Below are 56,334 nucleotides of genomic sequence, written 5' to 3' on the forward strand. Positions count from 1 at the left end.
CAGCGCGGCGGCGCCCCAGCAGGCCGTGGCGGGGTGGGCGGCGGGATCACGGCGGGCCCGCACGAGCAGCGGCAGCGCCACGTCGACGGGCAGCGTCAGCGCGGGGGTGGTGCGGCGGCGGACGCCGGCGCCGTGTCGTCGTACGACCGTCAGTTCCGTACGACCGGCGCCCTGATCCGGCAGGCCCGTGTCCCCCTCCGGGTCCCAGAAGGCGATGCGGCCCTCGCGTGGGAGGGGGGCGGGGAGGAAGACGGCCGCGAGGCGCACGGACACGTCCGCCACCGCTGTCGCCGACGTCTCGTGGCTCATGCGTACGTCACCTCCCGCCCTCGTGCCGTGTCCGTCGAGTCGGACGTCTTCGACTGTACGGGCGGGGTCTGACAATCGGTCCCGGAAACGGGCCGAAGCGCGTCGCGCGGCCGGTCAGGGGGTCGTGCGCGAGACGACGTAGACCATGTAGTGGTCGGCGTTCGATCGCTTCACGACGATGTGCTGTGTGGGTGCCGGGTTCTTCTGCTGGTGGGCGAGCCCCCACCACGGGCCCGGCTCCTTGAACTCCCAGCCGACGATCTTCCGGTCACGGGCGCTGATGGAGAACTGGTCCTTCTTCAGGCTGGTGCGGGGGACGCCGATGGCCTTGAAGAAGTAGTCGAGCCCCGCGTCCGTGGTCATGAACTGGACGTACAGACGGCTGGTACGCCAGTTGTTCGTCTCGTAGTACGCGACGTTCGTCGACAGGATCCCCTCGCCGTCGGCCTGGCGCGGGACGGGCACCTCGTAGATGTGGCGCTGGACCCTGGAGGGCCAGGCCTCGGTGAGACCGCGTGCCGCCCACTTCCGCTCCTTGTCCTTGCCGCTGTCGCGGCTCTGGTTGGCGGAGATCACCAGATAGCCCGCCGGGACACCGATGAGCAGCACGATGATCAGCAGGGTCAGGGCGCGGCGGCGGATCCTGTGGCCGCGCTCCTCGGGCGGGCCGGACGGCTCGTCCGGGGGCATGGCCTGGCGGGGCAGGGAGGCGGTCACAGCGGCCCCTGGGTGGCACGGCGGGTCGTCTCGACGAACTTCTCGTAGCGCTCGTACCTCTCGACGCGGCGCCGGTTGGCGCGCCGGAAGCGGCGGGCGACCAGCCGGGCGAGGTCGGCGGCGCCCACCATGCCGGCCTCGGGGCCGAGCTGGGCGCGCGCGATACGGGCCTCGGGGCGGTAGCCGCGGCCGGTGAGGTGGCGGCGGAAGGCCTCCCGGGCGGGGCCGATCAGCAGGTCGTCGGCCGCGGAGACGCCACCGCCGATGACGAAGCAGGAGGGGTCCAGGGCGGCGGCCAGGTTGGCGATGCCGACGCCGAGCCACTGGCCGATGTCCTGGAGCAGTTCGATGCACATGGCGTCGCCGTCGCGGGCCAGCTCGGTGATCATCGGACCGGTGATGTCGGCGATGTTGCCCTTGACGTGCTCGATGATGCCGTACGCCACCGGCGAGTCGGCAGCCGCGAGTTCGCGCGCCTCTCTGACCAGCGCGTTGCCGGAGCTGTACTGCTCCCAGCAGCCGCGGTTGCCGCACGGGCAGCGGTGGCCGCCGGGCACGACCTGCATATGGCCGAACTCGCCGGCCACGCCGAACCTGCCGCGCTTGACGTGGCCGTCCTCCAGGATCGCGCCGCCGATGCCGGTGCCTAGCGTGATCATGACGAGGTCGTCCTCGCCGCGCCCCGCGCCGAAGCGCCATTCGGCCCAGGCGGCGGCGTTGGCGTCGTTGTCGACCAGGACGGGGACGGCGAGGCGGCTGGAGATACGGTCCCTCAGGGGCTCGTTGCGCCACGACAGGTGGGGCGCGAACAGGATCCGGTTGCGGTCGGCGTCGACCCAGCCGGCCGCGCCGATGCCGACCGCGTGCACGTCGTGCCGGTCGGAGAGGTCCAGAACCAGCTCGACGATGGTGTCCTCGACGACCTTGGGGCTCTTGGACTTGTCGGGCGTCTCGGTGCGGAGCTTCTCCAGGATGTTGCCGTCGGCGTCGACGACTCCCGCCATCACCTTCGTGCCGCCGATGTCGATGCCGACGGTGGGCACGCGGGGGGCGGTGAGGTGGGAACGGCGCTCACGCGTGCCGACGGTGCGCAGGGCGGGGGCTCTGCGGGAGCCGATGGGGGCGCTGCCCTCTCGGGCGGAGCCGGCCAGTGCCCTGGGGAGTGCGAGGTCGCGGTAGCTGCTCATCGGGAGTGATTCTGCCTCACCGGCAAGGCGGGTGCGTTGCGGGGGAGCGATGGGGGGTGCGGGTTGGTTGCCGGGTGCGGGTGGAGTGTGGTTGCTCGCGCAGTTCCCCGCGCCCCTAGGGGAGGAAGGGAGGCTGCGCCCCCTTCCTCCCCTAGGGGCGTACCAGGAGTTGGAACTCGAACGAATAGCGCGTCGGGCGGTAGGTGTGGGTGCCGAATTCGACTGCGCGGCCCGTGTCGTCGTAGGTCGTGCGTTGCATCGTGAGCAGGGGGGCACCCTCGCGTTCGGTGAGGCGTTCCGCCTCCTCGGCCAGCGCCCCGCGCGCGCCGATCGACTGGCGGGCACTGTGCAGGGTGATTCCGGCGGCGCGCATCAGCCGGTACAGGCCGGTGGCCTCCAGCTGGCCGGTGGCCAGGTCGAACAGGCCGGGCGGGAGATAGTTGCAGAGGTACGCCATCGGCTCGCCGTGCGACAGCCGCAGCCGTTCCACGCGGTGTACGTCGCTGCCCTCGGCCACGTTGAGTGCGGCGGCGACCTCGGCGGAGGCCGGCACGACGGTGTTGACGAGGACCTTGGTCGCGGGGCGCTGGCCCGCCGCCTCCAGGTCGTCGTACAGGCTGCTCAGTTCCAGCGGCCTCTTGACCTGGCTGTGCACGACCTGGGTGCCGACACCCCGGCGGCGTACGAGCAGCCCCTTGTCCACGAGGGACTGGATGGCCTGGCGCACCGTGGGGCGGGACAGGCCGAGCCGCCCGGCCAGCTCTATCTCGTTGCCCAGCAGACTGCCGGGGGTGAGTGCTCCGTGCTCGATCGCGGCTTCGAGCTGCTGGGACAGCTGGAAGTAGAGCGGTACCGGACTGCTCCGGTCCACCCTGAGTTCCAGTGGCACTTGCGGACCCACATCTGGTTTCGGCACGGCCCGAGCGTAGCTCCGGGGACTGTTGACGGGAAGTCGTGTAGTTCGGTTGTCCGGACATACGCATTGACAGCGCGCCTGGTCGGACCCCAGTTTGGTTCTCATGCGCATCGGAGTCATCGGGACGGGCCGCATCGGTACATTCCACGCGAAGACCCTCAGCCGCCACCGCGAGGTAGGGGGCTCCCTCATCGTCACGGACGCGGACAGCGGGCGGGCACAGGATCTCGCGCACCGCTTAGGAGCCACGGCCGCACCAGGTGTCGACGAGATCTTCACCTGGGGCGTGGACGCCGTGGTGATCACCGCCGCCACCTCGGCCCACGCCGAACTGATCGGTCGGGCAGCACGCTCGGGTCTCCCGGTGTTCTGCGAAAAGCCCATAGCACTCGATCTGCCCGCGACCCTGGCCGCGATCGCCGAGGTGGAGGCCGCCGGCACCATCCTGCAGATGGGCTTCCAGCGCCGCTTCGACACCGGCTACACGGGCGCCCGCGAGGCCGTGCGGTCCGGGAAGCTCGGCCGTCTGCACACCGTCCGCACCATGTCGTCGGACCAGACGCCGCCGGCGCCCGAGTATCTGCCGCTGTCCGGCGGGCTGTACCGGGACACCCTGATCCACGACTTCGACATCCTGCGCTGGGTGACGGGGCACGAGATCGTCGAGGTGTACGCGACCGGGTCTGACGCCGGGCCCTCGATGTTCCGCGACGCGGGCGACATCGACACGGCCGCCGCGGTCCTCACCCTGGACGACGGCACCCTCGCCACGGCGACGGCGACGCGTATGAACGGCGCGGGCTACGACGTCCGCATGGAGCTGGCCGGGGAGCTGGACCAGATCTGCGTCGGCCTGGACGACCGTACGCCCATCGCGTCCACCGAACCGACCGGACCGCCGGCGGCGAGCAAGCCGTGGACCGGCTTCCTGGAGCGCTTCGGCCCCGCCTACGAGGACGAGCTGTCAGCCTTCGTCGAGGTGGTGCGCGGCGAACGCGCCAACCCCTGCGACGGCCGCGAGGCACTCCAGGCCCTGCGCGTCGCCGAGGCCTGCGAACTGTCCAGACGCGAACGCAGACCCGTACACCTCGCGGAGATCCAGGGCGGGTGGAGCTGAGACCGGGAGAGCGGCAGCGGGCGAACGTCCCGTTCCCGGGCGTTCGCGGCCGGCCGGGCGTCCCGTTTCCCGGGCGTTCCGGGCCGGCCGGCTACCACCGCACCGGCAGGCTGCGCACCCCGCGCATCAGCATCCCCGGGAGCCAGTCGCCGGGTGGGCCGGCCAGGGCCAGGCCGGGGGCGCGGTCCAGCAGGGTGCGTATCGCCGTGCGTGCTTCGATGCGGGCCAGTGGGGCGCCCAGGCAGTAGTGGAGGCCGTGGCCGAAGGCGAGATGGCCCCGGGTGTCGCGGTGGATGTCGAACCGGTCCGGGGCCGGATAACGGCTCCCGTCGCGGTCGGCCGCGCTGAGGCCGACCATCACCGGATCGCCCTTGGCGACGGCAGTGCCGGCGATCTCCAGGGGTTCGGCGGCGAAGCGGAACGTCGCGTTCTCCACCGGTCCCTCGTAGCGCAGCATCTCCTCCACCGCGCCGTCGAGGAGGGTCATGTCGGCGCGCAGTTCGGCGAGTTGGGCGGTATGGGTGAGCAGGGCGTGGACGCCGCCGGTGATCAGGTTGACGGTCGTCTCGTGGCCCGCGATCAGCAGGATGAAGGCCATGCCGCGCAGTTCCTCGGGAGACAGCCGGTCGCCGTCCTCGGCGGTCGTGCGGATCAGGTCGCCGAGCAGGTCGTCGCTCGGCCCGGCGCACCTCTTGTCCTCGATCAGATCGGTGAGATAGGCGGCCAGCTGGGCGAACGCCTCGTACTCGCTCTCCGCGCCGGTGGGCGCGACGGCCTCCGAGGACAGTTTCCGGAAGGCCGTACGGTCGATCTCGGGCACGCCGAGCAGTTCGCAGATCACCGTCAGGGGCAGCGGGTACGCGAACGACTCCACCAGGTCGGCACGGCCGTGCGGGAGCATCGCGTCGAGGAGTTCGTCGGTGATCTCCTGGATTCTCGGCCGGAGGGACTCCACGCGGCGTGCGGTGAAGGCGCGGGAGATCAGGGCGCGCAGGCGGGTGTGCTGCGGCGGGTCGGCGATCAGGAGGTACTTGCCGATCAGCTCCTCGTCCAGGAACGACTTTCCGATCTTGGCCGGGTCTTTGGAAAGCCGTGGGTCGGCGAGCGCCGCGCGTGCCTCCTCATGGCCGACGACGAGCCAGGTGACGTGGTGCGCGTCCGGGTGCGGCAGCCGCACGCGGTGCACGGGGCCGCGGGCGCGCAGACGGGCGTACACCGGATGCGGGTCCGTCCTGAACCCGTCGCCGAACTCCCCCAGATCGAGCACTTCCCCCATGACCATCCCCCTCGCCGGCCGGATTCGACAGGCGCCCCCTCGGCCGCCGCCCTCACAACTGGTGCCGCTGCCAGGGGAACGTGTGCCGTCGGCCGCTAGTGCCCGTCCTGCCCGTCCTCTTCCAGGAGTCCGGCGTCGTACGCCAACAGGGCGATCTGCACTCGGTTGTTGAGGCCGAGCTTGGCGAGGATGCGGGAGACGTGTGTCTTGACGGTGGCGACGCTCATGAACAGGGCGCCGGCGATGTCGGCGTTCGACCTGCCCTGGCCGACGGCGACCGCGACCTCGCGTTCCCGGTCGTTCAGCGCGCCGATCCGCTCCCTGGCGCCGGCCCGCCGGGTGTCGGCCGTGCCGCCCGCCGCGTGGGCCATCAACTGGCGGGTCACGGCGGGCGACAGGACGGGGTCGCCGGCCGCGACCCTGCGTACCGCGGCGAGGATCTCGGCGGGCGGGGTGTCCTTGAGGACGAAGCCGGCGGCGCCCGCGCGCAGGGCACGCAGTACCTGGTCGTCGGCGTGGAAGGTGGTGAGGACCACGACCTGCGGGGCGTCCTTGAGGGCCCGCAGGCGTTCGGTGGCGACAAGGCCGTCCATCGTCGGCATCCGGATGTCCATGAGCACGACGTCCGGGCCGGTACGGCCGACGAGCGCCTCGACCTCGCTGCCGTCGGCCGCCTCGCCGACGATCTCGATGTCGTCGGCGCCGCCCATCATGAAGGAAAGGCCTGCCCGTACCAGGGGGTCGTCGTCGACGAGGAGCAGTCTGATCACGGTCATGGCCCTACGTAACCACGGTTGCGCGGTGCCCGGACGTACATGGGTGGCGCGGGCTACATTGCCGACCTGAACACCCGTGAGACGAGGGGACCTTCGTGCGCTACCGACTGCTGGGCCGGACCGGTTTACGTGTCTCCGAGCTCTTCCTGGGGGCCATGACCTTCGGCGACCAGGGCGGGGTGGGGGCACCCAAGGGGGAGTGCGCGCGCATCCTCGACGCGTACGAGGACGCGGGCGGGAACGTCGTCGACACCGCGATCAACTACCGCGGTGGTGCGAGCGAGACGATGCTGGGCGAACTCCTCAGGGGGCGGCGCGACCGGCTCGTGCTGTCCACGAAGTACACGATCTCGCGCGACGGCGCCGACCCCAACGCCGCCGGCAACCACCGCAAGAACCTCGCGCTGTCCCTGGAGACGAGCCTGCGCCGGCTCGGCACGGACTACGTCGACGTGTACTGGGTGCACATCTGGGACCGCGCCACGCCCGTCGAGGAGACCATGCGCGCCCTCGACGACGCGGTGCGCTCCGGGAAGGTGCTGTACGTCGGTATCTCGGACGCCCCGGCCTGGGTGGTGTCCCGGGCCAACACGCTGGCGGAGTGGCGGGGCTGGTCGCAGTTCGCCGCGCTCCAGGTGCCGTACAGCCTGCTCAACCGGGACATCGAGCGCGAACTGCTGCCGATGGCCGAGGCGTTCGGGATGTCGGTGGCGGCCTGGAGTCCACTGCAGAACGGCATTCTGTCCGGCAAGTACACACGCGCGCGGGGCATCGCCCCCGACGAGTCCGTACGGCTGTCCGCGGACGCGATCGACGAGCGCGAGCACGCGGTGGCGCGGGCGGTGCAGTCGGCGGCGGACGAACTCGGCGCGTCCCCCGCGCAGGTGGCGATCGCGTGGACCATGGCGCACTCCCCCGCCGTGCACCCGATCGTCGGCGCGCGACGGGTCGAGCAGCTCACGGACAACCTCGGCGCGGCCGAACTGACGCTCCCCGCCGACCTGGTGGCGACGCTGGACGAGACCACCGGATTCCGGCCGGGCTTCCCTACCGAGTTCATCGAGGAGACCTCGGCCTGGGTGTACGGGGAGGCGGGACAACGGGTGGTGCCGCGCACGGTGCGCGCCTGAAGACGCCCTCCTGTTCAAAGAGGTGCCGTTTTCAGGATGTGAGATCGGTGCCGTCAGACACCCCACGGCAGCCAGGCCCGCACGGCGAATCCCCCGGCCCCGTCTGCGCCCTCACCGCCGCCCCCGTCCGCCTCCGCGCCGTGTTCCAGCCGGCCGCCCGCCAGCGTCGCGCGCTCGGTCAGGCCGATGAGGCCCTGTCCGGAGCCGGGGACGTGCGGGACCTCCCCCGGGGGCGCGGGATTGCGTACGGAGACGGTCAGGCCGTCGCCCGGGGCGCCCGCGAGGGACACCGTGACCTCGGCACCCGGGGCGTGCTTGCGGGCGTTCGTGAGGCCCTCCTGGACGATCCGGTAGGCGGTGCGGCCGATGGAGGCGGGTACGGCGGCCGGTGCCGTCACACGGCTGTCCAGCACGATCTTCATGCCGGCCTCGCGGGATTCGCTCACCAGGGTGTCGAGCGCGGCCAGCGTCGGCTGCGGGCGGCCGGCCTCCTCCGCCTCGCCGGTCCGCAGGACGCCGATGATCTCCCGCAGGTCCTGGAGGGCGTCGTGCGCGCTCTCCCTGATGACCCCGGCGGCCCGCGCGACCTCCTCGCGAGGTGCGTCGGGCCGGAACTCGAGGGCGCCGGCGTGGACGCTCAGCAGGGTGAGTCGATGGGCGAGCACGTCGTGCATCTCGCGCGCGATGGCCTCGCGGGCGAGCCGCTGCGCCTGCTCGGCCCGCAGCGACGCCTCCGTCTCGGCCCGCCGCAGCCGGTCCCGCAGGCTCAGCATGAGCTGCCGTTTGGCCCGCACGAACATGCCCCAGCCGACCGCGGTTGCGGTCAGTAGCACGCTGAGGACCACCGCGACGACGTACGGCAGGTCCGGGTCGGGGCGCAGCCAGAAGTAGAACGGGAGCACCGCGGCGGAGGCGGCGCCGACCAGGCCGGCGTACCGGAAGGGCCGGTGCACGGCGAGGGAGAAGAGGGCGACCAGGCCGGCGCCGCCCGCCGTGCTCGACACGAGGCTGACCGCGAGCATCGCGACGGCGAGGCCGAGCGGCCAGCGGCGCCGCAGCCAGACGGCGGCGCAGGCGAGGGCGCCGAGCCACTGGTCGACGACGGCGACGGCGTGGGGGGTGTTCGGGTCGCCGGCCAGGGCGTCGGCGCCCAGCACGCCGACGAGGACGGCCAGCAGGAAGCAGGTGAAGTCGACGACCCAGTCGCGCGCGGTGCGCCGGGGTTGCGCGGACCTGCCGAACCACCCGATCCGTCCGGCCCGCTCCCGCGCGGAGCCGGAACCAGGATGAGGACCTGGACCGGAACCGGGGTCGTGGTCGAGTTCGTCGAGCACGGCCGACGGGAAGAGCCAGCGGCGCCCGGGGAACGCCGCCGGTGCCTCGGGCACGGATGTCGGTCTGTCAGCACTCACGGTCGACAAAACTACGCAGTGCCGGCCCCCGCCACCCCCGCCGAGTCATGATCGTCGACCAAAGTCGCGCCGCCGCAGACTTTCGGCGCCGTTTCCGGGAGCGACCGGCGACTTAGGGGGTGGACGCCTCGCCCTGCGGCCGATGGAGGCGAGGAGTCCGCGGGCCGAGGATCTCGACATGAAGCAGCTACTGGAAATCGCTGGTTTCGTCGCTCTGGTGCAGGGCGCCGCGGGCCTGCTGCAGGCATTCACCGACCTGCGATGGGGCCTCGTACAGAAGCTCGGTTTTCTCGACGGTTACGAGATCTACGCGAGTGTGGCGCTGCTCGTCCTGTCGTTCGCCTTGTTCGCTGCCGCCGAGAACCGGAAGCCCGGGTGACCGAAGTGGGGTTCGGCGGGACCGAAGTGGGGTTCGGCCCGGTCCGGGCTTCCGGCGGGTCGCACTGTTCGCTGGACGGCGGTGTCAGCAGCCGTAGTCGATCAGATCGAACGACGCGTAGTGGTCGGCGGTGTAGTAGTCCTCCTGGCTCTCCTCACCGGTGATGATGCGGCGCGCACCGCGCGTGGAGGAGCCGGGGGTCTTGACCGTGTACTCGTGGTAATAGCCGGTGGAGTGCGAAGGCAGGAGGCGCTCCCGGTTCTGGAAGACTCCGCCGTCCTGCGAATACGGGTAGGGGCCGCCCTTCGCGATCAGGTTGAGCGTGGTGTGGGCCTGCGACGGCAGGTCGCCGTAGCAGATGCTGCCGACCGCCGAGGTGGCGGCACCGGCCGTGCCGACGGTGACGGCACCGCCGACCAGGAGAGCGGACAGAACCGCGGCCGCGGCTCCGATACGAGTGATCCGTGGGGGGAATCTCATGCCCTCATGATGACGCGCGTAGACAGTGGCATGTCAATGACAACTCCGGAGTATTTCCCGTCCTGCCCGATGAATTTTCGCGGAGTTAACGTGCGGCTGGACGTCAGTGTCCGCTCACCGCCAGCACACGCTGTCGCCCACCGCTGCAATGGCCGCATGACAACTTCTCAAGGACCTCTGAACGGCAAGGTCGCACTGGTGACCGGCGGCAGCCGAGGCATCGGAGCGGCGACGGCGCTGCGGCTCGCCCAGGAGGGCGCTGACGTGGCCGTCACCTACGTGAACGGGAAGGAGGCGGCGCAGGACGTCGTACGGGCCGTAGAGGCGCTGGGACGCCGCGCGGTGGCCCTGCGGGCGGACTCGGCGGACGCGGCCGAGGCCGCCGGGGCGGTGGAACGTACCGCCGAGGCGCTCGGTGGCCTGGACGTGCTGGTGAACAACGCGGGCGTCGGTGTCCTCGGACCGCTGCCCGACCTGGCCCTCTCGGACGTCGACCACGTGCTGGCGGTGAACGTGCGCGGCGTGTTCCTGGTCTCCCAGGCCGCCGCCGCGCGCATGACGTCCGGCGGCCGGATCATCACGATCGGCACCTGTATGACGCAGCGCGTGCCCGGCCCCGGCGGCACCCTGTACGCGATGAGCAAGTCCGCCCTGGTGGGTCTGACAAAGGCGCTGGCCAGAGAACTGGGCGCCCGTGGAATCACGGCGAACATCGTGCACCCGGGCCCCATCGACACGGACATGAACCCGGCGAACGGCCCGTACGCGGCTGCCCAGTCCGCGCTGACCGCCCTCGGCCGCTTCGGCCGGACGGAGGAGGTGGCGACAACCGTCGCCCATCTCGCGACGGCCGCCTACGTCACAGGCGCCGAATACTCCGTGGACGGCGGCCACGCGGCATAAGGGCCGGCCCAGACCCTCTCCGGGACACAGTCCCCTCCGGGGGCGCGGGCAGAGCCCCGAAGCGGGGTGCGGTGACAGCCCTGGAGCCGGCCCCGGGGGCGCAGGGTCAGAGACCCGAGCGGGGCTCGGGAGCACAGCCCCGACCGGGGTGCAGGGGACGTAGTCCTGAACCAGGTCCAGGGGCACAGCCCCAAGCGGGTCCAGGGGCGCAGGCCCGGCTGGCCCAGAGGCATAGCCCCCGGGCGGGGCCCAGGCGACGCAGTCCCAAGCGGGGTCCAAGGGCATAGCCCCAGGCGAGTCCAGGGGCACGCCCCGCCGGGGTGCAGGGGACGCAGTCCCCGCCGGGGTGCAGGGGACGCAGTCCCCGCCGGGATGCAGGGGACGCAGTCCCCGCCGGGGTGCAGGGGACGCAGTCCCCGCCGGGGTGCAGGGGGGCTGCGCCCCTGGTGGGGTCGAAGGGGCGGAGCCCCTGGGGATGGGACGGGTAGGGGCGGCGGGGGCGAGGAAACGGGCCGGGGCCGACGTCCTGGCCCGGCAGGCCACTCACCTGCCCCGCACCCCCGTACTCCCGCGTCACCGCCGGAGGCCCCCTCAGCCCCCGAGCCCCCCGTACCGGGCCACCAGTTCCCCCGCCCCCTCCTCCGTCAGAGAGCCGAACAGCCGCAGCCGTGAGATCCCGCCGTCCGGATAGATGTCCACGCGCGCGTGCGTGCCCGCCGCCGGGGCCGGCAGGACGAACCGGTGGTTGGTGTCGGGCTGGAGGCGGGTGCGCGGGAGGATCTCCGTCCACTCACCGTCCTCGCCGTCACGGAGCGACACCGTCGCCCAGCCCGCGCTGTTCCCCTTCAGATACGCCGTGTCGATCTCGACGGCCCGGATCTCCGACCGCGCCACCAGCCGGTAGCGGATCCAGTCGTTGCCCTGGTCGCGGCGGCGACGCGTCTCCCACCCGTCGTCCATCTTCCGGGAGCGCCCCGGCTGGATGGTGTTCGACGCCGGCGAGTAGAACAGGTCGGACGCGTCCTCGGCCCGGCCGCCGTTCTCCAGGGCGACCACGTCGAAGGTGCCCAGCGCCGCCAGCCAGGCAGGGTCGGGGACGACCTCGCCGTACACCCGCAGGCGCGCGATCCCCCCGTCGGGATGCTGGTTCACCCGCAGGTGCGTGAAGCGCTGTTCGAGCGACACCTCGAAGCCGTTCGCCGCGTGACCGCCCACCTTCGTGCGCGGCACCAGCGTCATCCACTTCACGTCGTCCGCCAGCAGCTCCCCGGAGGACGGGGAGCCGGGCACCGACACGCCCTCTACCGACACGGCCTGCGGGTAGTTGCCGCGGAAGTGGGCCGTGTCGACCACGATGCCGCGTACGACGCCCGGCGCGCCGAGCCGTACCAGCGCCCAGTCGTGGTCCTCCGCCGTCGGCCACGGGTGTTCGGCGGACGCGCCGCGCCGGCGCCGGGTCTCCCAGCCGTCCATGATCTTGCCCTTGTGGCCGAAGTGCTCGGGCACGAACTCGGCGGGCCCGGGCACGAGCATGTTCTCGCGGTCTGCGAAGAACTCGTCGTTGGCGGCGATCACCCCGGCCCCGAGGCGGCGGTCGGCGAGATTGGCGTACTGGGTGAAGGGGAGGTCCACGGTGCGGTAGTCCGCGTACGGGTCACCGCCTCCGTAGGGGTTCGCGTCGCCGGTGAAGCTCGGAATCGCGGTCACGGTGATCAGTTCTGCCTTTCGGAGTCGGCGCTGCGGGTGCCGGTAAACAGAAAAAAGGGGGAGGGCGGAGAGGGCGGAGAGGGAAGGCCTGATCAAGGGATGCGAGTGAGGAGTTGCCCCTTGGGTTCGGTGAACTCGCCCTCCGTCACGATGCGTTCGCCCCGCAGCCACGTCGACCTGACGACACCGCTGAGGGTCTTGCCCGCGTACGCCGTCACGCGGTTGCGGTGCTCCAGGGCCGCCGGGTCCACGGTGAACGTCTCGTCCGGCGCGAGTACCGCGAAGTCGGCGTCCCGGCCTGCCTCGATGGCGCCCTTGCGCGCGCCGAGGCCCACCAGTGCGGCCGTACGCGTGGACATCCAGCGCACGACGTCCTCCAGGGAGTGGCCCCGCTGCCGTGCCTCGGTCCACACCGCCGCGAGGCTCAGCTGGAGCCCCGAGATGCCGCCCCACGCCGTGGCGAAGTCGGCGGTCTTGAGGTCGGCGGTGGACGGTGAGTGGTCGGTGACCACGCAGTCGATCGTGCCGTCGGCGAGTGCCTGCCACAGCAGGTCCTGGTTGGCGGCCTCGCGGATGGGCGGGCAGCACTTGAACTCGCTGGCCCCGTCCGGGACTTCCTCGGCGGTGAGGGTCAGATAGTGCGGACACGTCTCCACGGTGATCCGCACCCCCTCCGCCTTCGCTGCCGCGATCAGCGGCAGCGCGTCGCTCGACGACAGGTGCAGGACGTGCACGCGCGCGTGCAGGCGCTTCGCCTGCTCGATCAGGTTCGCGATCGCCCTGTCCTCCGCGCCGCGCGGGCGAGAGGCGAGGAAGTGGGCGTACTCGGGGCCACCCCGCTGCGGGGCCGAGTCGAGGTGGTGCGGGTCCTCGGCGTGCACGATCAGGAGTCCGTCGAAGCCGGCGATCTCGGTCATCGACCGGGCGAGTCGCTCCTGGTCGAGGTGCGGGAACTCGTCCACGCCGGACGGCGACAGGAACGCCTTGAAGCCGAAGACGCCGGCGTCGTGAAGGGGACGCAGGTCCTTGACGTTGTCGGGCAGCGCGCCGCCCCAGAATCCGACGTCGATGTGCGCCTTGCTTGCGGCCACCTCCCGCTTCGTACGGAGGTGGCCGACCGTCGTCGTCGGCGGGACGGAGTTGAGTGGCATGTCGACGAGGGTGGTGATGCCACCGGCCGCCGCGGCACGGGTAGCGGTCCAGAAGCCCTCCCACTCCGTGCGCCCGGGGTCGTTGACGTGCACGTGGGTGTCGACCAGCCCGGGCAGCAGGACGTCGTCACCGAAGTCCTCCAGGCGCGCGCCGGACGGCACCTCGGCCTCGTACGGGAGTACGGCCGTGATCCGGCCGTCGGCGACCGTGACGGTGGCCGCACGCGTCCCCTCGGGCGTGATGACGCGCGTCGAACGCAACACCAGTTCGATGTCGGACACCCGGACCCCTCTCTGTCGCTCTGGCGCTGTGAATTCCGCCGTTAACTTCCACGTAACGGAATTCAACTTTCTGTTGAAGGAGTCTTCACGGAGGGCATCGCACCGTCAAGAGCCACCCTGCCGACCCACCCGACCCGACGCCAGCCGGGGTCGATCGGGGCAGCGATCTGGATGTTTCCACAACGCGGAATTAGGTTTCCGGAAAACAGAACGTAGCCATACGCCAGAAGGCCGTCAAGCAACCGCCCGGTAGGCTGCACCATCGCCTGTCAGCAGTGAAAGGAACGCGCCGTGCCGACGCCCAGCGCCAGCTCCACCGACGCCGCCAAACCCGCCGCCGCCAGCGGCGGTGTCCAGTCCCTGGAGCGTGCCTTCGATCTGCTGGAGCGCATGGCGGACGCGGGCGGCGAAGTCGGCCTCAGCGAGCTGTCCGTGAGTAGCGGGCTGCCCCTGCCCACCATCCACCGGCTCATGCGCACGCTCGTGACCTGCGGTTACGTCCGCCAGCAGCCCAACCGCCGGTACGCGCTGGGCCCGCGTCTGATCCGCCTCGGCGAGTCCGCGTCCCGGCTGCTCGGCACCTGGGCCCGCCCCTATCTGGCCCGGCTGGTCGAGGAGACCGGCGAGACGGCCAACATGGCGCTCCTGGACGGCGACGAGATCGTGTACGTGGCGCAGGTTCCGTCCAAGCACTCGATGCGCATGTTCACGGAGGTGGGCCGGCGCGTCCTGCCGCACTCCACCGGCGTCGGCAAGGCACTGCTCGCCGGCTTCCCGCCGGACGAGGTGCGTTCCCTGCTCGCCCGTACGGGCATGCCGGCCGCGACGGAGAAGACGCTCACGACCCCGGACGGCTTCCTGGCCGCTCTGGAGGACGTGCGGCGCCTCGGTTACGCGGTCGACGACAACGAGCAGGAGATCGGCGTCCGTTGTCTCGCGGTCTCCGTGCCCGACTCCCCCACCGCCGCCGCGATCTCGATCTCGGGCCCGGCGGGCCGGGTCACCGAGGAGGCGACGGAGAAGATCGTGCCCGTGCTGAAGCAGGTCGCGGCCGAGTTGTCGGTGGCACTGGCCAGTTCGGGCAACCCCGCCCACTGACCCGCGACCTCCGCCCACCGGCCCGCCGCCTCTCGGGCGGGCCGCCGTCAGCGGCGCGGTGGTTTCCCGAACAGGTCCACCGCGGCGCGGACGTCCGACAGGCCCCGGGCGAGCGCGCTGACCGAGCCGATGGCGCCGGCGATCAGGAGTAACGAGCGGCGCAGGCGCGGGATTTCGGGGCTGCCGGTGATCGTCATCGCGGCCAGGCAGGCCAGTTCGTCCTCGGCGATGCCACGGTCGGGGAACTCGGCCGGATGCGCGGCGAGTTCACGGCGCAGCCGGGACACCGCGGTCCGCAACCCCGCCACTCTCGGATCCTCGTCGCTGCCGGTCACCGACCTCTGTCCCAAGCTCCGCAACACGGCTCCCCCACTGGCCCCCACACGCGTCCCGCACACCCCCGTCGCGCTGGTCGGGCGCCGGGGACGCGGGACAGTAAACGCCACCCGCGCGACGGGCGCCACACCAAGGGCCGAAATTCAGCCCATGAACACCGCCGGTCCGACCCCGGGGTCAGGTATGCAGGAGGCATGACGGAGAAACCGGACCAGGTGGCAGGGCTTTTGCTCGCGGCAGGCGGGGGGCAACGGCTCGGCGGGCGGCCCAAGGCCCTTCTCGAACACCGCGGACACCTTCTCGTCGAACACGCGGCCGACGCCCTGCGCGCGGCGGGCTGCACTCCGGTCCATGTCGTGCTCGGGGCGCAGGCCGACGACGTACGCAAGCGGGCGGATCTGCCCGGGTGCGTTCTGGTGGACAACCCGGAGTGGGCGGAGGGTATGGGGTCCTCGCTGCGGGCCGGGCTGGCGTCCCTGCGCGGCTCCGGGGCACGCGCGGCCCTCGTCTCGCTCGTCGACCAGCCGGGCATCGGGCCGGAGGCCATGGCCCGCGTCCTCGCCGCGTACACGTCCGAGGAGTCCCTCGCGGCGGCCTCGTACGACGGGACGCGCGGGCATCCAGTGCTGTTCGGCGCTGCCCACTGGACCGGCGTCGCGGCGGCGGCGATCGGTGACCGGGGCGCCCGCGACTACCTCAGGGCCCACCACGAAGCGATCACCCTCGTCGAGTGCGGAGATGTGGCTCAGCCGTACGACATCGACACACCGCCCGACCTGGACCGCCTGGTGTAGAGGCTTCTCGCCGCGAAGAATCTCGACATCAACAAATCATTGAACTTCCACGATGAGGAAACTAGCATCCACTGATCAGAAACATCCGTTCCATGCAGCCACAGCAGCCCACATCAGCCCGCTGAAGGAAGTGACCGCTCATGTCCGCACCAGCGCCGTCCCCGCTGGCCATCGTCGACGCCGAGCCCCTGCCCCGGCAGGAGGAGGTGCTCACCGACGCGGCGCTGGCCTTCGTGGCCGAGCTGCACCGGCGCTTCACGCCCCGGCGCAACGAACTCCTCGCGCGCCGTGCGGAGCGCCGCGCCGAGATCGCCCGCACCTCGACCCTCGACTTCCTCCCCGAGACGGCCGCGATCCGCGCCGACGACTCCTGGCGGGTCGCCCCGTCCCCCGCGGCCCTGAACGACCGGCGCGTCGAGATCACCGGCCCGACCGACCGCAAGATGACGATCAACGCCCTCAACTCCGGCGCGAAGATCTGGCTCGCGGACTTCGAGGACGCCTCCGCGCCGACCTGGGAGAACGTGGTCCTCGGACAGGTCAACCTGGCCGACGCCTACACCCGGAACATCGACTTCACCGACCCGGCGAGCGGCAAGTCGTACGCCCTCAAGGCCGATGCCGAACTCGCGACCGTCGTCATGCGTCCGCGCGGCTGGCACCTGAACGAACGCCACCTCCAGCTCGACGGTCAGCAGGTGCCCGGCGCCCTCGTCGACTTCGGCCTCTACTTCTTCCACAACGCGCAGCGCCTCCTCGATCTCGGCAAGGGCCCGTACTTCTACCTCCCGAAGACCGAGTCGCACCTCGAAGCCCGTCTGTGGAACGACGTGTTCGTGTTCGCGCAGGACTACGTCGGCATCCCGCAGGGCACCGTCCGCGCGACCGTTCTCATCGAGACGATCACGGCCGCGTACGAGATGGACGAGATCCTCTACGAACTCCGCGACCACGCCTCCGGGTTGAACGCGGGGCGCTGGGACTATCTGTTCTCCATCGTCAAGAACTTCCGTGACGGCGGCGCCAAGTTCGTCCTCCCGGACCGCAACGCCGTGACGATGACAGCCCCGTTCATGCGCGCATACACCGAACTCCTCGTCCGCACCTGCCACAAGCGCGGCGCGCACGCGATCGGCGGCATGGCGGCGTTCATCCCGTCCCGGCGCGACGAAGAGGTCAACAAGGTCGCCTTCGAGAAGGTCAAGGCCGACAAGGACCGTGAGGCCGGTGACGGTTTCGACGGTTCCTGGGTCGCCCATCCCGACCTCGTCCCGATCGCCATGGCCTCCTTCGACGCGGTCCTCGGTGACCGGCCGAACCAGAAGGACCGCCTCCGCGAGGACGTCCACGTCGAGGCCGCCGACCTGATCGCCGTCGACTCGCTCAAGGCCAGCCCGACGTACGACGGACTGGTCAACGCCGTGCAGGTCGGCATCCGTTACATCGAGGCGTGGCTGCGCGGGCTCGGCGCGGTCGCCATCTTCAACCTCATGGAGGACGCGGCCACCGCCGAGATCTCCCGCTCGCAGATCTGGCAGTGGATCAACGCGGGCGTCGAGTTCGAGCACGCCGGGAACACGGTGACGGCCACGCCGGAACTCGCCCGCAAGATCGCCGCCGAGGAACTCGCCGACATCCGCGCCGAGATCGGCGACGAGGCCTTCGCGGCCGGCCACTGGCAGCAGGCCCACGACCTGCTCCTGACCGTCGCCCTCGACGACGACTACGCGGACTTCCTGACCCTGCCGGCGTACGAGCAGCTCAAGGGCTGATCTTCTACGAAGCCGGCTTGTCCGAGTGGCCCAGGGACTTTCCCGGGGCCACTCGGTCGCGTACGGCCTGCTTCACGGCCGTGGGCTCCGGGAAGCCCTGTTCCCTGCGGTCCCAGACCACCTCGTCGTCGACCCGGACGACGAACACGCCGCCGGTGCCGGGCTTGAGCGACAGCTCGCCGAGCTCCGCCTCGAAGGTGGTGAGCAACTCCTGCGCCAGCCAGGCCGCGCGGGGCAGCCAACGGCACTGGGTGCAGTACTCGATCTGTACCACCGGTCCAACACGGTTCATCCGAGATGCACCGACCAATCCTGTTCCGCCGCCGGTTTGCCGTGCAGGTCGGGGACCTGCTTGAGCCAGTTCGGCCGGTCCCGCTGTGTCTTCGCCGCGCGTCGGGCGTCCTCGGCGGCCAGTTCCTCGCGGCCGGGGAACTCGGTGGGCAGCCAGGAAGCGGACGCCCGCACGCGCGCGTGGAGGTACGACAGATAGGCGTCCCGGACCTCGTCGGAGGTCGTGAAGCCCGCCTCGATCTCCAGCCAGGCGTCCGGTACCTCGGCCAGCACCTCGCGCAGCAGTTCCTCCGTGACACGGGGCGCCAGTTCGGTGTCGGCGGCGCGGGTGTCCGGGGCGTAGCGGCCGAGGGCGTGGCGGCGGAAGTCGTAGGCCTTCTCCGGTGCCGACAGGTCCCATCTGTGGTGGAAGACGAGGGCGGCGCCGTGGTCGATCAGCCACAGGTGCGGCGGCGCGATACCGAAGGTGGGCCACACCATCAGATTGGAGCTGTGCGTCGTACGGTCCACGTTGACGGTGAGGGCGTCCAGCCAGACGATCCGGCCCGCCTCCAGTGGATCGACGTCGAACGAGGCCGCCGTCCGAGGGGTGAAGTCCTTCGCGCCCGGCAGATAGTCCATGCCCAGGTTGAGGCCGGCGCTGGCGTGCAGCAGGTCCTGGACCTCCTGGTGGGGCTCGTGGGCGCCGGTGGCCGGGTCGAAGTGGACGAGGACCAGCTCGGGGAAGCGCAGCCCGAGAGCGCGTGCGAGCTCTCCGACGACCACCTCGGCGACCAGGGCCTTGCGGCCCTGCGCGGAGCCGGTGAACTTCACGACGTAGGTGCCGAGGTCGTCGGCCTCGACCACCCCTGGGACGGAACCTCCCGATCTCAGGGGTTCGACGTAGCGGGTTGCCGTGACCTCTCTCATGACGCGAGCATATTGAATCCTCCCCCAGCTGAAGCAAGGGGATTCCTGGCTCACGCCGCCTGCGGGTCAGCGACCCGACAGGTCTTCCACGATCAACACCAGCCGGGTTGAAACCAGCCCGGTTTGTACCGCAAAGCCTGGAGGTGCATGTACTGTCTTGGTTCTCGATCAGCACGATGTACGCGCTTGGTTCTCGCAGCGCACGGTGGCGATCCTACCCAACCTCGTGGTCGGCTTTCCGCGCCGGCCTCAGCGCCAGGAAGGATGCCCCTCCGGTGTGCTGCCGGTGGTGAGCTTGCGGGAACCCGTGCCGTCCGCGCGGATCGCCCAGACCGCCGGCCGGTCGAGGGGACCCCGGACGAAGGCCACCCACTTGCCGTCCGGTGACCAGACCGGGTCCATCTCCTGGGCGGCCGTCCGCACCAGTGTCCTGTCGTCGCTGCCGTCGGCCTTGGCGATGCGGATGTCCCCACCCGTCCCCTCGCCCGGTGCTCCGGCGGTGTACGCGAAGTAGCGGCCGTCCGGGGACCAGAAGGGGTCCAGTGCCCGCCGGGACTGGTGGGTCACCTGCCGGGGTTCGGCGCCCGGCTGTGCCGGATCGACTACGTGGACCTGCCAGCCCGACGTCTTCTGCAGGCAGACGGCGATGCGCTTGCCGTCGGGGGACCAGGCCGGGTCCTCCACCGTCCCGGAGCCGGAGGTCAGTTGCTGCGTGGAGCCGTCCGAGACGTTCACGGCGAACAACTGCTGCACACCGTCCGCGCGGCGCAGGACGGCCAGTCGCTTGCCGTCCGGGGACCAGGAGACCCGGCCGCCCGAGATGGTGGCGATCCGGCGGACGCGGGTACCGTCCGTGTTCGCCGTCCACACGGCCGACCCTTCCGCCGTCTTACGGGTGAACGCGAACGACTTGCGGTCGGGGGACCACTGCGGGAGGGCGTCGCAGGTCCCGTCGATCAGCTGTTCAGGGTTGTCCGTGGTGGAGTCGCGGCGGCCGATCACGCTGTGGCATTCCGTCGATCCGGGGTCCGTGTCCAGCCGGACCAGCAGCGCGGCGTCGGGGAACGCGGCGGGGGTCGATCGCCGGGGCGACGGCGAGGTTCCGCCGGCGTTGTCGGCTCCGGGCTCGCCGGAACCGGTCCAGGGGTGCCACACGAGCAGCCCCGCGATGGCCGCCGCGACCAGCAGTGCCGCTGCGGCGACCGTGGCTCGGCGTCCCCTCCGTGCCCCGGCGTCGCCGGACGGGACGAGCCCTCCGGAAGGCTGTACGGGCGTGACGTCCGGCGGGGGCCCGAAGCCGGGGCCTGGTGACGACCGGACGGTGAGGGCGTGGGAGGCCATGACCTGGTCCCCGGCAGGCGCCGGCAGGGCGGGCGTGGCGGGGCGCGGGTCAGTGGCCGGTGCGTGTTCTTCGGCGACCGGGGGCGGCGCGGACACCGTCGCGCGCTGGTCGCCGGCCAGTGCCTGTCCATCAGCGACCGGCGGCGGCCCGGACACCGTCGTACGCGGATCGGCGGCCAGGGACTGGCCCTCAGCGACCGCTGGCGGCCAGGACACCGTCGTGCGCGGATCGGTGGGTACGGCCGACGGGTGGTCCGTTGCCGCGAGGTACGCCGCGGGGGCCTGCTTCCGTAGGAGCGCGGTCGCCTCGGCGGGCAGCCAGGCGTCCGACGGGTGCTGGACCGTGAGCTGGTCGAGGAACTCCGACGGGCCGGGGCGGTCGAGCGGGTCCTTGGCCAGACAGGCCGCGACCAGTCCGCGCAGCAGGTCGGGCACGTCCGTGAGATCCGGCTGTTCGTGGACGACGCGGTAGGGCCAGGCGGCCGACCCGCCGTCGCCGAAGGGAGCGCGGCCCGCCGCCTGGCTGAGCACCACGCCCAGCGCGAACATGTCCACCGCGGGAGTGAGCTTGCCGCCGGTGAGCTGCTCCGGCGCGAGGAAGCCGAGCGTGCCGATCTGGAACCCGGTCTGGGTGAGGGCCGTGCCGTCGAGGGCCCGCGCGATGCCGAAGTCGATGACCCGGGGGCCGTCCTCCGCGACGATGATGTTGGCGGGTTTCAGGTCGCGGTGGATGACCCCGGCCTGATGGATCGCGGCCAGCGCCTCGGCGAGGCCGGCGGCCAGCACGGTGAGCGTGTCCGTGGGAAGGGGGCCCGTCTGGTCGAGCAGGTCCCGCAGGGTGGGGCCGGGTACGTAGGCCGTCACCAGCCAGGCCGGTTCGCCCTCCGGGTCGGCGTCCACGACCGGCGCGGTGTGGAAGCCGCCGACGCGGCGGGCCGCGGCCACCTCGTCGGCGAATCTGCGCCGGAAGCCCGGTTCCGTGCTCAGTTCGGGCCGTACGACCTTGACGGCCACCGCCCGGCCCGACCGCGACCGGCCGAAGTAGACGACGCCCATTCCGCCCTGGCCGAGGCGTCCGACCAGCCGGTATCTGCCGTCCCCGACAGAGGCGGGATCACCTGCTCCGAGCGGTTTCATGACTCCCCCATCTCACCTCTGCGGCCCGGCTGTGGGAACTCATCGCTCCGGCCCCCGTCCCCGTCGAGCGGCCGAAATCAGCCGCGAGGCTCCCCATTACCGGCCATCAGTCTAGGTGTTCCGCTCATGACGTCATCGGGTCCGGAACGGTTCCCCTTCACCGCGCCGGTTTCCCCGCCAGCGGATTCCACAGCGGCAGATAGCGGGCGTCGGCGCCGTCGGCACCGGTCCAGCGCAGCAGCAGGTTGGTCTTGCCGGGCAGGGTGGGCGAGGCGAGGAGTGCGGCGGCCTCGGGGAGGTCGTGGCGGGCCAGCTCCCGGCGTACGGCCTGCCAGGGGTCGAAGCCGGGGTGGCGTTCCCGCAGCACCTCCGCGACCTCAGTGAGGTGGTTGACGACCAGGCAGTACACGAGCCGCTCCCAGCCCGCCGCCCGCGTCACGTCCGGCAGCAGCTTCACGCCCTCGGCGTCCCGGTACAGGGCCTGTACCGGGATTCCATGGGCGTCGACCGCGATCAGGCAGTTCTGGAGGTGGGCCTCGATGACCACGCCGTACCGTGCGAACAGTTCGACGACCGGTGGCACGGCACAGCGCAGATACGCCGTCCACCAGGCGGCCGGGTCGGCGAGCCCGTCGAGCGGGTTGCCGTCGAAGCCCTCGACCAGCGCGGCGGCGAGCAGCGGGGTGGCGCCCGGTACGACATGGTCGCGCAGGCCGTCGCGGACCAGGACGGCCAGCTCCTCGAAGGCGAAGTCGGCGGTGCGGTAGCCCCGATCGCTGAGCCAGACCGGCCGGCCCTCGGCAGCGGCGACGACCGCCGCGTCCGTGCGGCGCAGTGCCAGCAGGTCGTGGCGCCAGAGCCGGCGTACGTCGTTGGTGATGCGGACGTCGAGGCTGAACTTGACGAAGAGGTCGTGCTCGGGCGCGTAGAGCGTGCGGACGGCCGCCGTGGGCCAGGTGGCGAACGCGGTCGTGCCCAGCCGGATCAGCCGGCCGTCCGCGAAGGCGTCCGTCAGGCTCGGGCCGACGAGGTCGAGCTGCCAGGGGTGGGCGGGCAGCAGCCGGTAGCCGGGCGGGGCCGTGCCGAAGGCGTCGAGTGCGGACACGTCACCCTCCTCGGCCACCGCGTCCTCGCGCACGCCCAGGAGCACCAGCGGGAACGCGGCGTACGCCTCGGGCGCGTACGGCAGCCAGCCCGCGACCGGGCCGCCGCCGCGCGCCTTGGGCGCCGGGTGGAAGGGGTGCCCGGTGAGAAGGGACTGCTCGGACCGCCGGTACGGGTCCTCGGGCGGGGTGGTCCGGTCGCGGGCGGTGAGCAGCGCGGCGACCGTGTCCCGGCTGTCGGCCATCTCGGCGGGCAGCTCGGCGTTGGACAGGCCGGTGTACGCCTGGAGTTCCTCGGCCACGAGCTTGACGAGTTCGGCGTGACCGACCGGGTGCCAGACGCCGTCGCCCGTGTTCACCTCGGGCGCCGCGAGCCTCCGTGCGCCTCGCACCCGCAGCAGGCGCTCCCCGCTCGGCAGCCGGTACACGCGCGGCTCACCCGGGCCGGGGACCGGCTCTGCCACCTCCCGGAGCAGGCAGTTGAGCAGGGGCGCGGTCGCGTACGCGTCGGCGCGCGCTCCGATGTCGTCGGGCGCGGGCCCGGCATGGGGTGCGGTGGGGGCCGGGGGTGCGGTGGGGGGCCTGGTGGGGTCCACGCGTTCCCTCGTTTCTTACGGTGCTCTCCTACGCTCGCGGTTTCCCGCGGTGCACTGGCGATCAAGTATGTCTGTCGTCGTCCACGCCCGTTCACCAGCACATACCCGCGCCCAAACCCGCACCCGTACCCCCACCCGAGGAGCCCGCCGTGCACCGTCCCTCCAGCGCTGAGGCCGAGGTCGCCGACGAACTGGCCGCCGTACGCCCCGACCTCGTGTCGCGGTACACGGCCGAGCTGCCCGGCGCCCGGGCCGCCGTACTGACCCGGCTGTGGCGGGCGCTCGTCCACGAGCCGCTGCCGTGGATCGCCGGGCGCGAGAACGGGGCGCGTCTCCTGCTGTCGGACGGTCGCCGGCTGGAGGGCCCGTACGCCGATCCGTACGCCGTCGACGGCCGTGTCACCGCCGTACGGCTCGGCACGGTGTCGTACGACGATCCGGCGCGGCTGATGACGGACCTGGCCGTCCCGCACGGACCCGCCTTCGCGGCCGAACTCGGCCACAGCGTCGCCTCGTTGGCCCTGTCGCGCGCGAGCCAGGACAGTACCCTGCGTGCCCCCGTGGCCGGCTGGGAGTGGGAGCAGCGGGTCGTCGACGGTCATCCCTTCCACCCCAACTGCCGTTCCCGGCCCGGTTTCTCGGTGGCCGAGCAACTCGCGTACGGGCCCGAGCACCGGCCGGTCGTGGAGCTGGCGCTGGTGGCCGCGGACGACTGCGCCGTGCGGGGCGAGTGGCCCGAGTGGCTGCGGGACGGGGGACGTCCGCTGATTCCGGTGCACCCCTGGCAGGCGGCACATGTGCTCCAACTCCCCGGCAGGGGCGGTCTGTCGGCGCATCCCCTGATGTCCCTGCGCAGCCTGGCCCTCCCCGACGGCGGACCGCACCTCAAGACGGCGTTGAGCGCCCGGCTCACCTCCTCTGTACGGGACATCTCGCCGTACTCGATCGAGACGGCGGCGACGGTGTCGGCGTTCATGGAGTCGATGGCGGCGCGTCTCGACGGGTTGCTGCACATCACCCGCACACTCGGTGCGGTCACCGCCGACTCCCCCGATCTGGCGGCCGTGCTGAGGGAGCCGCCGGACCTGTACGCGGACTCGGGGGCGGGCGAGTACGTCGTTCCGGTTGGAGCCCTCAGCGCCACGGCCCTTCCTCGATCACCCTCCTGGCTCGCCGAGTTCACGCGTCTCGCACTCACCGTCGGGCTGCGCCTGCTCGATCTGGGTGTCGCCCTGGAGGCACACGGCCAGAACCTCCTCGTCGTACTGTCGGCGACCGGGGACCCCCTGCGGCTGGTCTACCGCGACCTCGCCGACATCCGGGTCGGTCCGGCCCGGCTGGCCCGGCACGGCATCGCGGCCCCGGAGCTGACCGGACGGATCGTCACCGACGACGAAATCACCCTGCGCAGCAAGCTGTTCGGTTCGCTGGTGGCCGGGGCGCTGGGTGCGACCGCCGGTTCGGAGGCGGCGCTGCGGGAGGCCCTGGAGACGGCCGTACGAGGGCTGCCGCGCACGCCGGATCTCCTGGCACTGCTCGAACAGCCCCTGCCCACCAAGGCCTTGACCCTGATGCGACTGTCGCCGAGGACGCCCGGGGACCTGTGGACCCAACTGCCCAACCCCCTGGGAGAGGTGAAGCGGGAAGGCAACTGACGGGCCCCGTTTTGAAGCGGGTGACCCAGTGTCAATAGGATCCGTCGATGATCACAAGACAACGGCTGGCGGCGGGCGCCTGCGCCCTGCTCACCGCCCTGGCGGCCGGGATCGCGGTCCCGGCCGAAGCCGTCGCCGACGAAACCACCGCACTCGCGCCCAAAGTCAACCTCCTCCTCGACGTCAGCGGTTCGATGCGGGCGCGGGACATAGACGGCCAGTCGCGGATGGCCGCGGCGAAGCAGGCGTTCAACGAGGTGCTGGACGCGACACCCGAGGAGGTCCAGCTCGGCATCCGCACGCTGGGCGCCAACTACCCCGGCGACGACCGCAAGGAGGGTTGCAAGGACACCGCGCAGCTCTACCCGGTGGGCCCGCTCGACCGCGTCGAGGCCAAGACGGCGGTCGCGACGCTCACGCCCACCGGCTGGACGCCGATCGGCCCCGCACTGCTGAAGGCAGCGGACGACCTCGACGGCGGTGAGGGCACCAAGCGCATCGTGCTCATCAGCGACGGCGAGGACACCTGCGCACCGCTCGACCCGTGCGAGGTGGCCCGGGAAATCGCGGCCAAGGGCATCGGCCTCACCATCGACACCCTCGGCCTGGTCCCGAACACCAAGATGCGGCAGCAGCTGAGCTGTATCGCCGAGGCGACCGGCGGGACGTACACGTCGGTCGAGCACACCGACGAACTCGCCGACAAGGTGAACCAGTTGGTCGTCCGCGCCGCCGACCCGGTGGTGACGCCGGTGGCCGTCGAGGGTGCGGCCGGATGCTCGAACGCCCCAGCGGTGAAGTCCGGTCTGTACACGGACCGCGAGGAGTTCGGCCAGCAGCGCTGGTACCGCGTCGACGTCCTGCCGGGGCAGGAACTGCGCGCCTCGGTGAGCGTGTCCGCCGACCGGGCCGTCAACCCCGACTACGGGGTGCTGCTGCGGGCGGTGACCACGCACGGCCGTGAGATCGTCCGCGGCGAGGGCAACGGCACCGGCCGTACCGATGTCATCTCGACGGGTCTGCGCTATCCGAAGGCGGAGGCCGACGACGACGCGGACAAGCCGGCGGCCGAGACCGTGTGTCTCCAGGTCACCAACTCCTTCTCGGCGGCCAGTGGTGTGAAGACCACGCCCGGTCTGCCGCTCGAACTGACCGTCGACGTCGTCGACGGCCCGAGCCAGGCGAGCGACGTGGCCTCCTTCGGTCTCGGCCGCGGCTGGTGGCTGCTGGGCACACTCATCCTGGTGGGCTTCCTCACGGGTGTCCTGTGGGGCTGGATCTCGCGTCTGCGGGTCTCGGTATGGAGGACCAACTGATGCGAGTGACGCGAGTGACGCGAATTCCCAAGGACCAACTGATGCGCGGTGCCCGTGTGCTGGGCTCGGCCCTGCTGATGGTCGGGCTGGCCGCGGCCCCGGCCGTCGCCGACGCCTCGCCCTCCGCGAGCCCTTCGGACGACGGCTCGGCCCCCACCTCGGCGGGTACGTCGTTCCGTACGGCGACGGAGATCGACCAGGGTCAGCAGGCCTCCGCGAGCGGTTCGGCGGGCGACTACCTGTACTGGTCGTTCCCCGCGGACGCCGGTCAACGCCCCACCGTCAAGGCGACGGTGAAGCTGCCGGACACGCACGCGTCCGAGACCTGGCAGCTCGACGTGTACGACGGTCTGCGACGTCGCCAGGCCTGCCAGTACGGCGCCCAGACGCGCACCGCCGCCTCGGGCACCGCGTCCGTGGAGCTGGCGTGCGTCCTGCGCACGGTCCACGCCTGGTCGGAGCAGTGGGCCAACGACCCACTCCCGGGCACCTATTACCTCCGGCTGACGACGGTGAACCTCGCGACCTCCGACCTCGGCCTCCCGGTCGACGCCGAAGTGCGGGTCGACTCGAAGGACATCGGCGGTTCGGCGGCCGTGGACGGTTCGCTGGCCGAGCCGCTCGTGCCCGGGATCGCGGTCGAGTCCGAGGCCACGGAGGACGGTTCGACGGCGACCGCGGTGCTGTCGAGCATCGAGCCCGACGACGGCTGGTCCTCCGGCTGGTGGTCCGACCGCTGGGTCTGGACGGCGCTCGGCGGCGTGCTGGCCGCCCTGGCGGGCGTCGGCGGCTACGCCCTGACGCGCGGCTCGGGCCGACCGAGACAGGTTCCGCCGGGAGCCTGACCAGGACCAGGACCAGTCCCTGATGGTTCGTCAACATGCCTGCCGCGCACGGTCGCGCGGCGGGCATGTCCCGTATCAGGCCTCGATTTCGGATATCAGGCCTCGCGCAGCGCCTTGGCGAGTGTTCCCTCGCCGGTCACCTCGATACGCCCGTCCCGTACGGCGTCCAGCACACCGACATCCCCCCGGCCGACTGCCGCACACGTCCCGGTGTCCATCGACAGGCGGGCGTCGGGCTCCTCGGGGGCGGGTCCGGCGCCGTACACCGGAACGTCCTCCGTACCGACGTACAGGTGGAACTCGCCCTCCTCCAGCCGGACTTCGACGAGCCCCCCGCCGCCCTCCCCGGCGCCAGCCGCGTCGAGGCCGCGCAGCAACGGCAGCGCGAACCAGTGCGCCCGTACGGCGTCCGTGGCGCGCCGCTCGCCCAGCTCGGGCGCGCCCCACTCCCCCAGCGCCTGGAGCACCGGCAGCAACTGCCGCCCCCGGCCGGTGAGTTCGTAGACCGACGCGGCCCCCGGCGGCGGCAGTCGGCGCCGGGTCGCGAGGCCGTCCCGCTCCATGTCCTTCAGCCGTGACGCGAGTACGTCCGTGCTGACGCCCGGCAGATCCGCGTGCAGGTCGGTGTAGCGGCGCGGACCGGCCAGCAGCTCCCGGACGATCAGAAGAGTCCAGCGGTCGCCGACGACATCGAGGGCGCGAGCGACGGAACAGTACTGGTCGTAGCTTCGGCGAGGTGACATGCGACGCAGTCTAGACATGTTGTTGGACTTTCCAAGCTCATACTTGGTAAAACCAAGCATCACCACGAACCGGAGGGGCGTAAGCGCATGGAGTTCCGGCAGTCCAGCAAGCTCAGCGAGGTCTGTTACGAGATCCGCGGACCGGTGATCGAGCACGCCAACGCACTGGAGGAGGCGGGCCACAGCGTCCTGCGCCTCAACACCGGCAACCCCGCGCTCTTCGGCTTCGAGGCACCGCCGGAGATCCTCCAGGACATGATCCGCATGCTGCCGCAGGCCCACGGCTACACGGACTCGCGCGGCATCCTCTCCGCCCGCCGGGCCGTCGCCCAGCGCTACCAGGAACGCGGCCTGGAGGTCGACGTCGACGACGTCTTCCTCGGCAACGGCGTCTCGGAACTGGTCTCGATGGCGGTCCAGGCACTGGTCGAGGACGGCGACGAAGTCCTCATCCCCGCCCCGGACTTCCCCCTCTGGACGGCGGTCACGACCCTCGCCGGCGGCAAGGCGGTCCACTACCTCTGCGACGAACAGGCCGACTGGTACCCGGACCTGGACGACATGGCGGCGAAGATCACCGACCGCACCAGGGCCGTGGTCATCATCAACCCGAACAACCCCACCGGCGCGGTCTATCCGAAGGAGATCATCGAGGGCATCCTCGACCTGGCCCGCCGCCACGGCCTGATGGTCTTCGCCGACGAGATCTACGACCAGATCCTGTACGACGACGAGGTGCACCACTCGGCCGCCGCGCTCGCCCCCGATCTGGTCGTCCTGACCTTCTGCGGCCTGTCGAAGACGTACCGGGTGGCCGGCTTCCGCTCGGGCTGGCTGGTGGTGACCGGCCCGAAGCAGCACGCGCGCAGCTACCTCGAAGGCCTGACGATGCTGGCCTCGATGCGCCTTTGCCCCAACGCGCCCGCGCAGTACGCCATCCAGGCCGCGCTCGGCGGCCGGCAGTCCATCTACGAACTCACCGCCCCCGGCGGCAGGTTGCGCGAACAGCGCGACCGCGCCTGGGAACGCCTCAACGAGATCCCGGGCGTCTCGTGCGTCAAGCCGAAGGGCGCGCTGTACGCGTTCCCGCGCCTCGACCCGGCCGTGCACAAGATCCACGACGACGAGAAGTTCGTCCTGGACCTGCTGCTCCAGGAGAAGATCCAGGTCGTGCAGGGTACGGGCTTCAACTGGCCCTCCCCCGACCACTTCCGCATCCTCACCCTCCCGTACGCGGACGACCTGGAGGTGGCGATCAGCAGGATCGGGCGGTTCCTGAGCGGTTATCGGCAGTAACGCCCGCGGGGGCGGTCAGTCGCCGTCCGTCATGGGTAACCCCTCCCCATGACGGACCGACCACTGCTCCTCCTCGACGTCGACGGCCCCCTCAACCCGTTCCGCGCCCGGCTCCTGCGCCACCGGGGATATGTGACCCGCCGGGTGCACCCCGCCAACTGGTCCGCCCGGCAGAAACCGGGCTCCCGGCGGCTGCGCCGGGGCCTGCGGATACGGCTGCACCCGGGGCACGGCGCCCGGTTGCTCGCCCTGCCTTACGACCTGGTGTGGGCCACGACCTGGATGCACGGGGCGAACAAGATGATCGGCCCCGTGATCGGGCTGCCGGCCGACCTGCCGGTCATCGAGTTCACCAACCTGTTCGCCGAGCAACCCGACGGGCTCTACTGGAAGACCCGGCGCGTCGTGGAGTGGGCCGACGGGCGCCCCTTCGTCTGGGTCGACGACCTGATCACCGACCTCGACGTCCGCCATGTGGCCGAGCACCACACCGGGCGGGCGCTGCTGCTGCGGATCGACCCGCGCCGGGGCCTCGGGGAGCGCGAGTTCGCCGAGCTGGAGCGCTGGGCTCGCGATGTCAGACCCGGGTCGTAGTCTTCGAAGAGCGGGTCGAACCGGCCGGTCGATCGGCTGACCGGTCGCCGACCGCAGCCGTCGATGCCCGGGAAGGGGTCCGCCATGACACGACCGCCGACCGCCGCCCAGCGACGCGTCATCGACGCCGCCGACCCCGTCACGGGACGGCTGCGGGGTACGGAGTTCCAGCTCGCCGCGCTGGTCGCGCGGGGGCTCGCCTTCCGGCACCCGCGGCCACCGCACGACCACTTCCTGACGCCGACGGGCCATCGCATACGGGAGGAAGCGCCGCCCGCGGACACACCTGACGCCGCCGAGGCTCCCCATGCTTCCGGGGCCACCGGGGTGTTCGCCGCGCGGGTGGGAGGCGAGGCGGAGACACCGGCTGCCGGACCGGCCCGGGCGCGTGAGGTCCACAGTGCCTGGACGGGGCTGCTGGAGTTGCGCCGGATGACCAATACGGACGGGGCCATGGACCGTCCGTGCGGTTGGGAGCGCAAGCATCTGGTGCAGGCCGCCGCGTTGGCGCTGGAGGCGGCCGGTCACCTCCCGGCGGACGGGAAGGGCGACGGGGGCGGTGGTGGCTACCGGGTGCGGGCGACCCCGCAGCCGGAGGCCGTCGCCGTGCGCGAACCCGACGGCGACGCGTTGCGGGCCTGTGCGGCCACTTTGGAGAAGGCGGGCTGGCAGGCCGGCGAGTACACCGAGCCGCGCACCGGCACGCGCTATCTGCTGGCGTCACCCCGGCGGACGTAACGACCTTGTGCGTCAAGGCAGTTGACGGCCGTGAGCAACCGCTCAGTACGCTTGCTCCCGTCCTGTTCGCTGTAGAAGTCGTGCAGTCGTGAAGTTGAGCCGCCGTGAAGGGGAAGTCGTGGCCGAACCGTTTTCCGTGCCGGTGACCGTGCGCGGGTACGAGACCGATGTGCAGGGGCACCTCAACCAGAGCGTGTACCTCAACTACGCGGAGCACGCCCGCTGGGCGTTGCTTCACGCGGCCGGCATCAGCCAGGCGGGGCTGACGTCCAAGGGCGTGGGTCCGGTGGCCCTGGAGACCACCATCCGCTATCAGCGGGAGTTGCTCGCGGGCGACGAGGTCGAGGTGACCTGCGACTTCGTCTGGGGCGAGGGGAAGACGTTCCGTATCCGGCAGACGATACGCAAGGCCGACGGCACGGTCTCCGCCGAGGTCACGGCGGTCGGTGGGCTGATGGACCTCAAGGCGCGCAAGCTCGTCCCGGACCCGAAGGAGTACTTCCGCGCGCTGGCGTCGGAGCCACGGCTGTTCGGACTCTGATCAGCACTCACAGCGACCTCCTACCGTCACCCCACGGCATTCCCAACTTGGCGCGCGACTCTCATCCTCTTCCCGCCGCGCCCTTCTTGGAGATCCCGTGCCGATGCCGCACAGAGCCGCCGCCCGTCGTACGTTGTTGGCCGCCCTCGGCGCCACCGCGATCCTGACCACCCAGCGGATCGCGTCCGGGGCGACCACCGAGGCGACCGGCAGCGGCCTCGACGACCAGGCCAAGAAGGACATCGCGATGCGCCTGGTGTGCAGCGCGGAGAACTCCTCCCTGGACTGGCGGGCGCAGTACGGCTACATCCAGGACATCGGCGACGGGCGCGGCTACACCGCCGGGATCATCGGCTTCTGCTCCGGTACGAGCGACATGCCGGCCCTCGTCGAGCTGTACACCGCGCGGGTCGCGGACAACGTCCTGGCCGCCTACCTGCCCGCGCTGCGTGCGGTGGACGGCACGGACTCGCACGAGGGCCTGGACCCTGGGTTCCCCGCCGCCTGGCGCAAGGCAGCGAAGACGTCCGCGTTCCGCGAGGCCCAGGACGACGAGCGTGACCGCGTCTACTTCGGTCCGGCCGTCGCCCGCGCCAAGGAGGACGGCGTCGGCACGCTGGGCCAGTTCGCCTACTACGACGCGATGGTCATGCACGGCCCCGGCACGGACGGTCTCAGCTTCGGCGGGATCCGCACCCGGGCCCGCGCGAACGCCGCCACCCCGGTCGACGGCGGCGACGAGACGACGTATCTGAACGCCTTCCTCGACGCCCGGGTGTGGGCGATGCGGCAGGAGGCGGCCCACGAGGACACCAGCCGCGTGGACACCGCCCAGCGGGTCTTCCTCGACCAGGGGAACCTGAACCTGGATCCGCCGCTCGACTGGAAGGTGTACGGGGACAGTTACTACATCGGCTGACCGACTGAGACAGTCGGATGTGTCGGCCGCCGACGACAGCAGGACTCCGGCCGAGGGCCGTCCCCCTCGGCCGGAGGTCTATTCGGGCCCCGGGCCCCGGCCCTCCAATGTCAGGCTCGCGCCGCGATGGCGGCCAGCCGCCGGGCCTCCGTACGCGTCGAGCGGGCGATCTCGTCCTCGTCGACGCGCAGCAACCGCCCGTTCTCGACGATCTGTTCGCCGTTCACGAAGGACGCGGTGACCGGGGCCGCCGCGCCGAGGACCAGGGCGGTGACCGGGTCGGCGATCGACGCGTGGGCCAGGGTGTCCAGGTTCCAGAGGACCAGGTCGGCGAGCTTGCCCGGCTCCAGTGACCCCGTCTCCCTTGCCCGGCCCAGGACCTGGGCGCCGCCGTAGGTCCCGAGGCGCAGTGCCTGACGGGCGTTCAGAGCCGCTTCCCGGTGCGCTCCGAGGCGGTTGATGAGGAGGGCGTTGCGCAGTTCGGTGTGGAGTTCGCCGGACTCGTTGGACGCGGTGCCGTCGACGCCGAGGCCGACCGGGACACCGGCCGCCAGCATGTCGGGGACGCGCGCGATGCCCGCCGCCAGCCGGGCGTTGGAGGACGGACAGTGGGCCACACCCGTCTTCGTACGGGCGAAGGCGGCGATGTCCGAGTCGTTCATGTGGACGCAGTGCGCCATCCACACGTCCTCTCCGAGCCAGCCCGTGGACTCGAAGTAGTCGGTCGGTCCCATGCCGAAGAGTTCCTTGCAGAACTGCTCCTCCTCGACCGTCTCCGAGCCGTGCGTGTGCAGGCGTACACCCTTGCGCCGCGCCAACTCCGCGCCCTCGCGCAGCAGTTCGGTCGAGACGGAGAAGGGTGAGCAGGGGGCGACCGCGATCTGGGTCATGGCGTCGAAGGAGGGATCGTGGTGCTCGTCGACCGTGGCCTCGGTGGCGGCGAGCGCGCCCTCCAGGGTCTCGACGGCGAAGTCCGGGGGCAGGCCGCCGTCCTTCTCGCTGCGGTCCATCGAGCCGCGGGCGAGGGTGAAGCGGACGCCCATCTCGCGGGCGGCGCCGATGATCGCGCCGGACAGGTCGCCGGAGTCCTTCGGGAAGACGTAGTGGTGGTCCATGGCTGTCGTGACGCCGCCGCGGGCCATCATGGCCAGCGAGCCCTGTGCCGCCGCGCGCACCATCGGTTCGTCGATGCGGGCCCACGTCGGGTACAGCGCGACCAGCCAGTCGAAGAGGTTGTGGTCGGTGGCCAGGCCCCGGGTGATCCACTGGTAGTAGTGGTGGTGCGTGTTGACCAGGCCGGGGGTGACGAGATGCCCGCTCGCGTCGATGCGCCGGACCACGTCCGTCAGACCCTCGGGGGCCTTGCCTGCGCCGACCGACTCGATGCGGTTACCGGCGATCACCACATGACCGGACGCGTACTCGGTGTCGGCGGCGTCCACGGTCGCGACCGCGCAGTTCTCGATGACGATGCGCTGAATCATCGTTCGAACGTCCTTAGAGGTTGGTGAGGTCGGCGGGGATGCGCGCCTCGGCGCCGTCGCGCAGGATCGTGCCCTCGATCAGGCCGTACGGCCGGTCGGCGGCGAAGTACACAGCTCCATCGGCGGTGTCGTTCTTGAGCCCGAACGGCTTCAGGTCGACCAGGAAGTGATGCTTGTTGGGGAGGGCGAAACGCACCTCGTCGATCTCGTCGCGCTGCTCGATGATCCGCGCGCCCATCTGGAACAGGGTCTGCTGGAGGGAGAGAGAGTAGGTCTCCGCGAAGGCCGACAGCAGGTGCCCCCGGGTCTGCGCGTAGGACTCCTCCCAGTCGGGCATCTCCCGTTCCTCGTCGGACCAGTTGAAACGCCAGCGCGCGGACACCTGGGTCGCCAGGACGCGGTCGTACGCCTCGGGGAGCGTCGTGTACTTGTCCTTGACGTAGCCCCAGAACTCGGAGTCGGTCGTGTTCATCACGACCAGGTCCTTGAGCCCGGAGACCACCTCCCACGACGACCCGTCGTACGTGATCTGGGTCAGCCGGGTCTCCTGCCCCTGCCGGGCGAAGGAGTGCTCGCCCTCGCCCGCCGCCTCGATCCGCTCCCAGGAGTACTCCTCGATCCGGATGCGTGCCCTCAGAATCGGCTCCTGGGTGGTCACGAAGTGCCGCGCCAGATGGATGCCGAACTGCTCGGCGGAGTCGATGCCGTGCTCCTTGGCGAAGGCGTACACCGTGTTCTTGGTGGTGTCCGTCGGCAGGACGTTCGCGTTCGAGCCGGAGAGGTGGACCTCGTCCATGTCGCCGGAGAGCGACACCGAGACGTTGAGATCCTTGACGTGGTGGGTGGCGCCGTCGCGGGTGACGCGCACGACGCGGTTCTCGGCCTTGCCGTACTGGTTCTGCCCGAGAAACACGGGGCGGGCCTTGCCTGCTGCATCGGTCATGGTGCTGCTAGCTCCCTCGGTATACGGAGTAGCCGAACGGGTTGAGCAGCAGCGGTACGTGGTAGTGCTCGCCCGGTACGACGGCGAACGTGATCGCCACCTCCGGGAAGAACGCTCCCGCCGCGCCGCTGTCCCGGTTCGCGGGGGCGCCCTGCTGCGCATCGGCCTGTTTCTTCTCCAGGTACGGCTCGACCTCGAAATCGAGCCGTACGTGGGTCGTGCCCTCCGGCGGCGCCGGCAGGTCCTTGCACCGCCCGTCGGCGTCGGTCTCGCTGCCGCCGAGCGCCCGCCAGTCCGCTTCGCGCCCGCTGCGCGCGGCGAGCCGCACGGCGACGCCAGCGGCGGGCCGGCCGGCGCTGGTGTCCAGGATGTGCGTGGACACAGAGGCGACAAAGGCGTTGGGGTCGGCGGTTTCCGTGCTGCCGGTGCTCATGTCTGTCACTGGTCTTCCTGTACGAGGTTGCCGAGCCGGATGCGGTTGATCTTCCCCAGTTCGGTGCGGACGATCTCCCGTTCCCGCTCCGGCGTGTTCCCGATCCGTTCCCGTACCGCGTCGCGCATCTGCTCACCGGTCCGGCCGGTCGCGCAGATCAGGAAGACATGGCCGAACCTCTCCTGGTAGGCGAGGTTCAGTTCGAGCATCTCGGCCTTCAGGTCCTCGGAGGCGCCGGCCATACCGCGCTGTTCGCGGGCGGAGGTCGGGTCACCGGGCTTGGGGCGGCCGATCGGCGGGTGCCCGGCCATCGCCTCGGCGAGGTCGTCGGCGGTCAGGTCGGCCATCGCGGTGTCGCTCGCCGTGTACAGGTCCTCGGCGGTGGCGTACGGGCGCTTCGCGAGCAGGTGCCGTCCCCAGGCCGTCGAGGCGCAGGCCTCGTGGAGGGCGGCGCGGGCCGCGGACTCCGCCAGGGTGTTGAACCGGGCGAGGCCGCCAGGGGTCGTACTCGACGTCACGGCGGACCTCCGCGGACTTGAGTGTGCTGGGTGCGCACAGCTAACGCCTTCCAGCCACAAGACGTCAACACTTTGTTGAAAATTCCGGCTCGTCAGGCCTGTTTCTCGCGGTTCAGGTAGTTGTAGACCGTGAAGCGGCTGACCCCGAGGGCGCTCGCCACGGTCTCGACCCCGTGCCGCACGGAGAACGCGCCGCGCGCCTCGAGTATCCGTACGGTCTCCTGCTTGGCCCTGCGGTCCAGTTCGGCCAGCGGCTTGCCGTGTCCGCGCTCCAGGGCGGCCAGGATGTGATCGAGCGAGTCGGCGAGCTGCGGCAGGCGGACGGCGACCACGTCGGCACCCTCCCAGGCGAGCACGACATCGTCGGGGCCGGCCTCGCCGGGCGCGACCATTTCGCCACCCATGGCGTCGACCAGCGGTTTCACGGCCGCGACGAAGGCGGCGCCGACGGACCCGTCCCCGGCGGCGGTCACCGGCCGCCCTCCCCGTCGATCACGTTGACCTGCAGGGAGATCCGGGTCGCGCCGGCCTCCAGGGTCCTGCGCAGCAGCGCGTCCAGGGCGGTGAGCACGGCGTCGGCGCGGCCCTCGGCGGTGTTGCCGAACGGACCGACGTCCACCGCGTCCAGCTCGGCCGCCTCGATGACCTCGCGGGCCACCAGCGCGTGCGCGGGTGCCTCGTCGAGATCGAAGGGCTCGGTCGTGAACTCAACTCGCAGTCGCACTGTGCCCATTCTTCCGTCAGGTCGTGTCCCAGCCGCTCGGACACGACCCTAACGGACTCCCCTGCGACATTCAGCAGGGCTGCGGGCCACTCCGAAGAGCATGCGTTCCGCGCCCGAACTGACCTACAGGCGCAGGGAGTTCACTTTCAGGAGCGACTTGGAGGCGGTGTTGCGCGCACCGGTGACACGCCGCCTCCGGACGAGGGACAGGGCAAGTACCGCCAGCGCGGCGAGCGACGCGGCACAGGCCGCCAGAGCGGGCAGCGGGGAAGCGGCTCCACCCGCCTGCCGCACGTAGGCGAGTGTCTCCGAGTCGACATGTGTGCCCAGCAGATGGGCGGCAGCCAGCGCGCCCGACACGACCACGACCGCGGCGGCCACGGCCGACGACCGGCTGAACCACAGCGCCGCACCGGCCAGCAGGCACAGCGCGGAGATGCCGAACGAGGCGGCCGGTCCGTACCTCGGCGCGTCGACCCAGTCGAGCGGGAAGTGGGCCGCGCCGCAGAGCAGGACGAGGACGGCGACAGCCCGGCGGAGCCACAGGACGTCACGTCCCCTGGCGCGCGCCACGGCCGCCGCCTCCCCCTGGACCCGCGCTGCGGTGTTCGTGATCACGGGTTCCGGATCCCGGCCCCAGTCCTGCCCCTGACCCTGACCCTGGTCCTGATCCTGGACGTCGCCGATGCCGCCGATCAACTGCACGAGGTCCTCGACGGGCCTGCCGGCGGCGGCGCGCACCGCCTGGGCCTCCGCGTGCGCGGAGTGCGGGGCCGCGTGCAGCAGCGCGACCAGGCGGCCGACCTCGGCCACCGGCCGCTGCTCGGCGGCTGTCCGGATCGCCTCGTCCATCCGGTCGACACCGTGCGCCGGCGGGCCCAGTAGTTCCACGAGGCGTGAGACGTCCTCGACGGAGCGCGCCACCGCCGCTACCCGCAGGACCGTCGCGGCGGTCGGCAGGCCGTCGGGCGACTGCTCCAGGAGGGTGACGAGCTGGACGACATCGTCCAGGGGTCTGGCGACGACCACGGTGCGCACCAGGTCGTTCGTGCGTATGCGGGTGACGGTACGGGGTTCGCCTGTTCCGGAGTTCTCCGGGCAGGCAGGGAATGGCTCGACGGCCATGTTTGCCTCACAACTTCAGTGCACTGGCGCACGAGAAACGTGCACCCCGCTCATATGAACGTTGAACCCTGTGTAACCGCCCCCTTCCCGCCCCGCCACTCGGGAGAGCCCTCTTGACAAGCTCCGACACTCGACGGCAATCTTCCATGAAGCAGAAAGTCATTTCCACTATGCGGAACTAAAGGGAGGCGCCGGAAGCCATGGGGTGCACAGAGCAGCGCTTCAACGTCAACCTGTCGATCCTCTTCACGGAACTCCCGCTCCTGGAGCGCCCGGCGGCGGCCCGGGCCGCCGGGTTCACCGCGGTCGAACTGTGGTGGCCCTGGCTCGACTCCCCCACCCCGGCACAGTCCGAGCTGGACTCCCTGCGGGCCGCGATCGAGGACGCGGGTGTCCGCCTCACCGGCCTGAACTTCTACGCCGGACAGCTGCCGGGCCCGGACCGGGGCGCCCTGTCGGTGCCCGGGGAGGCGTCGGAGCGGTTCCGCGCCAACATCGCGGTGGCCGCCGGTCTGGCCGAGTCGCTCGGCTGCGGCGCGCTCAACGCGCTGTACGGCAACCGGATCGAGGGCGTGGACCCGGCGGAGCAGGACGCGCTGGCGCTGGAGAACCTGGTGCTCGCGGCCCACGCCGCGAACCGCATCGGGGCGATCCTCCTCGTCGAGGCGCTCAACAGAGTGGAGTCACCGCGGTATCCGCTGGTGAGCGCCCCGGCCGCCATGGAGGTCGTCGACCGGGTCAACGCGGCGACCGGCCTCGACAACGCGCGCTTCCTGATGGACCTCTACCACCTGTCCATGAACGGCGAGGACCTCCCCTCGGTGATCGACCGGTTCGCCGCGAAGACGGGACACGTCCAGATCGCCGACAACCCCGGCCGCGGCGCCCCCGGCACCGGCACGCTCCCCCTCGCGGACCATCTCGACCAGCTGCGCAAGGCCGGTTACGAGGGCTGGGTGGGCCTGGAGTACAAGCCGGGCGACCGGCCGAGCGCCGAGGCGTTCGACTGGCTGCCGCGCGAAGCGCGCCGAACCCCCTGACATCACCCCCTGCCGTCCCCGAGCGGCACAGCAGCAGAGAGGCGCCCCGTCATGACCGATCTTCCCAAGGTCGCCTGGATAGGCCTCGGCATCATGGGCTCCCCCATGTCCGAGAACCTGATCAAGGCGGGTTACGACGTCACCGGCTTCACCTTGGAACAGGACAAGCTCGACCGCCTGGTCGCCGCCGGCGGCACCGCTGCCGCCTCGATCGCCGACGCCGTGCGCGACGCCGACGTCGTGATCACGATGGTGCCCGCGTCACCGCAGGTCGAGGCGGTCACGTACGGCCCCGGGGGCATCCTGGCGAACGTGCGGCCCGGCGCCCTGCTCGTCGACATGTCGTCGATCACCCCGCAGACGTCGGTGGATCTGGCGAAGGCTGCCGGGGAGAAGGGCGTCCGGGTGCTGGACGCGCCTGTCTCGGGTGGTGAGGCGGGCGCGGTCGAGGCCGTGCTGTCCATCATGGTCGGCGGTGAACAGGCCGACTTCGACAGCGTGAAGCCCATCCTCGAGGCGCTCGGCAGGACCGTCGTACTCTGCGGTCCGCACGGCTCCGGCCAGACGGTGAAGGCGGCCAACCAGCTGATCGTGGCCGTGAACATCCAGGCGTGCGCCGAGGCCGTGGTCTTCCTGGAGAAGTCGGGCGTGGACCTGAAGGCCGCGCTGGAGGTGCTCGGCGGCGGACTGGCCGGCTCGACCGTGCTGACGCGCAAGAAGGACAACTTCCTGAACCGCGACTTCGCACCGGGCTTCCGTATCGACCTCCACCACAAGGACATGGGCATCGTGACGGACGCGGCCCGCACGGTCGGCGCCGCGCTGCCGGTCGGTGCGGTGGTCGCCCAACTCGTCGCCTCCCTGCGGGCGCAGGGCGACGGAGGGCTGGACCACTCGGCCCTGCTGCGGGCCGTGGAACGCCTGTCGGGCGCCGGGGTCTGACGCCCCTCCCCGTTCCTTCTTCGATCTTCCGGGCGGCGTCGCCGCTGACAACTGTCCTGTCGCGCCCAGGCGTCGGCGCCGCCCGGAAACCTCAAATCCAGCTCTGAACTCGGCCCCGGGGGCTTCAACTACCCCCGGAGCCGGGCACATTGTTGTCAGCACGGGGGAACAACCCACGGGGGAACAACGGGGGAAACAAAGAGGGGGTGCCCATGGGCACCCCCTTCTTCCATGCCCTCGGGTCAGACCTTCAGCGTCCTGATCGACGTCGGCGCATGGCCCGGCTCGGTCGCAATGTCCTCGAACTGCACCACGTTCCCTATGTCGTTGGTCGTCGACATCGAGATGTTCGTGACGCGTTCCAGGATCGCCTCGACGATCACCGGGACCCGGTGCTGCGCCGCGAGCTTCTTGGCCTCCTCGAAGGCGGCGGCCAGCTCCGCCGGGTCCGTCACGCGGATCGCCTTGCAGCCGAGGCCCTCGGCGACCTTGACGTGGTCGACGCCGTAGGCGCCCAGCTCGGGCGAGTTGAGGTTCTCGAACTCCAGGTTGACCTGGAAGTCGATGTCGAAGGCCCGCTGCGCCTGCCGGATCAGGCCCAGGTAGGAGTTGTTCACCAGGACATGGACGTACGGGATGCGATGCTGGGCGCCGACCGCCAGTTCCTCGATCATGAACTGGAAGTCGTAGTCGCCGGAGAGGGCCACCACGGACGCCTCCGGGTCGGCGACGGCGACACCCAGCGCGGCCGGGATCGTCCAGCCGAGGGGGCCCGCCTGGCCGCAGTTGATCCAGTGGCGGGGCCGGTGGACGTGCAGCAGTTGGGCGCCGGCGATCTGGGAGAGGCCGATCGTCGTCACGTACCGCGTCTCGGGGCCGAAGGCCTTGTTCATCTCCTCGTACACGCGCTGCGGCTTGATCGGGATGTCGTCGAAGTGTGTACGCCGTTGGAGGCGGGCCCGGCGTTCCTGGGTCGCCGCCGCCCACTCGGAGCGGTCCGGGAGGCCGCCCGAGTCCCTCAACTCCCTTGCCACCGTGACGAAAAGCTCCAGCGCGGCCTTCGCGTCGGAGGCGATGCCGTAGTCGGGGGCGAAGATACGGCCGATCTGGGTGGGCTCGATGTCGACGTGGACGAAGGTACGGCCGGCCGTGTAGACGTCGAGGCGGCCGGTGTGGCGGTTGGCCCAGCGGTTGCCGATACCGAGGACGAAGTCGGACTCCAGGAACGTGGCGTTGCCGTAGCGGTGCGAGGTCTGGAGGCCGACCATGCCGGCGTTCAGGTCGTGGCCGTCCGGCAGCACACCCCAGCCCATGAGGGTGGGGACGACCGGGACTCCCGTCAACTCGGCGAACTCGACAAGGAGTTCGGCCGCGTCTGCGTTGATGATGCCACCGCCCGCCACGATCAGCGGCCGGTGCGACGCGTTCAGCAGCGTGAGCGCCTTCACGATCTGGGCGCGGGTCGCGACCGGCTTGTGGACGGGCAGCGGCGCGTAGGTCTCCGGGTCGAACTCGATCTCCGCCTGCTGGACGTCGACGGGCAGGTCGACCAGCACCGGCCCGGGGCGGCCCGACCGCATCAGGTGGAAGGCCTGCTGGAGGACACCGGGGACCTGGCCCGCCTCCAGCACGGTGGTGGCCATCTTCGTGACCGGCCGGGCGATGGAGGCGATGTCGACGGCCTGGAAGTCCTCCTTGTGGATCACCGCGGTGGGTGCCTGGCCGGTGATGCAGAGGATCGGGATCGAGTCACCGGTCGCGGAGTACAGCCCCGTGATCATGTCGGTGCCGGCCGGGCCCGAAGTACCCACGCAGACACCGATGTTGCCGGGGTGGGTGCGCGTGTAGCCCTCGGCCATGTGCGAGGCGCCCTCGACATGGCGGGCGAGCGTGTGGCTGACCCCGCCGGCGGCCTTGAGTGCCGCGTAGAAGGGGTTGATCGCCGCGCCGGGAACACCGAACGCGTGCGTGACGCCCTCCAGCTTGAGGATCTCGACTGCCGCGCGGGCAGCGGTCATACGTGCCATGGAGCAACTCCTCGGATTCGTACTCCCGTCGCGCCCCGCGGAGAGAGAAACCTTCCGTGACTTTTCCGTATCATGGAACTAATGTTCCACTATCTGGAAATAATGTACGTGGGCTCGCGAAGGCCGTCAAGAGACGGACAAGCGGGGGTTCCGTGGAGCACGATGGGGCTCTGACCCCGACGTCACGTAGTGGAGTTGGCCATGGCCGAGAGCATGCCGGTGCGGTGTCCGGCCTGCCTGCGCGAGCATCTGTACGCGGCGCCGTCCTATCCGTGCGCCTGCGGTGCGCCGGTCAGACCGTCGCTCGACCCACGGACGGCCGCGACGGCCGTCACCCATCGCGTCTGGGACGAACAGTGGGTCACCGTGCGCTGCGCGGCCTGCGGCCGCCGGGACCAGTGGCCGCACCCCGAACTGGGCTGCCCCTGCGGCACGGTCCTGCGCATCCCGGTGACACGGCCGGTCCCGGACACCCGGCCGACGGGGCCACGGACGGAGGACGCCAAGGCCCCGCCCGGCTCCGCGAAACTCCCCGGTGCCCTCCGCGTCCCCCGCCCCTCCGTCCGCGCCCGGCGTGCCTTCCAGCCCGTCACCATCCGCACCGCGCGCGACGCGGTCACCGCCGCCGCCCTCTATCTGCGCTGGCTCGGCTACCAGGACATCCGCCGCGCCGACCAGCGGCCTCCGTCCGGCGTGGGGCTCGCCGCCCGCGGAGTCCTGGCGCAGGTCGACCCGACGGTGAGCCCGGCGTCGCTGCGGGACATCGAGTGCCTGTGGCTGACGGCCATGACGGAGTCCGCGGACTGCGTCTACTTCTCCCTCGCCGGATACGAGGACGAGGCCCGCGCCGGCGCCGAGAACCTCGGCGTCCCCCTGTTCGTCCTCGACCTCACCGGCACCCCACAGCCGGTCAACACCCCGGCCGACGACCTCGACGCCACCGGGGTCTGAGGACCCGGCAGCCCTGCCTCGGACCGGATATCCGCGTGCCCGGAGCGCGCCCCCGCCGGATACTCGGCAGATGCGCATCCGACCGGCCACCGCCGCCGAACTCCCCGCCCTGCGCGCCGTCGAACGCGCCGCCGGATCCCCCTACCGCGAGTTCGGGATGGCGGAGATCGCGGACGACGAGCCGCCTGCCCTGGATGTACTGGAGAGTTACCGGCGAGCGGGCCGCGCCTGGGTAGCCGTCACCACCGCCGCCGACGATGCCGGCCCCCTGGCCTATCTGATCGCCGAACCGGTGGACGGCGCCCTCCACATCGAACAGGTCTCCGTCCACCCCGACTTCGCACACCGCCGCGTCGGCGAAGCCCTCCTCGCGTACGCCGCCGACCGCGCCCGCGCCGAAGGCCTGACCCACCTCACCCTGACGACGTTCGCCGAGGTCCCGTGGAACGCGCCCTACTACGCCCGCCTGGGCTTCCGCACCCTCGACGACGCCGAACTCACCCCGGGCCTGCGGAAGATCCGAGCCACGGAGGCCGAGCACGGCCTCGACCACTGGCCCCGTGTCTGCATGCGCAGACCCTGAAACCGTTCCTGTGGACTGAGCGGGCGTGAGCCCGTTCAGCCGCGCGCCCCGAACGGTCTTGGGCGTACTGGTCCCCGGCGTACTCAACCCCGGGTGGCGACACGCATCGTGTGCGTGGTCCGGGCCCGGGAGGCCCCCGCGGCCGGAGGCCGCTGTTGGATACAGCCCTCACGACCTGGCCATGTAGGTACGGCCAGAGGCGACGGGGAGGCCCTGAACCATCCACTGGTGGAACAGGGGCCCCGCACGCTGACGCCGTACCCGGCGTCCCAGGTCGCACGACCACGCTGACCCAAACGGCCCAGAGCAGCGCAAGCCCGGAAGCCGACCATCGCACGATCGAGCCAATTCGGCCTCGTACACACTCCTTGCCGAGCAGCTACTACTCCCGCCGCCGAAACCGGCGCTCTCACTGCTCCCCGGCATACCTCTCCCGCAGCTCCACCTTCCGCACCTTCCCCGACACCGTCATCGGGAAGGCGTCCAACACCTGCAACCGGCTCGGGATCTTGTAGTGGGCCAACCGCCCCTCACAGAAGGCCCGCAGCTCGGCGAGGGTGGGCGGTTCGGTGTCCTCGTGCGGGATGACACACGCGAGGACCTCCTCGCCGTACCGCTCGTGCGGCACTCCGACCACCTGGACGTCGGCGATCTTCGGATGGGCGTACAGGAACTCCTCGATCTCTCGCGGGTAGATGTTCTCGCCACCTCGGATGATCATGTCCTTGATGCGGCCGACGATCTCGACGTAGCCGTCCTCCCGCATCACCGCGAGGTCGCCGGAGTGTATCCAGCGGCCCGCGTCGACCGACTCGGCCGTCTTCTCGGGCTGCTGCCAGTAGCCGAGCATCACGCTGTAGCCGCGGGTGCACAACTCCCCCGCGCTGCCTCGCGGTTGGGTCACCCCGGTCGCCGGGTCGACGACCTTGACCTCGATGTGCGGAAGGACCCGGCCGACCGTGCCGGTGCGGTGTTCCAGGTCGTCCTCCCGGCGGGTCTGGAGGGACACCGGGGAGGTCTCCGTCATGCCGTAACAGATGGACACCTCGGCCATGTGCATCTCGGCGACCACCCGTTTCATCACCTCGACCGGGCAGGGCGAGCCCGCCATGATGCCGGTGCGCAGGGACGACAGGTCGTACGTCGCGAAGTCGGGGAGGTTCAACTCCGCGATGAACATGGTCGGTACGCCGTACAGCGAGGTGCAGCGCTCCTCGGCCACCGCCCGCAGGGTCGCCGCCGGTTCGAAGGACGGCGCCGGGATCACGACGCACGCGCCGTGCGAGGTGGCCGCTAGGTTGCCCATCACCATGCCGAAGCAGTGGTAGAACGGCACCGGGACGCAGACCCGGTCCTGTTCGGAGTAGGCGATCAACTCCCCCACGAAATAACCGTTGTTGAGGATGTTGTGGTGGGAGAGCGTGGCCCCCTTCGGGAAGCCCGTCGTGCCCGAGGTGTACTGGATGTTGATCGGGTCGTCGCAGGACAGCTCCGGGAACGGCACCGGGGTGCCGCGCGCGGTCAGCGCGTCCCAGCTCGGGTCCCCGATGAACACGGTCTCCCGCAACTGCGGGCATCGGCCCCGGACTTCGTCGACCATCGCCCTGTAGTCGCTCGCCTTGTGGCTGAGAGAGGCGAAGAGCAGCGAGATCCCGGCCTGGTTGAGGACGTACTCGACCTCGTGGGTGCGGTAGGCCGGGTTGATGTTCACCATGACCGCGCCGATCCGGGCGGTCGCGTACTGGACCAGCACCCACTCCGGGCAGTTGACCGCCCAGATCCCCACCCGGTCCCCCGCGGCGATCCCGCTCGCCATCAGTGCGTACGCCAACTCATCGACGTCCGAGGCGAATTGGGCGTACGTCCAGCGTCGGCCCGAGGGCACGTCGACCAGCGCATCGCGGTCGGGCCACCTCGCGACGGCCCGGTCCAGGTTGGCGCCGATCGTGTCTCCCAGCAGCGGGGTGTCGCTGGTCCCGTGGGCGTAGGAAGTCACCGGAAATCCTCCTCGCGGTACTCGTCCGGCGAGCCGGCCGCCGTCGCCTCGCGCAGTTCGATGCGGCGGATCTTGCCGGACACGGTCTTGGGGAGGTCTCCGAACTCCAGGCGGCGCAGGCGCTTGTAGGGGGCGAGGACCTCGCGGCTGTGCTCGAACAGCACCTTCGCGGTGTCGGGTCCCGGCGCCCAGCCCGCCGCGAGCACGACGTACGCCTTCGGTACGGCCAGGCGCAGTTCGTCCGGCGCGGGGACCACGGCGGCCTCCGCCACCGCCTCGTGCTCCAGCAGCGCGCTCTCCAGCTCGAAGGGGGAGATCTTGTAGTCGGAGGCCTTGAAGACGTCGTCGGACCGGCCGACGTACGTGATGTAGCCGTCCGTGTCGCGTGAACCGATGTCCCCGGTGCGGTAGAAGCCGCCGGCCATCGCCTCCGCCGTGAGGTCGGCGTCGCCGTGGTAGCCGGTCATCACGCCGACCGGGCGGGTGGACAGGTCGAGCGCGATCTCGCCCTCGGTCGCGCCTGGTTCACCCGAGACCGGGTCGAGGAGGACGACCCGGTAGCCGGGGCTGGGCCGTCCCATGGAGCCCGTCTTCAGCGGCTGGCCGGGGCTGTTGGAGACCTGGACGGCGGTCTCCGTCTGGCCGAAGCCGTCCCGGATCGTGACGCCCCAGAAGCGCCGCACCTGTTCGATGACCTCGGGGTTGAGTGGCTCGCCGGCGGCCACGACCTCGCGCGGCGGGGTGCGCAGCTGGGTGAGGTCGGCCTGGATGAGCATGCGCCAGACGGTCGGCGGGGCGCAGAAGGAGGTGACGCCCGCGCGGTCCATCTCCGCCATCAGCCGGGCGGCGTCGAAGCGCGTGTAGTTGTGGATGAAGACGGTCGCCTCGGCGATCCAGGGCGCGAAGAGGTTGGACCAGGCGTGCTTGGCCCAGCCGGGCGAGGAGATGTTCAGATGCACGTCGCCGGGCTTGAGGCCGATCCAGTACATGGTCGCCAGGTGCCCGATGGGGTAGGACGCGTGGGTGTGCTCGACAAGTTTGGGGCGGGCGGTCGTGCCCGAGGTGAAGTAGAGCATCAGGGGGTCGTCGGAGTGGGTCGGCCCGTCCGGCGTGAACTCCGCGGGCGCCTCGTGGGCGTCCTCGTACGGCTGCCAGCCCTCGGGGGCGCCGCCCACCGCGATCCTGGTGTAGCCGCCGGGCACCTCGTCGAACTTGCCGGTGTCCTCGGCGCGGACCAGGACATGGGCGACCCGGCCGCGCTCGACGCGGTCGCGCAGGTCGGCGGGGCCGAGCAGCGGGGTGGCGGGGATGACGACGGCGCCGATCTTCATCGCGGCGAGGGCCGTCTCCCACAGCTCGGTCTGGTTGCCGAGCATGACGAGGACACGGTCCTCGGGGCGGATCCCGAGCCCGCGCAGCCAGTTGGCGACCCGGTTGGAGCGGGCGGACATCCCGGCGAAGGACACCCTGGCCTCGGAGCCGTCCTCCTCGACGATGTGCAGGGCGGTGCGGTCGTTCCCGTCCGCGATGACGTCGAACCAGTCCAGGGCCCAGTTGAAGCGCTCGGGGCGCGGCCAGCTGAAACCCTCGTACGCGGTGGCGTAGTCCTCGCGGTGGGCCAGCAGGAAGTCCCGCGCCTCGCGGAAGCGCTCGGTCACCGTCGTCATCAGTCCTCCTAGATCCCGGACCATTGCCGGGCGACACTCTGACATCGTGTAATCCGTGATGGAGGTCTCACTACCCCCGAACGGGGGTGAGTGCGACGTGCGCACGGTGAACACACCACGAGCGGGCCGCGACGAAGGGGCGATGACGTGGCAGCAGACACGGCCGAGGCGGCTGAGGTGCAGCGGGCGCTGGCCCGGCTGCGGCGGGTGACCGGGCTGCCGGTCGCCTTCGGCGGGCTGGTGGAACCCGGGCACCGGCACATGCGCATCAGCGAACTGAGCGGCACCTCCACCCAGGCACTGCGCGCGCTCGCGGTGACCGCCGGCAACGGCCTGGGCGGCAGGGCGGTGGCCCTGGCCCGCCCGTGCGCGGTGACCGACTACTCCGTCTCCCGGGTGATCAGCCACGAGTACGACGTCCCGGTCGCCGCCGAGGGCCTGCGCTCCGTGGTGGCGGTCCCGGTGGTCGTGGCTCGCCGGGTGCGCGGAGTGCTGTACGGCGCCCTGCGCAGCGCCCAGCCCCTGGGTGACCGCACGATCGGCGCGGCGGTCGAGGCGGCCCGGGACGTGGAGCAGGCGCTCGTCGTACGGGACCGGGCGCGGGAGCTGCTGGCGACGGCGCGGCCGGAGCCCGTCGGCGCCGGGCGGCCCGGTGACGGGGCGTGGGAGCAGGTGCGGGAGGCGCACGCGGCGTTGCGTGTGCTGGCCCCGCGGATCATGGATCCGGAGCTGCGGGGCGCGCTGCTCGACGCGTGCGGTCTGCTGGCCGCCGAGCGGCCCGAGGGCGAGGCCGCACTCGCGCCGCGTGAGCTGGACGTCCTGGCGTGTGTCGCCTCGGGTGCGTCCAACGCGGTCGCGGCGGAGCGGCTGGGGCTGCGCCCGGAGACGGTGAAGGGGTATCTGCGCTCGGCGATGCGCAGACTGGGCGCCCATTCGCGCGTGGAGGCGGTCGTGGCGGCGCGGCGGGCGGGGCTGCTGCCCTGAGGTTTTGTCGGTCCCGACCGATTCCGTCGTCACGCTCCGCACACGTATACGGCGTATTCACTCACTTGTGACTTGAATTTTCCAATGCCTCAATCGTCCTGTTATTTGGCTCACCCGGCCATCGGTCCGAAATTCAAAGATCTGTTGCCTAATATTGGGCCACACACGACACAGGAGGGGAGCGGTGACCGTGCGACGGGACTTCCAGGAGCCTGGCCGATGCCGCTCCGACCTGCTCATAGGCCGGGACGAGGCGCTCATCGCGGCGCGCGAGCAGCTTTCGCGCGGCGGCAGCGTACTGCTGCACGGAACGGCAGGAATAGGAAAGTCCACCGTCCTGCGGACATTGGCCGCGGAATACGCCGAATCGGCACGGACCGTGTTGCGCTGCTCCGCCACCGAGTCCGAATCCCATCTCCCCTTCCTCGCTCTCGCCGATCTTCTCGGTCTGGCGCTGGACGAGGTGTCCGCGCAGTTGCCCGTCGCCCAGCGTGTCGCTCTGGAGGCGGCGCTCACCGGCCGCGGCGAGTCCACGCTCCAGCGTGACGGGCTCGCGCTGCGGCTGGCCGTGCTGTCCGCGCTGCGCGCACTGGCCGCCAAGGGGCCCGTCCTCGTCGTCGCCGACGACCTCCAGTGGCTGGACACCGCGAGCACCGAACTCCTCGGTTTCGCCGCCCGCCGCCTGGGCGACGACCCCGTCCGGATGTTGTTCGCCGGGCGGACGGACGGCCAGGAGTACGACCGCTATCTACGCGCGTCCACACCCGACACCCTGGCGGTCCGCGTCAACCCGCTGACCCGCTCCCAGGTGGAGACACTCCTCGAGCACCGGGGCTACGACCTGCCGCGTTCGACCGTGCGGGAGATCCACCGCATCAGCGCCGGCAACCCGCTGTACGCCCTGGAACTGGGCCGGGCCCTGGCCGAGAACCCGGCTCCCCCGCGCCCTGGTGAGCCGCTGCCGGTGCCGACCTCGCTGCGCGCGCTGGTGCTCAGCCGTCTGGAGATGCTGTCGGACGACGCCCGCCGCACCCTTCTCGTGGTGAGCGCCGGCGCCCGACCCACCCTGGCTCTGCTGCACGAGGCCGGCCGGGAGAACGCCGAGGCGGAGACCGCCCAGGCCGCAGCCCTCGGGCTGCTGGCGACCGAGCCCGAGGGTCCGGCCGTACGGTTCGCGCATCCCCTCGTGTCGGCCGCGCTGTACGCGGAGGCGAGCGCACAGGAGCGCCGGGCCGCGCACGCCGCGCTGTCCACGGCCGCGTCGGACCCCATAGAGCGGGCCCGGCACCTCGCCCTGGCCACCGAGGGCACCGATCCGGAGGTGGCCGCGCGGCTCGCCGAGGCCGCCGCGCTGGCCCGGGACCGCGGGGCGCCGACGGTGGCCTCCTCGCTCGGGCTGCTCGCCGCCCGGTACACCCCGGACGACAGTGTGCCGAACCCTGACGAGCACCGGTTGCGGGCCGCCGCAGACGCGATCACCGCCGGTGAGCTGGATCTGGCGCGGGACATCGCCCGCCAGGTGCTCGACCGGACCGCTGTGCCCGAGGAGCGGGTGCGGGCCTGGATGATCGTGATCGACACGGCGGGCCACGCCATGACGGAGGTCGACTCCGTCTTCCCGCAGGCACTGGCCGACGCGGGCGACGACCCCCGGCTGCTCGCGCTGGTCCACTACCAACTGGCCTGGCGGGCAGTGCTCGTGGAGGGCGACTTCGCCGAGTGCCGTGAGGAGGCGGCGCGTGCGGCGGAGCTCGCCGCGCGGGGCGGCGACCGGTACACGGAGCTGATGTCGCTCTCCTTCCAGGCTCAGACCGAGACCCTGATGGGCCACCCGGACGCACCCGCGACCATCAAGCGCGCGTTGAAGGAGCCGCAGGACCCGCAGGTGACCGTCCATCACAACGGCATCGGCTCGGCCCGGTTCCGCTGGCTGATCATGAGCGACCAGCTGCCCGAGGCGCGGGCCACCATCACCACCCTGCTGCGCGAGGTGCGCCGGCGCGGGTCGGTCGAGAGCGAGGTGCACTTCCTGCGCGGTCTCGCCGAGACCGAACTGCGCTGCGGACACTGCGGCCGGGCGCTCGACCTGGCCAGGGAGAGCCTGCGGCTGGCCCGGGACACCGGTATCGGCGAGGTCGCCTCCGCGATGCTCGCCGCGCTGGCGGAGGCGTCCGGCGGTGACGTGGACCGGGCACTGGCGCTGGCCCGGGAGTCGGTCGAGCACGCCGAGGAGAACGGCGACCTGATGTACCTGTCCCGGGCCCAGGCGGCCCTGGGATACGCCCGGTTGGTGGCCGGCGACGCGCCGGGCGCGGTGCAGTCGCTGCGCCGGGCAAGGGAGTTGGAGCACGATCTCGGCGTCGACGACCCGGCGCGCGGACGCTGGCAGGGCGACCTCGCCGAGGCGCTGGTCCGCGTCGGCGAGCTGGACGAGGCGCAGGAGGTCATCGACGTGTCCCGCGCCCACGCGCTGCGGCTGGGGCGCGAGAGCGTACTCGCGGTGCTCGACCGGTCGGAGGCGCTGGTGCGTGCCGCGCGCGGTGAACGCGATGCGGCTCTGGCCCAGTTGACGTCCGCGCAGGACCGACTCGCCAAGCTGGGCTATGGACTTGAGGAGGCACGGGCCGCCCTGGCTCTGGCCGAGCTGCGCACCGGACCGCCGGGGCCCGGCCCCGTTCCGGCTCCGACGTCGTACGACGAGGCGGCACGCCTGTTCAGACGTTCCCGCGCGCTGCCCTGGCTGCGCAGGGTGGACGCGGCCACCGTGCCGAATCCCGCGCCGCAGCCGCTCGTTCAGCAGCCGCAGGCGGTCGCCGCGCTCGACGGGCTCGCCGCGATGGAACGTCAGGTCGCGGCGCTCGTCATGGAGGGCGCTACCAACCGCGAGATCGCCGGACGCCTGTTCATCAGCGTCAAGACGGTCGAGGCCACTCTCACCCGGGTGTACCGGAAACTGGGCATCCGGTCTCGGGTGGACATCGTCAGGCTGGCGGCGGGACGCCACCCCAAGTAACGCCCGCATGCCCGCCGTACGGCCGTGCACCTGCGCGGATTCCATCCTTGCGCTCTCACCGTACCGTGCCGTCGACCCCGTACGACCGAGGGTTTTCCCTGCCCCGACTCCCCTAGGGGGTTCCCTCATTGGGAGGGGCCTTATCCGGCTCCTACCTTGTGGTTGTGCCGCTCGCCGGGCACACGGAGCAGCACCACCGCCCCGTGCAGAAACCCCCCACGTACACCCGCGCGTCCCCCCACCGGCAATCCCCACAAGAGGAGAACCCATGTTCGGGCTCGCCCGTGCCAAGAAGGCCGCCGCTGTTCTGGTGGCCACCGCTGCCGCCGCGTCCACCGCGCTGATCGCCGCCCCCGGGGCCGTCGCCGCACCCCAGCCCATCGTGGGCGGTTCCACGACCACCGCGGCGACGTACCCGTACGTCATGCAGATCACGGACGCCTCACAGAACCAGTTCTGCGGTGGCACCCTCGTCTCGGCGACCAAGGTCGTGACCGCGGCCCACTGTATGGTCGACGAGACGACGAGCAGCGTCAGAGTCGTCGGCGGCCGTACCTACCGCAACGGCACCAACGGCACCGTCAGCAAGGTCACCAAGATCTGGATCCACCCGAGCTACACCGACGCCACCAACGGCGACGACGTGGCCGTGCTGACCCTCGCGACCTCGATGCCGTACACCGCGGCGTCCTACGTCACCTCGTCCCAGACCAGCGTGTACGCGGCCGGCACCACCGCCCGCATCATCGGCTGGGGCACCACCTCCTCGAGCGGCAGCTCCTCCAACCAGCTGCGCACGGCGACCGTCCCGACGGTCTCCAACGCCAGCTGCACCAGCTCGTACGGCTCCAGCTACATCGCGAGCGACATGGTCTGCGCCGGATACACCTCCGGTGGCGTTGACACCTGCCAGGGCGACAGCGGCGGCCCGCTGATGATCGGCGGCGTCCTGGCAGGTATTACTTCCTGGGGTGAGGGCTGCGCGGCGGCCGGCTACCCCGGGGTCTACACCCGGCTGACCACCTTCTCGAGCCTGGTGGCGACGCAGGTCGCGTCGTAACCATCGGGCAGGTAGTCACCAGGGGCCCCTGCGGCGGCAAGGGCCCTGCCACCACAGTCTCCTGGGGACCCCTCAGGTGAATGCCAGGGGGCGTTGCGGACCGGCCACGAGCGGTCCGCAACGCCCCCTATCCACGTTCCTGTTCCTGTTTCCGGTCCTGATTCCGGTCCTGTCGACGCACGACGGTGCCGAACCGGATGTCGTACGCCGTTCCCTCGTGCAGCGCCGCGAGCATCCGCCCGCCCTCCTCGACCACCGCCGCCCGCTGGTCCTTTGTGAGCCTGCCGAAGGGCTCGACGGTGAGTGTCCGGTCCTCAAGGCGCCACAATCCGACGAGGAAACCGTCGACGAGCAGGACGCAGTGCGCCTGATTGCCCGTCCAGGTACGGCCCTTGAGGTCGGCGGGGACGACGCGGGTGCGGTCGGCGTGCGAGAGGAGCAGGTTGTCGAACTCGGGCAGGAAGCGCGGCGGCGCCGGGGTGTCGGGGTCGGGGCGGGGAGCGTCGGGGAGGTCGAAGAGCTCGGTGCCGTGCTCGTCCCGGAAGGTGAGCAGCTGCGGGCGGAGGCGTTCGAAGGCGTCGCGCAGCCGGGTCAGACCGGCCCAGGTCTGCATGTCCTTCACGGAGGCGGGGCCGAAGGCGGCGAGATAGCGGAGCACGGTCGTGTCCAGGGCCGAGGTACCGTGCGCCGGCGTCTCCTGGGCCGCGCGGCCGAGCCAGTGCTCGGCGGTGGTGAGCGCGACCTGGCCGCTGCGGTCCCACAGGCCGCGCGGGGTGACCTGGACCAGCGGGAGGCGGCAGCGGGCGGCGACGGACAGGGACTGCGGGTCGGCGTCCGGCCACTCGACGAGGAGCGCCTCGCGCAGTTGCTTCATCGTGCGCGGTTCGGCCTCGACGAGATCACGGGCGAGGGCGGTGAGCCGGTCGAGGTCGACGCCTACAAGTCCCTTGCGGAAGTAGGTGAGTTCGCGGTCCCGGGCGGGCTGGACGAGCGGGCGCAGGGTGAGGCAGTCGGCGGCGGTGTGGGTGTGGATGGTCGAGCGCATGGTGACGATGCGAACGGCCTCCCGGTCAGCCATGAGCCGGGACAGGTCCTCGGGGGCGAAGCCGTCGAGTCGGGCGGCGAGGGCGTAGTACGGGGGCTTCACGTTCTGCGCCTGGAGACCGAGCAGGTGCGCGAGGGCGTCCTTGGCGGACATCGGTGACCGGGTGAGGAGCAGTTGCCGGGCGAGAGTGGCACGGTTGAGGGCTCGGGGGCCGAGGACGGGGGCCGCGGCGGCGGCGGGCGCGCCTGTCGAGGCCGGCCCGGTGCTCGTCGTCGGGGCGGCGGCCGAAGCCGCCTTCGCCGAGGCCGTCGTCGCCTTGTTCTGCTTCGCCGTGTTCTGCATGCTCCGCACGCTAGCTCCCCTTGCGGACAGTTCCGGTCCGCAATTCCCGCCGCCGGACCCTGACCCGGGAAGTTGCCCGGAACCCGGGCTCGGGGTGAGTGCCAATGCCCCGTACATCCTGCTCTCTGATCCACCCGGTCGCACCTGAACACACGTTCGAGAATCGTCGGGGCAGGAATCGGTCGCGATGTGGACCCCGCAGCCCTGCTGACTCACCAGATGGACCGGACCGTGCAGTTCAGGTCGGCCGACGCCATTGATCACGCTGCGGCCACCTTCGTCACGGGTGCCCGCCTTGACCGTCCCTTCCGTGCCGTCGCCGGCGACGGCGTTGACCGAAACGGGGAGTGAGAACCGATCGCGGCGCCACCGAGGCCCTTCTGCGGCGCGCGTGGAAAACTGGGTATGAGGCTTGTCCGGACCGGACGAGAGGCGGAGAGTGAAGTGGACTGGGGACGGTTCGCACAGCAGATGGCGTCGATGGCGCGGGATCTCCTGGCGCAGGAGTCGGTCGATGCCACACTCCAGCGGATCACCAAGTCGGCCACCGAGCTGGTGGAGGGCTGCGACGCGGCCGGCATCCTGGTGCTGCAGGGCAACAAGGTGGAGACTCTCGCCCCGACCGACCAGCTTGCCGTCGACAGCGATCAACTGCAGGAGCGGTTGAGTGAGGGGCCGTGCTTCGACGCGGCCCACAATCCCCAGGGAGAACGGGTCTTCCGCATCGCCGACGTCACCGACGAGCACTCGCGCTGGCCCGCCTACGCCCCACAGGCCCAGGCGCTCGGAGTGGGCAGCATGATGGGCTTCCTGCTGTTCACCGACGACGAAGACCTTGGCGCACTGAACCTGTACTCCAGAAGACCCGGTGCCTTCACCGAGGCCAGCGAGCTGGCCGGGTGGCTGCTGGCCTCGCACGCGGCGGTCGCCTTCTCCAGCGCCCGCACCCACGCCCAGATGGAACGGGCCGTCGCCACCCGCCACGTCATCGGCGAGGCGATGGGCATCCTCATGGGCCGCCACCACATCACCGAGGAGCAGGCTTTCGACGTGCTGCGCCGCTACTCGCAGCAGAACAACACCAAGCTCCACGAGGTCGCCCGGCAGGTCTGCGAGCAGGGTGGCCTTCCGTGACCCCGGGCGGGCGGCTCCCCCGGCACAAAGTCCGAACCAGAGGAACCTGAGCAGGCTCAGCCCCATGGGACGCCGAACCTGACCTACCGACCGAGTCCCCAGCCCCGCCCCTTCCACACACCCGAAATCCTGGTCGGACAGTGGGCCGGGGCCACAGCCCCTGCGACGTGACGGGCGTTTCCGCCGGTCAACGGCACAGCGGCACGATCATGCCGACCGAGGAACCGGGCTCGCCCGTCACCGTGCGTGGAGCCGGAACAGGGCACCTTTCCCGAGTGGTCAGGCGCCCGCGACTTCGCCGGCTCCGGGCCGGACCGGGCAGCCGCCGACGTGTGGCGCGGGGGCGAGGCCGGAGGCGGCACCGTCGGCAGGTGTGGCCAGCATGGCGCCGGTGTGGGCGCCAGAGGCCGGGGTGAAGGCGACGTCCAGGCGGGTGAGGCCACGGAAGTTGAGGCTGCGCTGCCATCGTGGCGGCTCGGAGCCGTCGAGCCGCAGGTCGGGAAGCCGGGTGAGGAGTGCCTCCAGGACGATCGCGCCCTCCAGCCGGGCCAGCGCCGCGCCGAGACAGAAGTGCGGACCGTGGCCGAACGACAGGTGCCGTCCGCCGGAACCGGCCCGCTCGAAGTCCAGTACGTGGGGATCGGGAAAGACGGCCGGGTCCCGGTTGGCGGCGCCGCACACCAGGAGCACCGTCTGCCCCTCGCCGATCCTGCGGCCCGACAGGTCCAGGTCGTGCCGCGCCCTGCGCAGCATCAGCTGTACCGGGGCGTCGTAACGCAGGAGTTCCTCGACCGCGGCGGGCATCAGCTCGGGCCTGCGGCGGAGTTGGTCGGCCGCGTCCGGGTCGCGGAGCAGGGCGAGGGTGGCGTTGCCGATGAAGTGGGTGGTGGTCTCGTGTCCGGCGATCAGCAACAGGGCGCAGTTGGCGAGGAGTTCATCGAGATCCTGGTCGGTGTTCCCGGCCTGTGCGGTCACCGTCGCGCGCAGGGTGTCGGGGGCCGGCGGGGTGTCCTGGCGGGTGAGGAGCTCTCGTAGGTACGCGAGCATGTCCGCCATGCTCTGCGAGGCCTCGCGGTTGCGGTCCGCGTCGAGCCGGGAGTTGCCGATGGCCTCGGCGACCGGCTCGGACCAGGCAGCGACGGCGTCGCGGTCCGCCTCCGGTACGTCGAGGAGGTCGCAGATGATGGTGAGCGGCAGGGGACGGGCGAGGTCCGCGACGATGTCCATCCGGCCGGTCGGAGCCGCCGCGGTGATGATCCGGTCGACGGCTTCGACGATCCGGGCACGGAGTGCCGCGACCGCACGCGGAGCGAACGCCTTGCTGATCAGGGCGCGGAGACGGGGGTGGTCGGGGGCGTCGTTGTAGAGCATCTGCCGGCTCAGGACCCGGGCGAGCGGCCGCAGTTCCTCCGGGACGGCCTCGATGTCGGGGTAGCGCACCGAGGACAGTCCCGGGTGATTCGCCGCGCTGCTGACCACCGCATGCCCGGTGGCGATCCAGGCGCCCGTGCGCCGGTCCCAGAAGAGGTCGTCGGCGCTGCGGAGTTCTTCGTAGAAGTCGTAGAGCCGCTCTTGGACCTTGGGCCGAAAGGCCGACAGAAGTGAGGAAGGGGTGCTCATCGGCCCATCTTTTCAGTCCTGTTGGCCGGAAGAAGGCGGGGTTCAGGACGATGGACGTCTACCCGATGCGAACCACGCGTGCCCAGTCGGGCGGCGAGTCCGGTACGTAGTCGTCGTCCCCCTCGCTCTCGCCCCACTGCCGGGCCGTGGGCTGCCGGGGAAACAGACCCACCACCGTCCGGCACGGTGGCCGGGTGTCCGGCCAGGGCGTCTGACCGTCGGTCAGGACCACGACGACATCGGGACGCGGGGTCGCCCGCAACGCCTTGGCGAAGCCGGTGCGCAGGTCCGTGCCACCGCCGCCCATCAGGGGAATCCCCTCGGCCCGGCACAGCGTGTGCACCATGTGGGCCGCCGCGTCGCACGGCAGTACGGTGACCAGGTCCCGTCGGCCGCCCACCGCGCGGGAGATCGCCGCGACCTCCAGGAGGGCGCTGCCCAGTTCGGCGTCGCTGACCGACCCGGAGGTGTCGATGACCACGGAGACCCGGGGTGGCCTGCGTCGCAGGCTCGGCAGGACGACACCGGGCAGGGCGGCCGAGCGGCGCGCCGGCCGACCGTGGGTGTAGTCCTCGCCCACGCCGCTGCCGGAAGCCGCCGAGCGGACCACCGCTCCCAGCAACTCCCGCCATGGCAGCGGCGGATGGAACGCCTCCTCCGCCCATCGCCGCCACCCCTTCGGGGCGTTCCCGGGGCGGCCGTTGATGCCCTGCGCGACCCGGAACCGGACCGAGTCCCGTTCCTGCTCGCTCAGGCCGTGCGCGCCGTCCGGTCCCAGCTCCCATTCCCGGCCCAGTCCGTCGGCGCCGCTGCCGCAGTCGAGCCAGTACAGGCTCATCATGTTCGGTGCGAGCTGGAACCGGCTCAGGTACTCCTCCATGAGCAGGCCCTGCGGAAGCCCCGCCGCCCCTGGCTGGACGGCACCTTCGGGGCGGAC

51 protein-coding genes and 1 pseudogene (1 of these 52 only partly in view) are annotated in these 56,334 nt (G+C 71.2%); 23 read left to right on the forward strand and 29 right to left on the reverse strand.

Annotation, left to right across the window (positions count from 1 at the left end):
* From G3I56_RS33085 to G3I56_RS33100, 4 genes and pseudogenes are all read right to left on the reverse strand, one after another.
* A pseudogene (locus G3I56_RS33085) lies at nt 1–309 on the reverse strand (ATP-dependent helicase); the annotation flags it as partial.
* Nucleotides 310–423: 114 nt separating this feature from the next.
* A complete protein-coding gene (locus tag G3I56_RS33090; RefSeq protein ID WP_164415507.1) occupies nt 424–1,026 on the reverse strand; it encodes a sugar kinase in 603 nt (200 codons plus the stop codon).
* Complete coding sequence (locus G3I56_RS33095) at nt 1,023–2,213, reverse strand: ROK family glucokinase (protein WP_164415509.1); 1,191 nt, start codon at nt 2,211–2,213, stop codon at nt 1,023–1,025. Before G3I56_RS33095 ends, G3I56_RS33090 begins: the two co-directional genes overlap by 4 nt.
* Before the next feature lie 151 nt (nt 2,214–2,364).
* On the reverse strand, nt 2,365–3,102 hold the full coding sequence (locus G3I56_RS33100; protein WP_343240123.1) for a GntR family transcriptional regulator: 738 nt from the start codon (nt 3,100–3,102) through the stop codon (nt 2,365–2,367).
* A gap of 130 nt (nt 3,103–3,232) precedes the next feature.
* On the opposite strand from G3I56_RS33100, the gene G3I56_RS33105 reads away from it, so the two are divergent.
* Nucleotides 3,233–4,246 carry a Gfo/Idh/MocA family oxidoreductase gene (locus tag G3I56_RS33105; RefSeq protein ID WP_164415511.1) on the forward strand — a complete coding sequence of 338 codons (1,014 nt, stop codon included), beginning with the start codon at nt 3,233–3,235 and terminating at the stop codon, nt 4,244–4,246.
* A gap of 91 nt (nt 4,247–4,337) precedes the next feature.
* Here the strand turns inward: G3I56_RS33105 and G3I56_RS33110 are convergent, their stop codons facing one another.
* Complete coding sequence (locus G3I56_RS33110) at nt 4,338–5,522, reverse strand: cytochrome P450 (protein WP_164415513.1); 1,185 nt, start codon at nt 5,520–5,522, stop codon at nt 4,338–4,340.
* A 95-nt stretch (nt 5,523–5,617) separates the two neighbouring features.
* Nucleotides 5,618–6,298: a response regulator transcription factor gene (locus tag G3I56_RS33115; protein ID WP_203691247.1), complete on the reverse strand. Its 681-nt coding sequence runs from the start codon at nt 6,296–6,298 to the stop codon at nt 5,618–5,620.
* A 95-nt stretch (nt 6,299–6,393) separates the two neighbouring features.
* Here G3I56_RS33115 and G3I56_RS33120 point away from each other — a divergent pair, with 95 nt between their 5' ends.
* Nucleotides 6,394–7,428, forward strand: a complete 1,035-nt coding sequence (locus tag G3I56_RS33120; RefSeq protein ID WP_164415515.1) for an aldo/keto reductase — start codon at nt 6,394–6,396, stop codon at nt 7,426–7,428.
* A 53-nt stretch (nt 7,429–7,481) separates the two neighbouring features.
* On the opposite strand, the gene G3I56_RS33125 is transcribed toward G3I56_RS33120, so the two are convergent.
* Nucleotides 7,482–8,840 carry a histidine kinase gene (locus tag G3I56_RS33125; protein WP_164415517.1) on the reverse strand — a complete coding sequence of 453 codons (1,359 nt, stop codon included), beginning with the start codon at nt 8,838–8,840 and terminating at the stop codon, nt 7,482–7,484.
* Nucleotides 8,841–9,018: 178 nt separating this feature from the next.
* Between G3I56_RS33125 and G3I56_RS33130 the strand changes: the two genes are divergently transcribed.
* Complete coding sequence (locus G3I56_RS33130) at nt 9,019–9,219, forward strand: hypothetical protein (RefSeq protein ID WP_164415519.1); 201 nt, start codon at nt 9,019–9,021, stop codon at nt 9,217–9,219.
* An 84-nt stretch (nt 9,220–9,303) separates the two neighbouring features.
* Here the strand turns inward: G3I56_RS33130 and G3I56_RS33135 are convergent, their stop codons facing one another.
* Nucleotides 9,304–9,699 (reverse strand): ribonuclease domain-containing protein, encoded by a 396-nt coding sequence (locus tag G3I56_RS33135; protein ID WP_164415520.1) that lies wholly within the window; start codon nt 9,697–9,699, stop codon nt 9,304–9,306.
* A 156-nt stretch (nt 9,700–9,855) separates the two neighbouring features.
* Between G3I56_RS33135 and G3I56_RS33140 the strand changes: the two genes are divergently transcribed.
* The gene (locus tag G3I56_RS33140; RefSeq protein WP_164415522.1) at nt 9,856–10,602 is read left to right on the forward strand and encodes an SDR family oxidoreductase; all 747 of its coding nucleotides are present in this window, start codon (nt 9,856–9,858) and stop codon (nt 10,600–10,602) included.
* Between the two features lie 591 nt (nt 10,603–11,193).
* Here the strand turns inward: G3I56_RS33140 and alc are convergent.
* Both alc and allB read right to left on the reverse strand, forming a co-directional pair.
* The gene (gene alc, locus G3I56_RS33145; RefSeq protein ID WP_164415524.1) at nt 11,194–12,309 is read right to left on the reverse strand and encodes an allantoicase; all 1,116 of its coding nucleotides are present in this window, start codon (nt 12,307–12,309) and stop codon (nt 11,194–11,196) included.
* 92 nt (nt 12,310–12,401) lie between these two features.
* On the reverse strand, nt 12,402–13,742 hold the full coding sequence (allB, locus tag G3I56_RS33150) for an allantoinase AllB (protein ID WP_164415526.1): 1,341 nt from the start codon (nt 13,740–13,742) through the stop codon (nt 12,402–12,404).
* A gap of 291 nt (nt 13,743–14,033) precedes the next feature.
* Here allB and G3I56_RS33155 point away from each other — a divergent pair, with 291 nt between their 5' ends.
* Entirely contained in the window at nt 14,034–14,840 is an 807-nt protein-coding gene (locus G3I56_RS33155) for an IclR family transcriptional regulator (protein WP_164415528.1), read from the forward strand.
* A 47-nt stretch (nt 14,841–14,887) separates the two neighbouring features.
* Here G3I56_RS33155 and G3I56_RS33160 read toward each other — a convergent pair whose 3' ends face one another.
* The gene (locus G3I56_RS33160) at nt 14,888–15,175 is read right to left on the reverse strand and encodes a DUF5955 family protein (protein WP_343240119.1); all 288 of its coding nucleotides are present in this window, start codon (nt 15,173–15,175) and stop codon (nt 14,888–14,890) included.
* Between the two features lie 195 nt (nt 15,176–15,370).
* On the opposite strand from G3I56_RS33160, the gene G3I56_RS33165 reads away from it, so the two are divergent.
* Together G3I56_RS33165 and aceB are read left to right on the forward strand one after the other, a co-directional pair.
* Nucleotides 15,371–15,970, forward strand: a complete 600-nt coding sequence (locus G3I56_RS33165) for a nucleotidyltransferase family protein (protein ID WP_164415532.1) — start codon at nt 15,371–15,373, stop codon at nt 15,968–15,970.
* Nucleotides 15,971–16,110: 140 nt separating this feature from the next.
* Entirely contained in the window at nt 16,111–17,742 is a 1,632-nt protein-coding gene (gene aceB / locus G3I56_RS33170) for a malate synthase A (RefSeq protein ID WP_164415534.1), read from the forward strand.
* 4 nt (nt 17,743–17,746) lie between these two features.
* Here the strand turns inward: aceB and G3I56_RS33175 are convergent, their stop codons facing one another.
* From G3I56_RS33175 to G3I56_RS33190, 4 genes are all read right to left on the reverse strand, one after another.
* Nucleotides 17,747–18,034, reverse strand: a complete 288-nt coding sequence (locus G3I56_RS33175; protein WP_164415536.1) for a SelT/SelW/SelH family protein — start codon at nt 18,032–18,034, stop codon at nt 17,747–17,749.
* Complete coding sequence (locus G3I56_RS33180) at nt 18,031–18,942, reverse strand: HipA family kinase (protein ID WP_164415538.1); 912 nt, start codon at nt 18,940–18,942, stop codon at nt 18,031–18,033. The genes G3I56_RS33175 and G3I56_RS33180 overlap by 4 nt, the downstream gene beginning before the upstream one ends.
* Before the next feature lie 249 nt (nt 18,943–19,191).
* Nucleotides 19,192–21,420, reverse strand: a complete 2,229-nt coding sequence (locus G3I56_RS33185) for a protein kinase (protein WP_164415541.1) — start codon at nt 21,418–21,420, stop codon at nt 19,192–19,194.
* A 157-nt stretch (nt 21,421–21,577) separates the two neighbouring features.
* Nucleotides 21,578–23,047, reverse strand: a complete 1,470-nt coding sequence (locus G3I56_RS33190) for an IucA/IucC family protein (protein WP_164415681.1) — start codon at nt 23,045–23,047, stop codon at nt 21,578–21,580.
* A 221-nt stretch (nt 23,048–23,268) separates the two neighbouring features.
* Here G3I56_RS33190 and G3I56_RS33195 point away from each other — a divergent pair, with 221 nt between their 5' ends.
* The 3 genes from G3I56_RS33195 to G3I56_RS33205 are packed head-to-tail and all read left to right on the forward strand — an operon-like array spanning nt 23,269 to nt 26,935.
* A complete protein-coding gene (locus G3I56_RS33195) occupies nt 23,269–24,774 on the forward strand; it encodes an IucA/IucC family siderophore biosynthesis protein (RefSeq protein WP_164415543.1) in 1,506 nt (501 codons plus the stop codon).
* Nucleotides 24,775–24,821: 47 nt separating this feature from the next.
* Entirely contained in the window at nt 24,822–26,090 is a 1,269-nt protein-coding gene (locus tag G3I56_RS33200; RefSeq protein ID WP_164415545.1) for a VWA domain-containing protein, read from the forward strand.
* 41 nt (nt 26,091–26,131) lie between these two features.
* Nucleotides 26,132–26,935 (forward strand): hypothetical protein, encoded by an 804-nt coding sequence (locus tag G3I56_RS33205; RefSeq protein ID WP_164415547.1) that lies wholly within the window; start codon nt 26,132–26,134, stop codon nt 26,933–26,935.
* A gap of 95 nt (nt 26,936–27,030) precedes the next feature.
* Here the strand turns inward: G3I56_RS33205 and G3I56_RS33210 are convergent, their stop codons facing one another.
* Nucleotides 27,031–27,678 (reverse strand): helix-turn-helix domain-containing protein, encoded by a 648-nt coding sequence (locus G3I56_RS33210; protein WP_164415549.1) that lies wholly within the window; start codon nt 27,676–27,678, stop codon nt 27,031–27,033.
* Between the two features lie 87 nt (nt 27,679–27,765).
* On the opposite strand from G3I56_RS33210, the gene G3I56_RS33215 reads away from it, so the two are divergent.
* The 5 genes from G3I56_RS33215 (at nt 27,766) to G3I56_RS33235 (ending at nt 31,766) form a co-directional block, all read left to right on the forward strand.
* The gene (locus G3I56_RS33215; protein WP_164319768.1) at nt 27,766–28,974 is read left to right on the forward strand and encodes a pyridoxal phosphate-dependent aminotransferase; all 1,209 of its coding nucleotides are present in this window, start codon (nt 27,766–27,768) and stop codon (nt 28,972–28,974) included.
* Nucleotides 28,975–29,022: 48 nt separating this feature from the next.
* Entirely contained in the window at nt 29,023–29,568 is a 546-nt protein-coding gene (locus tag G3I56_RS33220; RefSeq protein ID WP_164415551.1) for an HAD domain-containing protein, read from the forward strand.
* Between the two features lie 84 nt (nt 29,569–29,652).
* The gene (locus G3I56_RS33225) at nt 29,653–30,306 is read left to right on the forward strand and encodes a hypothetical protein (RefSeq protein WP_164415553.1); all 654 of its coding nucleotides are present in this window, start codon (nt 29,653–29,655) and stop codon (nt 30,304–30,306) included.
* A 118-nt stretch (nt 30,307–30,424) separates the two neighbouring features.
* Complete coding sequence (locus G3I56_RS33230; RefSeq protein ID WP_164415555.1) at nt 30,425–30,847, forward strand: acyl-CoA thioesterase; 423 nt, start codon at nt 30,425–30,427, stop codon at nt 30,845–30,847.
* Nucleotides 30,848–30,950: 103 nt separating this feature from the next.
* The gene (locus tag G3I56_RS33235; protein WP_164415557.1) at nt 30,951–31,766 is read left to right on the forward strand and encodes a chitosanase; all 816 of its coding nucleotides are present in this window, start codon (nt 30,951–30,953) and stop codon (nt 31,764–31,766) included.
* 110 nt (nt 31,767–31,876) lie between these two features.
* Here the strand turns inward: G3I56_RS33235 and G3I56_RS33240 are convergent, their stop codons facing one another.
* From G3I56_RS33240 to G3I56_RS33270, 7 genes are all read right to left on the reverse strand, one after another.
* Nucleotides 31,877–33,250 carry an 8-oxoguanine deaminase gene (locus G3I56_RS33240; protein WP_164415558.1) on the reverse strand — a complete coding sequence of 458 codons (1,374 nt, stop codon included), beginning with the start codon at nt 33,248–33,250 and terminating at the stop codon, nt 31,877–31,879.
* 13 nt (nt 33,251–33,263) lie between these two features.
* Nucleotides 33,264–34,193 (reverse strand): factor-independent urate hydroxylase, encoded by a 930-nt coding sequence (pucL, locus tag G3I56_RS33245; RefSeq protein WP_164415561.1) that lies wholly within the window; start codon nt 34,191–34,193, stop codon nt 33,264–33,266.
* Between the two features lie 7 nt (nt 34,194–34,200).
* Nucleotides 34,201–34,626 (reverse strand): hydroxyisourate hydrolase, encoded by a 426-nt coding sequence (gene uraH, locus G3I56_RS33250; protein ID WP_164415563.1) that lies wholly within the window; start codon nt 34,624–34,626, stop codon nt 34,201–34,203.
* Nucleotides 34,627–34,631: 5 nt separating this feature from the next.
* Nucleotides 34,632–35,144 carry a 2-oxo-4-hydroxy-4-carboxy-5-ureidoimidazoline decarboxylase gene (gene uraD / locus G3I56_RS33255; protein ID WP_164415565.1) on the reverse strand — a complete coding sequence of 171 codons (513 nt, stop codon included), beginning with the start codon at nt 35,142–35,144 and terminating at the stop codon, nt 34,632–34,634.
* 92 nt (nt 35,145–35,236) lie between these two features.
* On the reverse strand, nt 35,237–35,548 hold the full coding sequence (locus G3I56_RS33260; protein ID WP_164415683.1) for a helix-turn-helix domain-containing protein: 312 nt from the start codon (nt 35,546–35,548) through the stop codon (nt 35,237–35,239).
* A gap of 65 nt (nt 35,549–35,613) precedes the next feature.
* Entirely contained in the window at nt 35,614–35,868 is a 255-nt protein-coding gene (locus tag G3I56_RS33265; RefSeq protein WP_164415567.1) for a hypothetical protein, read from the reverse strand.
* A gap of 123 nt (nt 35,869–35,991) precedes the next feature.
* On the reverse strand, nt 35,992–36,993 hold the full coding sequence (locus G3I56_RS33270) for a hypothetical protein (protein WP_164415569.1): 1,002 nt from the start codon (nt 36,991–36,993) through the stop codon (nt 35,992–35,994).
* Between the two features lie 200 nt (nt 36,994–37,193).
* Here G3I56_RS33270 and G3I56_RS33275 point away from each other — a divergent pair, with 200 nt between their 5' ends.
* The gene (locus G3I56_RS33275; protein ID WP_164415571.1) at nt 37,194–38,033 is read left to right on the forward strand and encodes a TIM barrel protein; all 840 of its coding nucleotides are present in this window, start codon (nt 37,194–37,196) and stop codon (nt 38,031–38,033) included.
* Nucleotides 38,034–38,084: 51 nt separating this feature from the next.
* Nucleotides 38,085–38,975 (forward strand): 2-hydroxy-3-oxopropionate reductase, encoded by an 891-nt coding sequence (locus G3I56_RS33280; RefSeq protein ID WP_164415574.1) that lies wholly within the window; start codon nt 38,085–38,087, stop codon nt 38,973–38,975.
* A 242-nt stretch (nt 38,976–39,217) separates the two neighbouring features.
* Here the strand turns inward: G3I56_RS33280 and gcl are convergent, their stop codons facing one another.
* Nucleotides 39,218–41,002, reverse strand: coding sequence for a glyoxylate carboligase (gene gcl / locus G3I56_RS33285; RefSeq protein ID WP_164415576.1), 1,785 nt, complete (start codon nt 41,000–41,002; stop codon nt 39,218–39,220).
* 201 nt (nt 41,003–41,203) lie between these two features.
* On the opposite strand from gcl, the gene G3I56_RS33290 reads away from it, so the two are divergent.
* Together G3I56_RS33290 and G3I56_RS33295 are read left to right on the forward strand one after the other, a co-directional pair.
* Nucleotides 41,204–41,953 (forward strand): hypothetical protein, encoded by a 750-nt coding sequence (locus G3I56_RS33290; RefSeq protein WP_164415578.1) that lies wholly within the window; start codon nt 41,204–41,206, stop codon nt 41,951–41,953.
* Between the two features lie 70 nt (nt 41,954–42,023).
* Entirely contained in the window at nt 42,024–42,536 is a 513-nt protein-coding gene (locus G3I56_RS33295; RefSeq protein WP_164415579.1) for a GNAT family N-acetyltransferase, read from the forward strand.
* Between the two features lie 409 nt (nt 42,537–42,945).
* Here the strand turns inward: G3I56_RS33295 and G3I56_RS33300 are convergent, their stop codons facing one another.
* Nucleotides 42,946–44,532 (reverse strand): AMP-binding protein, encoded by a 1,587-nt coding sequence (locus tag G3I56_RS33300; protein WP_164415581.1) that lies wholly within the window; start codon nt 44,530–44,532, stop codon nt 42,946–42,948.
* On the reverse strand, nt 44,529–46,199 hold the full coding sequence (locus G3I56_RS33305; protein ID WP_164415583.1) for an AMP-binding protein: 1,671 nt from the start codon (nt 46,197–46,199) through the stop codon (nt 44,529–44,531). Before G3I56_RS33305 ends, G3I56_RS33300 begins: the two co-directional genes overlap by 4 nt.
* Nucleotides 46,200–46,346: 147 nt before the next feature.
* Here G3I56_RS33305 and G3I56_RS33310 point away from each other — a divergent pair, with 147 nt between their 5' ends.
* The 3 genes from G3I56_RS33310 (at nt 46,347) to G3I56_RS33320 (ending at nt 51,256) form a co-directional block, all read left to right on the forward strand.
* Complete coding sequence (locus G3I56_RS33310) at nt 46,347–47,183, forward strand: LuxR C-terminal-related transcriptional regulator (protein WP_164415585.1); 837 nt, start codon at nt 46,347–46,349, stop codon at nt 47,181–47,183.
* 184 nt (nt 47,184–47,367) lie between these two features.
* The gene (locus tag G3I56_RS33315) at nt 47,368–50,196 is read left to right on the forward strand and encodes an AAA family ATPase (RefSeq protein WP_164415587.1); all 2,829 of its coding nucleotides are present in this window, start codon (nt 47,368–47,370) and stop codon (nt 50,194–50,196) included.
* Between the two features lie 268 nt (nt 50,197–50,464).
* Nucleotides 50,465–51,256 (forward strand): serine protease, encoded by a 792-nt coding sequence (locus G3I56_RS33320; RefSeq protein WP_164415599.1) that lies wholly within the window; start codon nt 50,465–50,467, stop codon nt 51,254–51,256.
* A 127-nt stretch (nt 51,257–51,383) separates the two neighbouring features.
* On the opposite strand, the gene G3I56_RS33325 is transcribed toward G3I56_RS33320, so the two are convergent.
* The gene (locus G3I56_RS33325; RefSeq protein ID WP_164415601.1) at nt 51,384–52,643 is read right to left on the reverse strand and encodes a winged helix DNA-binding domain-containing protein; all 1,260 of its coding nucleotides are present in this window, start codon (nt 52,641–52,643) and stop codon (nt 51,384–51,386) included.
* 405 nt (nt 52,644–53,048) lie between these two features.
* Here G3I56_RS33325 and G3I56_RS33330 point away from each other — a divergent pair, with 405 nt between their 5' ends.
* Nucleotides 53,049–53,777 (forward strand): GAF and ANTAR domain-containing protein, encoded by a 729-nt coding sequence (locus G3I56_RS33330; protein ID WP_239135253.1) that lies wholly within the window; start codon nt 53,049–53,051, stop codon nt 53,775–53,777.
* Nucleotides 53,778–54,056: 279 nt separating this feature from the next.
* Here G3I56_RS33330 and G3I56_RS33335 read toward each other — a convergent pair whose 3' ends face one another.
* The gene (locus G3I56_RS33335; protein ID WP_164415603.1) at nt 54,057–55,397 is read right to left on the reverse strand and encodes a cytochrome P450; all 1,341 of its coding nucleotides are present in this window, start codon (nt 55,395–55,397) and stop codon (nt 54,057–54,059) included.
* 58 nt (nt 55,398–55,455) lie between these two features.
* Nucleotides 55,456–56,334, reverse strand: the 3' portion of a protein-coding gene (locus G3I56_RS33340) for a VWA-like domain-containing protein (protein WP_164415605.1). It continues 381 nt past the right edge of the window; only the last 879 of its 1,260 coding nucleotides appear in the window; the start codon falls outside the window, past its right edge — the gene reads right to left on this strand; the stop codon is at nt 55,456–55,458.

The sequence above is a fragment of the Streptomyces sp. SID12488 genome, assembly GCF_010548275.1.
Taxonomy (GTDB): Bacteria; Actinomycetota; Actinomycetes; order Streptomycetales; family Streptomycetaceae; genus Streptomyces.

What these genes read in the sequence shown, in the direction of transcription:
- G3I56_RS33095 (WP_164415509.1), bottom strand. Translation starts at nt 2,213, where the DNA reads ATGAGCAGCTACCGCGACCTCGCACTCCCCAGGGCACTGGCCGGCTCC.
- G3I56_RS33105 (WP_164415511.1), top strand. Translation starts at nt 3,233, where the DNA reads ATGCGCATCGGAGTCATCGGGACGGGCCGCATCGGTACATTCCACGCG.
- G3I56_RS33110 (WP_164415513.1), bottom strand. Translation starts at nt 5,522, where the DNA reads ATGGGGGAAGTGCTCGATCTGGGGGAGTTCGGCGACGGGTTCAGGACG.
- G3I56_RS33115 (WP_203691247.1), bottom strand. Translation starts at nt 6,298, where the DNA reads ATGACCGTGATCAGACTGCTCCTCGTCGACGACGACCCCCTGGTACGG.
- G3I56_RS33130 (WP_164415519.1), top strand. Translation starts at nt 9,019, where the DNA reads ATGAAGCAGCTACTGGAAATCGCTGGTTTCGTCGCTCTGGTGCAGGGC.
- G3I56_RS33135 (WP_164415520.1), bottom strand. Translation starts at nt 9,699, where the DNA reads ATGAGATTCCCCCCACGGATCACTCGTATCGGAGCCGCGGCCGCGGTT.
- G3I56_RS33140 (WP_164415522.1), top strand. Translation starts at nt 9,856, where the DNA reads ATGACAACTTCTCAAGGACCTCTGAACGGCAAGGTCGCACTGGTGACC.
- G3I56_RS33165 (WP_164415532.1), top strand. Translation starts at nt 15,371, where the DNA reads ATGACGGAGAAACCGGACCAGGTGGCAGGGCTTTTGCTCGCGGCAGGC.
- aceB (WP_164415534.1), top strand. Translation starts at nt 16,111, where the DNA reads ATGTCCGCACCAGCGCCGTCCCCGCTGGCCATCGTCGACGCCGAGCCC.
- G3I56_RS33175 (WP_164415536.1), bottom strand. Translation starts at nt 18,034, where the DNA reads ATGAACCGTGTTGGACCGGTGGTACAGATCGAGTACTGCACCCAGTGC.
- G3I56_RS33180 (WP_164415538.1), bottom strand. Translation starts at nt 18,942, where the DNA reads ATGAGAGAGGTCACGGCAACCCGCTACGTCGAACCCCTGAGATCGGGA.
- G3I56_RS33185 (WP_164415541.1), bottom strand. Translation starts at nt 21,420, where the DNA reads ATGAAACCGCTCGGAGCAGGTGATCCCGCCTCTGTCGGGGACGGCAGA.
- G3I56_RS33200 (WP_164415545.1), top strand. Translation starts at nt 24,822, where the DNA reads ATGATCACAAGACAACGGCTGGCGGCGGGCGCCTGCGCCCTGCTCACC.
- G3I56_RS33205 (WP_164415547.1), top strand. Translation starts at nt 26,132, where the DNA reads ATGCGCGGTGCCCGTGTGCTGGGCTCGGCCCTGCTGATGGTCGGGCTG.
- G3I56_RS33210 (WP_164415549.1), bottom strand. Translation starts at nt 27,678, where the DNA reads ATGTCACCTCGCCGAAGCTACGACCAGTACTGTTCCGTCGCTCGCGCC.
- G3I56_RS33215 (WP_164319768.1), top strand. Translation starts at nt 27,766, where the DNA reads ATGGAGTTCCGGCAGTCCAGCAAGCTCAGCGAGGTCTGTTACGAGATC.
- G3I56_RS33220 (WP_164415551.1), top strand. Translation starts at nt 29,023, where the DNA reads ATGACGGACCGACCACTGCTCCTCCTCGACGTCGACGGCCCCCTCAAC.
- G3I56_RS33225 (WP_164415553.1), top strand. Translation starts at nt 29,653, where the DNA reads ATGACACGACCGCCGACCGCCGCCCAGCGACGCGTCATCGACGCCGCC.
- G3I56_RS33235 (WP_164415557.1), top strand. Translation starts at nt 30,951, where the DNA reads ATGCCGCACAGAGCCGCCGCCCGTCGTACGTTGTTGGCCGCCCTCGGC.
- G3I56_RS33240 (WP_164415558.1), bottom strand. Translation starts at nt 33,250, where the DNA reads ATGATTCAGCGCATCGTCATCGAGAACTGCGCGGTCGCGACCGTGGAC.
- pucL (WP_164415561.1), bottom strand. Translation starts at nt 34,193, where the DNA reads ATGACCGATGCAGCAGGCAAGGCCCGCCCCGTGTTTCTCGGGCAGAAC.
- uraH (WP_164415563.1), bottom strand. Translation starts at nt 34,626, where the DNA reads ATGAGCACCGGCAGCACGGAAACCGCCGACCCCAACGCCTTTGTCGCC.
- G3I56_RS33260 (WP_164415683.1), bottom strand. Translation starts at nt 35,548, where the DNA reads ATGGGTGGCGAAATGGTCGCGCCCGGCGAGGCCGGCCCCGACGATGTC.
- G3I56_RS33270 (WP_164415569.1), bottom strand. Translation starts at nt 36,993, where the DNA reads ATGGCCGTCGAGCCATTCCCTGCCTGCCCGGAGAACTCCGGAACAGGC.
- G3I56_RS33275 (WP_164415571.1), top strand. Translation starts at nt 37,194, where the DNA reads ATGGGGTGCACAGAGCAGCGCTTCAACGTCAACCTGTCGATCCTCTTC.
- G3I56_RS33280 (WP_164415574.1), top strand. Translation starts at nt 38,085, where the DNA reads ATGACCGATCTTCCCAAGGTCGCCTGGATAGGCCTCGGCATCATGGGC.
- gcl (WP_164415576.1), bottom strand. Translation starts at nt 41,002, where the DNA reads ATGGCACGTATGACCGCTGCCCGCGCGGCAGTCGAGATCCTCAAGCTG.
- G3I56_RS33290 (WP_164415578.1), top strand. Translation starts at nt 41,204, where the DNA reads ATGGCCGAGAGCATGCCGGTGCGGTGTCCGGCCTGCCTGCGCGAGCAT.
- G3I56_RS33295 (WP_164415579.1), top strand. Translation starts at nt 42,024, where the DNA reads ATGCGCATCCGACCGGCCACCGCCGCCGAACTCCCCGCCCTGCGCGCC.
- G3I56_RS33305 (WP_164415583.1), bottom strand. Translation starts at nt 46,199, where the DNA reads ATGACGACGGTGACCGAGCGCTTCCGCGAGGCGCGGGACTTCCTGCTG.
- G3I56_RS33320 (WP_164415599.1), top strand. Translation starts at nt 50,465, where the DNA reads ATGTTCGGGCTCGCCCGTGCCAAGAAGGCCGCCGCTGTTCTGGTGGCC.
- G3I56_RS33325 (WP_164415601.1), bottom strand. Translation starts at nt 52,643, where the DNA reads ATGCAGAACACGGCGAAGCAGAACAAGGCGACGACGGCCTCGGCGAAG.
- G3I56_RS33330 (WP_239135253.1), top strand. Translation starts at nt 53,049, where the DNA reads ATGAGGCTTGTCCGGACCGGACGAGAGGCGGAGAGTGAAGTGGACTGG.
- G3I56_RS33335 (WP_164415603.1), bottom strand. Translation starts at nt 55,397, where the DNA reads ATGAGCACCCCTTCCTCACTTCTGTCGGCCTTTCGGCCCAAGGTCCAA.